This window comes from Acinetobacter sp. 231_lipA, from assembly GCF_058243005.1.
This window is the reverse complement of the sequence record NZ_JBZAYU010000001.1, coordinates 3,286,580-3,344,250: the sequence shown is the minus strand read 5'-3', so window position 1 is coordinate 3,344,250 and position 57,671 is coordinate 3,286,580. Positions and strand designations below refer to the sequence as shown.

Here is a 57,671-nt window from a genome sequence, read left to right as displayed (position 1 = left end):
TTGTATGCTTTAAATTTCTCTAATCTTTTGTTTTTAAATATTTTTGTTGAATCGTTTGGAATTGAAATGATTGATCAATTGACCAAAATGACATCGCGTCATTTTGGTCAATGTACTTTTAGATAAATTTTTTCACCATTGCACGAACATTGGTTTTCGCTTCAATCACAGTCATAAATGTATAAGCACCGATGAATTTACGGCTGATAAACATAAATTCTTTCGGTGGAACACTGAAATAACGAGATGCCATCGACTTAGAAGCTTGCTGCATTACACGGCTATGAAGTTGGCTTGCTTTCCAGTCATAAGCAAAGTGTTCATCCATAACACCAGCAGGTAAGTCAGGGTTATTGCTTGGGCTGCTGAATGCTTCAGTTGCAAGTAAGAAAACTTTAGCCATATCGGGTTTAATGCTTTGAGGGATAGAGTCGAAAAACTCATAGCCTGTCATTGCTTGAACCATTTCTTCACTACTATGATTAAACCCAGCATGAATGAGCTTACGTGCAACGCCAAGTAAATGTTCATCAAACTGTCGGATTGCGCCAAAATCAAGCAGAACGATTTTATCCAAGATGTCATTGCCATTGCCTAAGCGAACGAGGTAATTACCAAAGTTCGGGTCGGTCTGCATTTCACCCCATTCAAAAATCTCGCGTACCGCAATTTCAAGTGATGCTTCGCCAAGTTTGTTGCGACGTTCTTGCGGAAGAGACAGCATGACTGGGCTGTTAATCGGCACACCACGCTCAAATGTCATACACAATACTTGGTCTGTGCAGTAGCCATCTATAATTTGCGGCACGATGTAGCGTGGGTCTTCTTTTAAGCGAGCAGCAAAGCGGCGTGTGGTTGCAGCCTCAATTTTATAATTCACTTCACGGTGCATCATCTCACGAACTTCATCGAACCATTGGTCGAACTCGCGTGTTTGCGGAACCATTCGTGTCAGTTTAAGCATGTTTTTGAATAGACTCATGTCTGAGTCAATGGCTTCAGCAACGCCTGGATATTGAATTTTCAATACCATCTCTAAACCATCAGACTTACGCGTTGCACGGTGGACTTGTGCCAGTGATGCAGTGCCCAGTGGCTCATGATCGATGGTCAAATCATCTAGCTTAGAACCCAATTGGCTGTGTAGTTGCTGTTTAATCGCAGGCCACGCTAAAGCGACCGTTTGATTATTTAACGTATTTAAGGCTTGCGTGATTTCTTCAGGTAGAAAGTGTTCACCATAAAGCGCCATCATTTGGCCAATTTTGACGATAGAACCTTTAAGTTTGCCTATTTCAGAAACAAGATAATCGGCCTGTTCTTTCATTGCTTTTTTGCGTTTCTTTTCTTTTTCTTCTTCGCTAGAAAACATAGTTGTCGCATTAGACGCAGCCCAACGTGTTCCAGCAAGCAACGAAGCTTTGGCAATCGATAAACGACGATCCATAGAGGAGGTTTTCAGTTGTTTAAGCTTATCGTTGTGATCTGACATAATTCAGTAAAATCCTTTCATCAGCAAGGGCAGCATTTTAGATTGTAACGGATAATATCGTGTATTCACGTATTAAAAAAGTTCAACTTGCTGAATCTCGAGTTAAAAAAGGCCATAAGTGTTAAGCAACCATCTAAATAAAGCCTAATCGGGATTGTTACATGCGAAATTTTACTTTAAGCGTATTTTTCTGAATCAATTCATCTTTATGCATTTGTATGTGTTGGAGGATCATTTCTTGTACCGGTTGGTGCATAAATCCATGTGCATAACCTTTAACAATGATGATGCTCGGTAGGCTAAAAAAGAAGTATCGGGCATCCTCAATGGTTGCATATTCATAGATCCCTTGCTGCTGTAACAGTTTCTGGAAATAAGCTTTTTCAGTATCGACATGATTGTTTTCAGTGTCATTCCAATAGCGTTCACGCATCGCCATTAAATTATTGTGTTTATAACTCATAAGTTTGGGGAATATTGGCAGAAGAACTCACTTTATAATAAGGCTGTTTGATCAGGTTTCAATGCCAAGCCTGTGACTTCATGTAAAAAGCTGTGAGGTGGAAATTTTATAAGAGGCTAGTATGTTCATACAAAATAGGATGTTATATTAAAGCGCTGCAGCACGCAGATGCTGTGAATGACTAGATTAAAAAATGAATGAAGAAAATTTGCTTTGGGGAAAGGAATTGAAACAAATATTCAGTGCGTTGCTTGTTGTGGGATTATTCAGTGGTTCAGCCTTTGCAATGGGTCCAACTAAAAAATATGAAGCATGCATGAAGCAAACTGGTAATGTGTTGAGTGAAATTGATGCATGCATGAGTAAAGAATATAAAGTACAAAAAAAGCGCTTAAAGAAAGTATTTAAGCCGTATTTAGCGAAGGCTCCTGTAGAAGAGCAGGGATTGGTTAAACAGTCTCATCAGCAATGGCTGGCGCAGCGTGATCAGATTTGTAACAACAAACCTATCGTGAAAAATGAAAAGACGGAATTACAGCGTATTTCGTGTCTGATGCAAATGACACAAACCCGTGCAGATATGTACGAAGCACTTACAGGCCGTATAAGCAAATAAGAGCAAAGCGTATGAAAATGTGTTTGCTGTGCATCAAAACATTATAAATCATAGAAAAACAGGGTATCATAAGGCGTTTTTATTATGACCTTGGAGACGCCTTTAGTGGATCGCCCGACTATTAGCCCTGAACATATACAGGAAGCCGCTGAAAACTTAAGCACAATTCGTGATTTTATCCGTTTTGGAGTGACAGCATTACGTCAATACGATGCACATTTAGGTCAAGGTACAGAAGACTATTTTGCTGAAAGCTCAGCTTTGGTTTTACAAACTTTATCTTTAGATTGGAATGCGGATGCTGAAATCTTAGAGTCGAAGCTACTACCAAGCGAAAAGACAGAAGTTTTAAGCTTATTAGAACGTCGTATTAATGAAAAAGTACCGACTTCATATTTGCTTAATTTGGCATATTTTGATGGCAAACCATATTATGTCGACGAACGCGTACTGATTCCACGTTCACCGATTGCAGAATTGATTCAAAACCGTTTTGCACCTTATTGCTTAGGTGAAAATGGCCAAATGGGTGAAGCAGTCAATAACTTGCCAGAAAACCCGAATCCAAAAACGCCACAACGTATTTTAGATATGTGTACGGGCTCAGGTTGTATCGCGATTGCTCTGGCTTATGCGTACCCAGATGCCGAAGTAGATGCAACAGATATTTCTAAAGAAGCTTTAGAAGTGGCTCAAATTAACTCGGAACACCACGACAAACAGTATCAAGTGGCTTTACTTGAGTCTGACCTGTTCTCCAAAATTCCTGCTGAAAATCAATATGATCTTATCGTGTCGAACCCACCTTATGTGGACGCTGAAGACATGGCAGATTTACCTGAAGAATTCCACCATGAACCAGAATTGGCTCTGGCAGCAGGTCAAGATGGCTTAGATTTGGTTCGTAAAATGTTAGCTCAAGCGCCAGATTACTTAACTGAAGATGGTCTCATCGTGATTGAAGTGGGTAATTCTGAATGGGCAATGCGCCAAAACTTTAATACTGTTGATTTTTACTGGTTACAGTTCCAAAAAGGCGGTACAGGAATCTTTGCATTGACTGCGGTTCAATGCCGTCAATTCCGTGATTTATTCATTCAATCTGTTCAAGCATAAAAGGAGTCGTTAGACATGGCAGGTAATAGTGTAGGGCAACTCTTCCGTGTAACGACTTGTGGTGAATCTCATGGTGTAGGCTTAATGGCGATTGTGGATGGTGTTCCACCCGGCCTTGAGCTTACAGCAGACGATTTACAAAAAGATTTAGACCGTCGTAAGCCAGGCACATCTAAATTTGCGACACAGCGCAAAGAACCTGATGAAGTTGAAATCATTTCAGGTGTGTTTGAAGGTAAAACGACTGGAACTTCAATTGGTTTACTCATTCGTAATACCGACCAAAAATCGAAAGACTACGGTAACATTGCACAAAGCTTCCGTCCGGGACATGCAGACTATACTTATACACAAAAGTACGGTTTCCGTGATTACCGTGGCGGTGGTCGTTCAAGTGCGCGTGAAACGGCTATGCGTGTGGCTGCGGGTGCAATTGCGAAAAAATACTTGGCTGAAAAGTTTGGTATTTTAATTCGTGGTCATGTGACCCAAATTGGAACTGAAGTTGCGGAAAAATTGGATTGGAATGAAGTACCTAATAATCCATTTTTCTGTGGCGATGTCGATGCCGTACCGCGTTTTGAAGCACTGGTGACTTCATTGCGTGAACAAGGTACCAGTTGCGGCGCAAAGCTTGAAATTTTGGCTGAAAAAGTACCTGTCGGTTGGGGCGAGCCTGTCTTTGACCGTCTAGATGCTGACATTGCCCATGCTATGATGTCGATTAACGCGGTCAAAGGGGTTGAGATTGGTGATGGTTTTGCCGTTGCTGGTCAGTTTGGACATGAGAGCCGTGATGAGTTAACGACTGATGGCTTCCTTGCGAACCATGCAGGTGGCATCTTGGGTGGTATTTCGAGTGGTCAAACTATTCGTGTGGCCATTGCGTTGAAACCAACAGCATCTATTACCACACCAGGTAAAACGATCAATATTAATCGTGAAGATACTGACGTATTAACCAAAGGTCGTCATGACCCTTGTGTGGGTGTGCGTGCGGCTCCGATTGCAGAAGCAATGCTTGCGATTGTTTTAATGGATCACTTTCTGCGTCATCGTGCTCAAAATGCAGACGTCGTTGCACCATTTGCACCGATTGAATACTAGAAAATTCTCTTTATATTTAACAGAATACATATTAAAGTCAGACTTCGGTCTGACTTTTTTTATTTACGTATGAAAGCTAATCTTAAATATAAGAAAAGAGCTGTTGGCATATTATGCACGTTATGGTTATCACGATACTCAGAAAACGGCATCTTACCTATTAAGTGCCAAAGTAGGCCAAACGTTGATGAATCTTCATTCGGTCTTACTGAGTAAGAAAATTTAGAGAGTTCATTTTTAAAAGAAAAAAGGAAGGGGGATATGAATAAAAAAATAAGCACAGTCAGACGAGGCACCATTATATTTTTATCATTACTCACAGTTTTGGTTATTTCATTGTTGATATACGGCTACGACAGTATGCATGACCCTGAAAAAGTTAAAGCGCGCTTATATGCTTGTGGAAAATTTGGTGATCAGCACATGCTCATTGATAAGCAGTATTTACTTTTTGGCAGAGTGACTTATCAAGGTGTGAATTATTGGGGGAAAAATATAAAAGAAGAACACGAGGCCAAAGGTTGTGGTGATCAAATTCAACATATTGCTTTGAAAGTGAGATGGCCCGAAATGACAGCATCTAGAGAAGGCTTTAGATTAGGTTCTGAGTTTAAAAATGATATCACAATTGCATTAAACCAACGTTCCGTTTGGAAAGAGGAGCAGGGAAGTAAAGACTTTTTTAATGAGTTTTTGCTTTTAAAACTATACTTAAGAAAAGGAATGTCTTCTGGTGGAGAAGAGGTAAGTGAAGTATGGATAGATGAAACAAAAACATTTAATTCAGATTTGGGACTCTACGAAATAGAGGTAAAAAGTGATGATGGTGTTGGAAAAAAGGTGTATTGGCAGGAGCGTAAAGGTAAAGGGGTAAGCCTAACCATTAAGTGCCTTTATTTTAAGGATGGGGCAACAAAATGTGAATTTAATACACATCAGCCCAATTATGGGTTTAATACGAGTTATATCACTATAAAATTTCATAGTGAGTTACTGCCACATTGGCAAGAAATTTATCAAGATGCAGAACAACTTATTCATTCTTTTAAGGTTGAGAAAAAATAAAATGAAACATCCGAAGAGTATAGACCGTACCTATGCTCAAAGATGTTTAGATGACCTCAGCATAGCTCAGATGTGCGCGATAGATATGTCCTATTTTAAAGCAGTAACAGCGCAATTTTGATCAGTATAGTGCAACGCTTGCCCTAAGCTGAGGTTGTGCTCTATAAAAATAAACGAAAGATAATACTTTAAGAGCAGTTTCCAACCGGATGATTACATGGTATATAAATTGCTCATAGAATAATAAGCATTATTGCAGGAGAGAAATGTTCTGCATTCGCCGAAGGAGCAACGACCCCGGAAACTCTCAGGCAAAAGGACTGTAATAATGAAAAAACTCTGGAGAGAAGTGTTCAATCACTCACCGAAGGGGATGGTTTAAAATATCATGGGATGTTTTAGGTCGAAGCTCTCAGGTACACATGACAGATGGGGTTGACATCAAACAATAAAAAGGAGGTGTCTATGTGTCATGTCGTTGTCATTGGTGCTGGAATTACAGGCGTAACTACTGCATATGAATTAAGTCAATTGGGTTATCAAGTGACCGTTGTTGATCGTCATTTATTTCCAGCCATGGAAACTTCTTTTGCAAATGGTGGACAACTGTCTGCATGTAATGCGGAAGTTTGGAACCAAAAATCGACAGTGCTGAAAGGCATGAAATGGATGTCTCAAAAATCTGCCCCTTTATTGCTCAATCCTGCGTTTAGTGTGCATAAATATGCATGGCTGATGGAGTTTCTGGGCAATATTAAACATTATGAGGCCAATACCCACGAAACAGTACGTTTGGCTTTATTGGCTCGACAACGCTTGTTCGAAATTGCGGATAAAGAGTCAATCGACTTCAATTTAGAAAAACGTGGTATTTTGCATTTTTATCATAATAAACAAGATTATGACGTTGCTATTCGAGTTAATGATTTACTCAATAAAGGTGGCCTTGAACGTTGTGGCGTAAGCAATGAAGAAATTAAGCAAATTGAGCCGACATTGACCGGCGACTATTATGCTGGATTTTATTGTGAAGGTGATGCGACGGGTGATATTCATAAGTACACCACAGGTTTGGCTGAAGTCACCAAAAAGTTAGGTGTGAAGTATCGTTTTGGTATGGATGTGACAGATATTCAGCACTTAAGCTCAGGTGTTGAAGTGAAGTTACAACCAAGTTCAGAAAATGTTGAACTGCTTCCAAATGAAGTGGAGATATTGGCTGCCGATGCTGTTGTGGTTTGTGCAGGTGTGGGTAGCTATCAATTGGCTGAATTGGTTCAAGAACGCGTCAATGTTTATCCTGTAAAGGGATATTCGATTACTGTGATGTTAAATGACGAAGAGAGTCAGCAAAATGCGCCGTGGGTGAGCTTGCTGGATGAAAGCGCGAAAATTGTAACTTCACGTTTAGGTAAAGATCGTTTCCGTGTCGCTGGCACTGCTGAGTTTAATGGCTATAACCGTGATATCCGTGCAGATCGGATTCAACCTCTTGTTGACTGGACCAATCGTAACTTTAAAGTTTCGACAGAGCATGCGGTCCCTTGGGCAGGTCTTCGCCCCATGATGCCGAATATGATGCCTGTAGTTCGCCGTGGAAAGCTAGAACGTGTGTTCTTTAATACAGGACATGGGCACTTAGGTTGGACGCTATCTGCAGCAACTGCGGCAATGATTAGTCAGGAAGTCGCGACAGCGTATCCTGTTTAATTCGAGTGTATTCTTGGATAGATAAAAACAAGTTTGCTTCGAGCTTGTTTTTATTATTTCTGTTTAATGATGTTATAATTCTGCCTTAATTTCAAAAGATTGCTCACAAATGAATACTTTAAACTTGAGCAAAAATAAGTAGTATTGTTTCAAGCAATTGATGACTAATGTGAAGGTGAATAATGATTAACATGAAAATGGCTTTGGTGGTTTTAGCTTCTGCAATAATGCTGTCGCTTGCTGCGTGTAGTGACAAAAAACAAGAGACTGAACAAACGCCAGTGGAAAGTTCAGCGGCTGAAACACCAGTAACCAATATTGAAGTTAGTCCAGAGATGATTGATGCTGCACCTTTAGAGTCTGAAGCAGCAGGTGCATCAGCACCAGCGCCTGAAGCAAAATAAGTCCAAAGATCAAAAAGCCTCCCGATGTGGAGGCTTTTTTTATGGGTGAGAGTGATATCAGCATTTAATCGTAAATATCTAGATTCAGGATATAAATCAAAAAATTATATTAGATCTCTTGCGAAAGTCATTATTGCAAGTTTATCCGGTTTACGAGTGCAGCAATTAAGTTAATGCGTAAACCGAATCTTTTCCGTCTATTTCGATAGCGTTCACTTAATATTCTAAATGTTTTCAATTGACTATTAATGTGTTCGATCACAACTCGTATTTTTCCAATCATTTTATTGTACCTTTTCTCAACATCAAATAAGGGTAAATTCTTCTTTTTCTTTATTGGCATCAATAATTTAAAGCCATCTTGCTCTAATCCGTAGTACCCTAAATCGGTCATAACATATTCACAATGTTTGAATTTCTTAACCGTTTTTCTTGCCAATTTAATATCATGCTGACTGCCATTCGATATATCTAGCCCTATGATTTGTTTGCTGTTCGGATGATAGATCACTTGTGCTTTTAGCGTATGTTTCTTCTTTTTACCACTGTAGAACTTACTCTGATTTTTTTTTCGGACGTTCTATTGAACATTCTGTCGCATCAATAATGACCCAGTTAAAGTGTTCGTCTGCTGTGGTAATGCTTCGTTTTGGCAGAGTAAAACGTCTTGATTTCATCAATGCATCTTCAACCTTTTTAATGGTTCGATTCACATTACTTTCAGCGATATGGTAATTTGCCGCTAATTCCAGTTGAGTGCTGTAGTTCCGTAAGTAATTGAGAGTTAATAACAACTGATCCTCTATATCTAAAGTATGAGGACGACCTGATTTCTTTTTGAGTGATTCTGCTTTTTCTAAAACCTCTACCATTTCAGTAAAAACTTGTCGAGGTACGCCAACCAAGCGTTTGAATTCAGAATCTGAAAAACGATTTAATTTCTGATATCTCATGAAATTTATATTGAGGTGGTTTTTACTTTCGCAAGAGATCTATTGAAACCATAACGAACAATCGATAGAGTTTATTTAGTAAATATTGTCAATCTGTAATACTTTTCATTAATGCATCCTTCGCAAGCAAATAGACAGTAGAAAACATGATGTTTAATCATAACTCATGTAAAAATAAGGAAATATTTTGTACGCAGTTAAGCTCACAAAAGTCTCGTTGAATTTTAAACAGCATGGCCGAGCATTTTTGATTGTTGCTACGGTGATTTTTGTCTGCTGTTTGCTTGGGATATTCACTCGACCGATTGCATATTTCGCTTATTTTTGGCCAGCTAATGCTGTACTGATCGGCTTATTTTTAAGGTTTAAGCCACTCAGAAATGTTGGTGGCTGGTTGGGTGCATTTATTGGTTATATGTCGGCAGACTTAGTCACAGGGAATCATCTTGAGCTGACGTTGGCTTTAACAATCGCCAATTTTATGACGGTAGGCGTGTCTTTATTTTTTATCCATTATTTACAAATTGACTATCGTGCATATAACAAAGGCTTAAATTTTCTTTATCTTTTCTTGGTTTGTGTTTTTCTTGGGTGCTTTTCCAGCGCGATATTTGCCGTTGCTGTCGTTCCGTATATGCCACACACCTTTATGAGCACGCAAGACCTTTGGGCTGAGTTTTATATTTGGTGGACGGGGGAAGTTCTCAATTGTATTTCACTTTTACCCCTCATGTTGACCTTTCCGGCAGCGAAGAAATTAAAGTATCTTTGGAATAACCGTAGACAGTGCGAAACCCAGTTTGTCGATGTTTTACCCTTACTCTCAGTTTTAATTTCTGTGGCATGTACTCATCTGTTCTTTGGTCCTGGTGCCTTACTTTTCCCTCTAGCAGGGCTCATTTGGGCGGCTTTAAGTTACAACTTATTTTATGTGAGTATCATTAACAGTTTGGTTTGTTTTGTGACGTATCATAGTTTAACGACTTATTATATTTCACGTACAGCAGATAACTTCTTGGCCACTTCTATTTCGGTGCGTATAGGGCTGTGCATGTTGATGATTGCACCTTTGCTTTTATGTATTGTGAGTCGTAATCGTCATGATCTGTATAAAGAAGTGCTTTATCTGGCCAACCATGATCCCTTAACTCATGTGGGAAATCGCCGTTTTTTCTTCACTCAAACTGAAAACTTATTGAAGGAAAATTTGGTTAAATCGATGAGTATTATTGTGCTAGATATTGATCACTTTAAGAAAATGAACGATCAATATGGTCACTATATTGGTGATGTATTGCTACAAAGCTTTGCCACGACCGTGAAAAGTAATTTGCGTGAACAGGATTTATTTGCGCGTATGGGCGGTGAAGAATTTGTGGTGGTGCTAAATAATACCACTGAAATTGAATCACAAATCATTGCAGAACGTATCTGCCGTGCTGTCGCTACTTCAAAAACTCAAGTGGCACATGCTGTTTTGAGTATGACGGTGAGTCTTGGTGTGGTGCATCAAGTTTTGCCAACGCAAAATAGTCTACAGAGCTTGTTAAATCGTGCTGATCGAGCGTTATATCAAGCCAAAACTTTAGGACGTAATCAAGTACAACTTGCCTCATAGGTTAAAATTTAGTAAAAGTATAAAACAATAAAAACTATATACTTGGATAAAAATGAATTTTTCTGAATACCTTCGTTATGATGGGCTGGGTTTAGCTGAGTTGGTTGCGCAAAAACAAATCCATCCCGCTGAATTATTACAAATTGCAATTGAGCGTAGCCAGCAAACCCATTCTGCTTTAAATGCGATTATTATTCCTATGCATGATTATGCAAAGAACAGAGCACAAAATGCACTGTCTGGTCCATTTGCAGGTGTACCATTTTTAGTAAAGGATTTATTTCAAGAATATACAGGTTATCCAACATCTTATGGATGCCAAGCATTTAAACGCACGGGGCATATTGCAGAACATAATGCAGAAATTGTAAACCGTTGGGAAAACACAGGCATTTTAACCTTTGGACGTACCAATACTCCTGAGTTTGGTATCAAAGGCATTACAGAATCAGATGCTTGGGGAGCCTGTCATAACCCTTGGAATTTAAAACATAATAGTGGTGGCTCATCGGGTGGCTCCGCTTCTGCAGTGGCCGCTGGGATTGTTCCTATTGCGGGTGCGGGCGACGGCGGCGGGTCGATTCGAATTCCAGCATCGTATTGCGGTTTATTTGGTTTAAAGCCAAGTCGTGGACGTACGCCGTGGGGCCCAGATATGAGTGAGGCAATGCACGGCGCTGCGATACAGCATGTATTGAGTAAAAGTGTAAGAGATAGTGCAGCGATGTTAGATGCAACGCAGGGTGCAGAGCATAGCTCGTTGTTTAAAATTGAACAGCCCAACCAAAGCTATTTGGCCTGTCTACAGCAGCCTGTAAAAAAACTTAAAATTGCATTTAGTACTCAGTCGCCTATTGGAACCACAGTGTCTAAAGATGCCATTGATGCTGTACACCATACCGCACGTTTGTTGGAGTCTTTAGGGCATACAGTGGTCGAAGCACAACCTGAGATAGATGGTATGTCTTTGGCCAGAGACTTTATCACGACGTGGTTTAGTCAATTTTCTTATATGTTAGAGCAGATCAAGCAACAGGTTCCGACCACAGCAGGAGATTTTGAGCTGGATTCTTTAGCTTTGGCTGCCTTTGGTGCGAAAACGACTGCGTTAGAATATATTCATAATCTGAATAATTGGGGAGTATATGTCACCAAAATGAACCAATTCTTTGATCATTATGATCTTTATCTGACTCCTGCTACAGCTTCAGTCGCACCCAAAAATGGGCAAATTTCTACTCCATCATGGCAAAAACCAATTTTAAAAAGTTTATTAAAAGTAGGCAAGGCACATCTGCTAGCACAAGGAAAACTGGTCGATAAAATTGTGAAAGATAATTTGCGTTGGGTGCCTTTTACTCAGTTAGCCAACATCACAGGCTTACCCGCGATGTCTGTACCTTTGTATTGGAATGCTGATAATCTTCCGCTTGGTTCGCAGTTTATTGCGCCTTTTGCCCGTGAAGATAGGCTCTTACAGTTGGCTAGTCAGCTTGAACAGGCCCAGCCATGGTTTCATAAATATAGTGAAATCAAAGTTTAGAAAGCTGATTAATTAAATTGTTGTAGTTTATGCGTACAGATCAGAAGAGGGCTTTTTAAGCTTGAACCTCTTTGGGTAAGTACCGAACAAAACCCAAACCGAGTAGAACCGCACAGCCTGCCAAAATAAAAATAAGTTCGCCTGACAGGCTGTGCCAATAATGTCCTGCAAGAATACTTCCAGACGCTACACCTAGTCCCCACATGGTGCTATACAGGGCTTGACCACGTCCTTGTTGTCCTAAACTAAAGTTTTGGAAAATGATACGCATGGCGATGAGATGAAATAAACCAAAGCTAAAAGCATGGATAGTTTGTGCGAAGAACTGGATCGCGAAGATTTGGGGAAAAGAACCGACCATAAACCAGCGTAGCGCTGTGAGGATCAGACAAATAGACACCATGAGTCGCCATGAAAAACGTTTGAAAAAAACGTGAGCAATGGCAAACAAAATAATTTCGGCCATGACACCGATAGCCCACAAAAAACCAATTTCTGTGGTTGAGTAACCGGCTTGTTTTAAGAAGTTACTATAAAAACTATAAAACGGTGCATGCGAAAAAAGCAGAATAAACTCGATACCAAAAAATGCCGCTACAACGGGTTTTTTTAAAATAGGTAATAATGGCTCGAGCTGCCCTTGTGAATGGGGTGCAGTGGTCGGTTCTTTAATGCTAAATGACCAAATAAAGGCCAAAAAAGAAATACACAACAATAAAACTGGCAGCATAGAGATGGGTAAAATTTCTAATAAGGCTCCGATACCAAAAACCCCGACAATAAAACCGACAGAGCCCCATTTTCGAACTTTTCCATATAAAGCACTGCGCTGTTCCGCGAGCCAAAATAGCGTAACGCCTTCAAATTGAGCCAGAATAGCATTTTGGAAGAAGCTAAAGATCAGCATGAGCAGGGCGATCGCCTGAAAGGAGTTTGGAATGATAAAAATCATGAACCAAATACAAGCTTCCATCCACGTTGCGACTTTGACCAAGAGCATCCGTTTCCCTGATTTATCTGCAATCCAGCCCCAAATAAAAGGAGCAAAAAAACGGGTAATGATCGCAATTGAGGAAAGGATACCGATTTCACTGTAGTTAAAGCCTTGATCTTCGAGATACAGGCTCCAAAACGGCATGAAGGTGCCTACAATAGAATAATAAAAAAAGTAAAAACCAGCCAGTCGGTGCCGAATGGGGAAAGAAAGCATCGTACTGTGTTCCTTGGTTGGGTGGGCAGATTCTGAAGAAAACTTGAACCTAAAACAAAGCGTCAAATCGATAAAGCTTCGAGAATTTTAAAAATGGATTGTTTCAATCATGCTTATTTAGAGTTCAGGGATTAAAGCTTATTAGCCTTTGACTAAACCACCATCTACAATCAAGTTTTGACCTGTCACAGCACAAGAATATGGCGATAAGAACATTAAAATGGCTGAGGCAAATTCCTCAGGTGTAACTACACGACGCAGTGGTGTTGCACTCGCGATGTAATCAAAAACTTCATTGGGTGTACTTTTGCTGGCATCGGTGGTTTGTAGTAAACCGCCAGAGAGCATATTGATATTAATGCCGTATTGACCAAGTTCATGCGCTGAGGTACGGGTAAATGCCAACAGTGCAGCCTTCGCCGTGGTGTAGTCATGATAAGGCACCACAGGGTTCTGCACCAAATTGGTTCCGATGTTTACAATGCGCCCAAACTGACCTTGTTTCATACCTTCAAGCGCTGCTTGGGTAGTATTCAAAGCGGCTTTAACTGCACCCTCAAATTGTTGTTGCATAGTTTCCCAGCGGAGCTCATGAACTTTTGGGCGGGCCTCGCCATTAAACTCGAACTGAATCAGCGCATTATTAATCACGGCGTTGATATGCTGTCCAAAATGCTGAAAGCTTGTGTCAAACATACTTTTGACTTGAGCATTGTCTGTAACATCAGCTTGGTAGATAAAAACCTGTTCGGGATACTGCTGAGCTAAGGTTTGTGCTGCTGCTTGGCTGTTCAAATAGTTCACGACTACACGAGCACCTTCATTGATTAAGGCGTGTGTAATCGCAAGACCTAAACCGCGTGCGCCACCTGTGACCAGTACAACTTGATTTTTAATGTGCATGATGTTTCCGAGCAGATAAATGTATGTATTTTTTAGATAAAGCAAGTATATCAAAACCTTTCAGCACCTTAGGTTTTACAACTGCTACTTTTCAAGTTTTCGATGCTCATTTAGTTGGGTTAGAGTATTCGGATAAAAATCTCTAAGCACAGTAGAAAAGTTTTAGCATCACTGATTATTGAGCCCGAGTTTGCTCAAGGTGTAGCCTCAAAATACGGCGTAATTCTAATAATGTTTCTGCTTCCTCATGCACAGAATGATTGCCTTTAATGATTTTTTCAGAGACTGCCTGTTCTAGATGTGAACTTGAATAGGGCACAATACCATCGCTCATGTCATGTATGTCATTGGTCTGACGGTGATTGCCAATAATAGAATGATAAGGAACTCTGGATACAGGCATGATGTTATTGGTCAAAGCCATAAAGCGTGACTTTGGACTTAAGTCGTCAGGGCCAGATTGCACCATGCCTTTGGTGCTAGAGCTACCATTGAGCTGTATATCCACTTGGTTAAAGAAAGTGATCGGCAATTTGACCATTTTCTTCACCAATTCCATGTACCAGCGGTCAGACAGTTCACTGCCACGGTGAGGCGCGGCAATAAAAATTGCACGTCCAATGGGTAAATCAGGATGAAATTGAAAACGTTCTTTGATTACGGGGTATTGTTGTAATCGGGTGTATTGCTCATAGTTTAACAGTGGAATCACTTGCTCAGAAATATCGTGTTCACTAATCAGTAAGCGACTTATGACGCCGCCCATACTATGTCCAATCAGCACGGCGTCACTGGCCGAGCGAGAGTTAGGTTGAATTTGTGCAAAGGCTTGTTTAAGTAGTGCATGAATCTGATAGCTGCTTTCAACAATCGGCATATTGGTTGAATAAAACACCTGCCATACCTGAAAGTTTTCTCGTAAAACTTTATCCCCCAAAATGTTATTGGTCAGATTGACCCAGGTTTCAGGGCTACTGGCGAGACCATGAATAAGTACAATCACTTTTTTATTTGGTTGGTAGGGTTCAAGCATATAGACATGTGGCATACGCAATCGCTCAGTTTTATCGAGCAAGGTTAAGTAGCCTGTAGAGCCCAGTTTATTTTCTGCCAGCCAGTAGGCAAAAGGCACAGAATAATTCGCCGTGAGAATGTATTTTTGTTGATGTATGTCTACATACTTTTGCGTATAAGGATTAAATAGCTCAATCTCAAAAACAGCTTTGCCATTAAGCACATCTTCAATAGTGCTTTCCGGGTCTAATGGCTGCGCCGCTGCGGTTACGGACAAATAGCGTGCAGGATGGATATTGGGATTGGTTTGATTTTGATAAAACGATATCGGGTCAAGAATAAAATCATTTTTATGAATAGGGTCCGCTTCAGTCACAACCACGAACTCTGCGCCCAAACCGTCTTGACGGTTGACTTGATAAAAACCCGAGAAGTTTAAATTATAACTGGATTGAACTCGGTCAATGGTTTTACTTTTCAGTTCAGGATAGTGTTCTAAATTTACAATATATTGACGTTGTTGGACGTTGAGTTGCGCGGGAACTTGATGAAAAGGCTGCGTACGGTACGCCGTGGTAATTAAACGCGACAAAGCGACATTGTAAAAAGTGCGGAGATGCATTTGTCTTTGATCAAAAACACGGGTACTTGGGCTTTCTTGCATTTTAAATAAATACACATAGCTATAGCGTAAACTTTGGTCGAAGGCATTAAGGCTCTGTTCTAAGCAGTGATTATTTTCACTATGTAGCTGTGCTTGGGTACAGTTGCGTTGTTTTAAATTATCTAAAGCTTGGGCTAAATACAGTTCACTTAAAGCGGCATAGCGTTCATCTGCAGCAATATCTGTTTGTGTGTTTAAGCGTTGCAAACATGTTTCAAATTCAGCGGTGCATTGCTGTGGCGTCAGGCTGAGTAGTTTGAGTAAGCTGGTGGTTTCCGCACTCAATTGTTCGTGGGTTAAGATATTTTCGGACTTGCTACGAATAGCTTGATGGATGTTATTTTCTTTAACTTTGACCAACTGGCAGGCCGGCAGTAAAACAATCGTTAGCCCTAAAATGATTGGTCGCGTGAAAGTATGATGTCTCGTTAAAAGCATAGTTTTTAGCACGGACGTTATCTATATAGGCTAAAGATGTCTTTCATTTTAAGATAATTTCTAACGAGTTACATCCAAATTCGGTCCGATCTTTGGTGTCCCTAGACATAACTTAAGAACGCTTATATTCAGCTCAAGCGATTTGGCGAGCAAAGGCTTTGCCCAAAACATGTTTATGTATAAATCTTAATTTATCGAGGACTGGTGCTGAGAGCGTAAATGGATAAGCATCTTCTAAACCCATACTGCGATTTAACGCATTTAAGTTAAAAGTTAGTGTCATCCATTGTTTGAGGAGTAAATCAAAATCTTGAGCGCCGATTGGATTTTCATAAAAGCTTAAGTCATGGGTATCTTTTCGATTATTGCGCACAATTAATCCTGCATAGTAAGCGGTTTCCAATGTGTCCATCATGTGTAAATAGTGTGCCCACGTTTCTGCCCAGTCTTCCCAAGGATGTGTGCTGGCATAAGAGCTGACATAAAATTGGTCCCAGTTTTGTGGTGCGCCATCTTCATAGTGGCGTTGTAGTGCTGCGTTATAATCTTGACGCTCATCTCCAAAATACTGACGGAACTCGTCGACCAGCTCAGGATGTAGCGATTTAATGAGGTCAAAATAATAATGACCACTTTCATGACGGAAATGCCCCAAAAGCGTACGGTAGTTTTCACCCATTTTAATACGGGTCGTTTCCCTATAGATGACATCTGCTTCACTGGCATTGAGTGTAATGACGCCATTAGCATGTCCTGTCAACACAGGGTGCTCTGGTTCAGGCATGAGAAAATTAAAACGGAGTCCGTAGCGATCATCATCGTTATCTTTGGGCCTTGGCATAATATTCAGGCGTTGCATTAAATACAGAAAACGCCGTTTAGCATGTTCGAGCCGTGACCAATAGACAATATGATCTGGGTTGTCGAGAGTTGGAATGGTATATGTAAGCACACAAGACTCACAGTAGATGTCGTTGCTCTCTGCGGGAATAACCCAATTACAGACTTGATGATGCTGATAGTTATAACAAGGCTTATAGCGCTTCGTCTGGTATTTTTCATTTAGCGCTAACCAAAGAACAGGGCTATGCTGTTCAAAGCTCCCCATATCTTTTTCTGATGCAATATAACCGAGTGTAGTTTGGCAGCTCACACATTGTGAGTTGGCAAAAAAGATTTGGTTTTGACAGGATGCGCAACTAAAGAATTTCATCGGCGGCTATGTCTTTGGTGAGCTTTTAGAACCAGTATAAAGGATGTTGATTCCCTTCGTCATGTTCTGTCATCTGTTTTGATTGGCTTGCAAAGTTGAGTATTCATTGAGAGCATATTAGAAAGAATACATGTGCTTGGTTAGTAGCTAGCTTTTCAGCAGGTTCTTTTCTTTCATATTTGTATAAAGAGATATAAATTTTAAAATTTATAACCTGAATGAACGAAAAAGCTTGATTTAGGTGCAGATTCGTCAAAAATAGGGGCTGGGAAAAATCAAAGCTTCATTTTAGAATTTCAAAGCCTTTTAAGTTTCTGGGAGTAAATATAATGATAACGAACGTATCGCCAAAAAAATGGCTACTCATGAGTTTGGGGGCGATGTTGCTTTCAGGTTGTGCGACAACCTCTACAGACCCGAGTCGTCAAAATGTGGGGACCACAGGTTTACTCATTTGTGCGCAGAATGAGCTTTGTCCAGTGGTCACTGTGAGCTGGAATGAATCCAACAAAGAGCTGCTTAAGTTAAAAATGCATTTGAGTAGTACTTACAATAAATATGAGATTCATAAAGTTGAGTTTACAAATGAGAAAGACTTTCAAACTTTTGCTGTCACTGGGCCAACCGAGCATGATCATGTTTTAGGTACCAACCGTTCGACCAATTATATTTTAGCGCCTGTAAATTTGATGAGTAGCTTAAAAGGTACAAATTCGATCAAAATGAATATTTATACAGATCAAGGTATTATCTCTCGATATGTGTATAAAGATGGCGTCTCAGCTCCAATCTTGGGTGAGTTCCAAAAAGTTTATCAATAAAAGAAAAATCGCCATCTGGCGATTTTTTTTGCTTATAAGTGAGAGAAAACTAAAAGTTGTGAGGACATAAGATCTCATGTCCATAAGGTGTTTTGCCTATAGGGACGTAAACATTGGGCCTTTGACGGATGAAAAGTCAAGCTGAATAGCCCTAAATGCACTTTGATGTATCAATTTTAAAAATATAAATATTTTTTGCACAAAAAATAAACTTTTTAATGTGCTATTGCTGTCAGTCTAATCAAAAAAATTGGCATGTATTCTGCTTAGTTCTAGGTATTACAAAAACCTTTTTTGGTAATACCGAAAGGAGCAGCAAATGTCTAAACAATTCAAAGATGACTTAAATGCATTCTTCATCGTATTTAAACAGTTCGCGGTTGCCATCCTAAGCGCTAGAGCGGGCATTTATATCAAGCAAGATTCATCCGAAAAAGGATAAGCATGTGCCGAAACATAAATTGGCACGGATCAGTATTACTGTGCCTGCACTAACTGTCGATGCATTGGATCAGAAAATTGTCGATCAGCACTACGAAAGTCGTTCTCAAGCCATTGTCGACATGATCAATAAACATCTGATTGCGGATCAGGAGCAACGTAACGCCGTGATGGTGGGGACGTTTACTTTGCTCTATGACGCCAGTGTTACACCACTTAGAGTCCAATTGCTGGACTTACAGCAACAATTTTTAGAACAAGTGGTGAGTTCACTGCATATTCAGTTAGATGAGCAAAAAATTCTAGAAGTGATGATTTTGCAGGGCTTAACTACAGAGTTAAAAGCGCTAAGCCAACAATTCATTGCTTTGAAAGGTGTGATCAAAGGGCATTTGGAGCTGATGGATGCAGTGATGCCGCCGATTCCACAAAATGAAAAACAGAGAGCGTTGAAATCGTGACCATGTTCACCGCCCTCAATGTCTCACTCCATATATAGCAAGTTTAAACATTTACAGCATCGGGAAAATTGCATCATGATTAAAAAAGCGTTCTTATCAGTCTCTATTGTTTCGACTATTTTATTGGCAGGTTGTGATAACACCGCCAAAATTCCTGAAACAAAGGACAGTGCATCTGAGAGCACAGCCACCAAAACCATCATGATTGGCTACAGTGATTGGCCGGGTTTTGTTGCATGGCAAGTGGCAATTGAAAAAGGTTGGCTCAAAGAAGCAGGGTTGAATGTTGAATTTAAATGGTTTGATTATTCATCATCACTTTCTGCTTTTGCAGCCAATCAGCTAGATGCAGTACTGGTGACCAATGGAGATAATCTAGTCACAGCCTCTGGGGGCACTCAAGGTGTTATGATTATGGCGACAGACTATTCCGCAGGTAATGACGTGATTATCGCAAAAGATGGAATTAACAGCATTGCCGATTTAAAAGGCAAAAGTATTGCTACTGAAAAAGGCTTGGTTGACCATCTATTGCTAAGTACAGCACTAACAGATGCAAAAATTAAGACCAGTGACATTAAATTGGTCAATTCTATGACCAATGAGCTTCCACAAGTTTTTGCCAGTCCAGATATTGCTGCAATTGCGGTCTGGCAACCTGTAGCCAATCAAGCGTTGAAGTCTGTTGCAGGGTCTAAAATTATTTATAGTTCTAAAGATAAGCCAGGTTTAATTTATGACACCCTGACTGTAAATATGAGCCATCTTTCTGCCAATAAAGAAGATTGGAAAAAGATGATCCAAGTGTGGGATAAAACAGTCAAATATATTAATGACCCTGCAACACGTGAAGACGCCGTGAAAATTATGTCTAACCGTGTTGGAGTCGATCCGAAACAATATGAACAATTTATTGGCGGGACGCATTTACTCGATTTGGCAGCCAATAAAATCGTCTTTAAGAAAGGTTCAGGTTTTGACTCGATTTATGGCTCAAGCTACCACGTAAACAAATTCAACGTTGAAAATGGCATTTATAAAACAGAAATGGATGTTGATGGTGCAATTTACCCAGCTTTGGTTGAAGAGTTAAAGTAATACTTCGTAGAAACTAAAAGCCCAAGTTAACTTGGGCTTTTTTGTATGAGTGTGTTTAAAAAGCAAAGAAAGATCTAATGTTAAATACAGAGTAGATTTTAAGGCATGTATTTATAAATGCGTACTTTTAGAAAACACATGAATAATCACGATGCCGATAATCATAAAACTTAAACCAACAACCGCCGCAAAGTCGAGCTGCTGTTTAAAGTAAATCCAACCGACTGTAGAGATCAGAATAATGCCTGCACCTGACCACAGTGCGTAAGCTAGCCCCATAGGGATGGATTTAAACGTTAGACCTAAGAAAAAGAGTGCAATTGCATAACCGATAATGGTTAAAACGATAGGTAAAGGTGCAGTGATACCATTGGTCGCTTTTAATGCAGAAGTCGCGAGTACTTCTGCAATCACGGCAATCAATAAATAGAGAAAAGCCATAGCTTATTAAAGTTCCCTTACGCAACCACAGTTGCATGATGCATGAGGTGATGTTGTTCTTGTTTCAGCCAATGCTGACTGTCCGCCGTGGTAGATGTTACATTTTGAAAAGTGTATTCAGGTTCATACACATCCACGACGAACACCAGCTGATATGCTTCGCCACCGATCAATTTACGCTGTATGAGGGTTTCAGTATCAAAGACTTCAAAACCGTCTAGAATGAGTTGTTGTTGAGTCGCTTGAGTGCAGCTTGAATATTGAATGAGCTGATCCTGAGTTGAAACTGATACTTCATAGCTTTCAATTTGATTTAAGTCAGAAGGACTTTGCTCCACATAAGAAAGAATCCCTAACGTGTCTATATTCTGTTGAATATGGGGTAAACGTGACTGTGCATATGCCATATGCTCACCGCAGATGATGAGACCGCCATCGAGCGAAATTTCTTGCTGCGTGGCAACATGTACGGCTTTGACTAAGCGTAGTCCTAAAAACAAACCCGTACTGGCTTGTTGACGCCAGTCTTCAACATAGGCATTACTGGGTGAAAACTCCAAAATACAATTGCCAATGGTATGTAGGGTTGCAGGCTCAGACCACTGGGTATGGTTCTGATAATTGCTACTTAGCTCCCATGACAGTGATGCATTTTGTGCATCCCAATGCGTATAACCGACCCATGCTTGACGCTCTACGATAGGTGTATCTGTTACTGATTTAAGACGTAGGTCAATGGTGAAACTCTTGGACTGAAACCAATACACAATCGTATTTTCATCTGTCAAACCATTGTAAAAGCTAATACTCTTACGCCGAAATGCGCCCATTAAATAGGTTGGTACATTGCCTGAAGCAGCTGTGATAGGTTTTAGTTGACTTAAAGTTTCAAATAAATTCATGGGGTGTACTCCATGTTTGACTCAGTCAGACCAAAAGAATAAAGCGGAACGGCATTCTTTAAGACCAACTCACCACTGGCTACACGTTGTTTTAAATAATGAAAGGTTTGAGCTGTTTGATTAAACAAATGTTCTCCACCTGCCAGTGGCGCATATTTAGGTGGTTCATTTGTATTAATCGGTTGGATGACATAGTCATAGTCACAAGAAAAAAATAAAGGGAAGGAATAGCGTTCTTGTTGGACTTTTTTGACCCGATGCTTGGTCGCTAAATATTTACCATTGGACAATATTTCCATCATGTCACCAATGTTCATCACCAACGTATTTTCAAGCAGAGGAATATCAATCCATTCACCTTGCTTAGTGAGGACTTGTAAACCGGGCGCTGTGGGTAGTAATAAAGTAAAGCACTCATAGTCGGTATGCGCCCCGATGCCTTCTGCATCTGTCGCTTGAGGGTTAAATGGATAGTGAATGAGGCGTAATTGACTGGGCGCATGTTGAATATGCACATCAAAAAAGTCTTCTTTTTGCTCTAAAGCCAGTGCAAAACAGCGAAATAGTTGATGCCCAATTGCTTTTAAGTGTTGATAGTACTGTGAGACATGGAGTTTAAATGCGGGATTATCTGGCCATTGCGTCGGACCAAGTAAGGGATAATTTAATGCAGAGCCTTGATAGTCATAATTCACATCATAAGATTCTTTTAAATCATAGCTGTTACTCGAAAACTGTTCTTCACCTATAGGTACATAGCCACTATGGTTCACCGATTTTCCAATATAGTTTTGCATTTTGAGTGCGTCATCTTGGGCAAAATAGTGTTCCGCGATGTCACATAACTGTGCAAATAATGCAGGTTGAAATTGATCACCTTTGAGATAGAGAAATCCAACTTCTTTACAGGCCTGATCAAGTGCTTGAGCAACTTGCATACGCGCATCTAGATTTGGGCTATTTAAAAGGCTGATATCCACCAGTGGAAGGACATATTTATCTTGCATGGTAAAATCCTCGCGTTGGCCGTCCAACAGTGCATAAAGCCTAAGGGTCGTCCCTCAGGCTAGATCAATGAGTTACTTGTGTGTACTGACTTGGGTCATACGTGGGATTTTGGGTAAATCCTCCAGTGCTGGGTCAATTTCTTCTTCTTGTGCATGTACTAAGAAATCGACTCGCTCTCGAAGTTGCTTAAAGGCAGGGCTGGACATCAGTTCAGCGCTTCGTGGACGGGGTAAATCCACTTCAATAATTTCTTTAATTTCCCCAGGATTGGCTTTAAGCGCGACGATACGATCAGCCAGTAAAATAGCCTCATCCATATCATGGGTTACAAAGATGATGGTGATATCAATGTTTTGCCATAGGTCCATTAGGTGTTTTTGCATTTTCTGACGGGTATGCGGGTCAAGCGCACCGAAAGGTTCATCCATCAGTAAAATTTTCGGTTCATTGACTAAAGCACGAGCAATCGCAACACGTTGCTTCATCCCGCCAGACAGTTGATGTGGATATTGGTTTTCATACTTCTCTAAGCCAATAATATTGATCCACTCTCGTGCAGCCGCTTCGGCTGAGGCATGACTTGCACCTTTCATCAGTGGACCAAACATCACATTTTCTTTAACCGATTTCCAAGGAAATAAGGTATAGCCTTGAAACACCATACCTCGCTCTGGACTAGGGCCTGAAATGGGTTGTCCATCTACTAGCAACTCACCACTGCTATAAGGGTCTAGACCCGCAACAACACGACTAAAGGTCGATTTTCCACAACCAGATGGCCCAATCACACAAATAAACTCCCGCTTATGAATTTTCAAATCGAGCTGATTTAAAATCGTGCGTGAGTTTTTACCATGCTGAAAAACTTGACTAAGTTGTTTGGCCTCTAAAATGACAGGACGTTGATAAATGTGATCAAAATATTGACGAGAATTGAACTCCGTTGCTTTTATATCTGTAGTTATCATTATTTTGCTCCCGCTTTCCATTTAAACAGATGTTGTCCGAGTTTCATTAAAATCACATCACAGACCAAGCCAATCACCCCAATAATTAAAATCGCAGCATAGACATTGTCAAAGTTCTGGTAGCGTGCTTGCTGGGTAATAAACCAAGTGATCCCTGTGGTGGTGCCAATCAACTCAGAGACAATCAAGTAGGTCCAAGCCCAGCCCAGCAAAACACGTAAATCACGGTAAATATCGGGTAACGCCGCTGGAATGACCACGTGAAACAGACTTTTTACTTTATTCGTCCCTAGGGTATAACCCGCTTCAATCAGCCCGCGGTCCACCATACGCGTAGTATTGGCAATAATCAGAATTTGCTGAAACAGCGTCCCAATCACGATGATGGCAATTTTTGGTGCATCATTAATGCCTAATATTGCAACAGCCAGTGCACCAAAGGCAGGCGCAGGTAAGTAGCGAAAGAACTCAACAAAGGGTTCAGTGAGCTGGGAAATTTTGTTGGAAAAACCACATAAAATCCCCAATGGAATACCAACGAGTGATGCAATAAAGAAAGCACTAAATACAATCTTGATACTGTGCCAAAGACTTTGATGAAACCATGGTGCATCGGCCTGAGCTGGTGGTGTGGTAAATGCCGTCACTAAGGCTGTCGCAACTTGGTGGGGTGCTGGTAAATAAATGGGATTGACCAAATTACCTTGTGGCGGTTCAGTGCTTGTATTGACGGCATTTTGCGCTTCTGTATAGAAAACACTTTTGTCTACACGGCTACCGACTTGTAAAAAAGAGACACTGCCAGAGTTGGTGATTTGTACCTGAGGGTGCCAAATAAAGGGCAAATAACTCACAGCACACCAAATGAGGATTGGTATTAGAAATGATCCAAAGCCCAGCAATATTTTGCTTTGAGGACTGAGTTCTCGTGCGACATAACCCATAGTTGCTTAGCCCCGATATTACTTTTTTTATAAAACGTAATACTGTTAAGCAAAATGAATGCCAAATTTGTAGTGCTATTGAGTGTTCACCTATGTGCTAATTGTTTAAATAAAAACAGCCTTTGACCTAAATATGTTTTAAAATGCGCTATCGATAGATTGACGCTCAAAAGGGGCAGCATCGCATGGCACAAAAGTCACAACAATCTGCATTGAATGAATTGATTGCAGAACAGAAACTACTGTGTGAAGAATTTGACTCGGCTTATGTTGAAGTAAAAGGTGATGATGTCGTTGCTGTTGCTGTGCATACTTTGAATCAAGAACCCATTGTCGGTTTACGTAAAAAGCCAGAAACTGAAGAGAATGTCGCTTGGTTTATTTATGGTGGTGAATTGGGTGAAGGACAAGACTTTTTTACAACCATGACTGTACGTGAGTTACAAGATATCTTGCCTGACGTACTTCCATACTTGGCTTTAAGTGAAGGTTATCGTTTTATGATTGATGGCGATGACTATGAAGATGTATGGAAAGAAGGCGATGAGTCTTAATACATGAAAAAACAGACATGGACGTTGCTTAGTCTTTCGTTATTTTTATCATCGTTTCTATCAGCCCTGAGTTATGCAGAAACAACGAAGCTAACTCAGGCGCAGTATGATCAGAAGATGGCAGAATATACAGCAACTGTGAATTCAACCAAAACCGTTTTAGATGCAAAAGATAATCCAGCGACAGCAACAGAAATGAAAACTGCATTTTGTCAGCGTATGGATGCATATCATCAAATTGCAGCGCTATCCAAGGCCAATATTGAATTAAGTACCGTTTCAGTGATGTTGATGGTGGCCAACCGTTATCTTGATCAGCAAGAAAAAAGCCTGACCGATGCCGGGATGAATGAAAGTGCCTTCTGTCCAACTGCGAAAGCTTTAAAAGTTGAAGATACGAAACGAGTAAAAGTAAAGTAACCCAATAAGACAGTACGGATTTAGAGTAGGCCTTAAGATCTAATTTATTGTTTCAGGATGCTGTAGAAATAGACAATGTCCTCGATTGTGTTAAGATAAATAAAAATCAACCATCGTTTGAGTAGGAGTTGGTGTATGGCAGCTTATACCGACATTAAAGTAGGCAAATATGAGGATGATATGATTCCTAAACTTGCCATTCATGCTTTTCATGATGCTTTTCAAAAAGCAACCACTCGTTCGTCTGTGGTTTATGCAAAAGCTGAACAGTTGGTTGAACGCGATATTCATGGCAATGAAACTGTTTTACAAGACTTAAGCAGTGCTTATGTCGATGTAGGCGTTTTACCGACACTGACACGTAAAAAGAAACACGCAACCGTATAGATTGATATGCCACCTCGACAACCTAGAATAAGAATGTTTGCAGGGCCGAATGGTTCTGGTAAAAGCACTGTTAAAGATTATCTTTTGCCCCAACATATTGGGGCATATTTAAATGCAGATGAACTGGAACAAAACTTAAGACAGAGTCAACGCCTTGATTTATTGCATTATCATCCTTCCTTAAAAGCTTTAGAGTTGGTCACTTTTTTAAAAAGTAAGAAGCGTCCTAAAGCGGGACAGTTCGTGGCCTTACTTACGCATGAGCCGATGGTACTAGATGAATGGAAGATCGAGTTTAAAACCAATGAAGTCGATTCTTATCTCTGTGCACGCATTATTGATTATATTCGGCTTGAGTTTCTGCGCTTAAAAGTCAGTTTTACTTTTGAGACGGTAATGTCACATATCTCTAAAGTTGAGTTTCTCCGAGAAGCGAAACGTCAGGGTTATAAAACCTATCTATATTATGTCTCAACAGTCGATCCACAAATTAATATTGCTCGGGTCAAGTATCGGGTCAGTGTGGGCGGCCATCCTGTTCCTGAGCAGAAAATTATTGAACGTTATTACCGTAGTATGGATCTGCTCATGCAAGCCATAGAGTGCTGCGATCGCGCCTACTTGTTTGATAACTCTTCTGACGGTATTCAAGCGTCTTTTCTTGCAGAAATAGAAGCAGCTGAAACCTTAAAAATGAATGCCGCCGTGTCTAAGCTCCCAAGATGGTTTGCAGAACGCGTACTATCAGAATTCCAATAAACTGCTCAGAAAAAAGCCGATTATTTCATCATTTTTCATGTGTCTACCTGCATAAAAACATATTCAAAAGTCGTGGATGTGTTTTATAAACCTATAATAATACTCATGATGTAGAGATGTCCCCATAACACTATTCAGTATCTTTAAATAAAAACTATAATGAAATAAAACGAGATAAGTTAAGTATATCTAATCTAAAAAAGGGCTGAATACAAAATCCATCGGGGATATATTCAAGCTTTTTGCATGATTGTGAAGAATAACTATGTAAAAGAAATACTTTAATGTGTTATCTAAAAGACTAAGAGCTTCGAAAACGAACAGGTAGTGCCCATTCAAATATCTAAACCTAGATGCAAGGGCTCGTAAACAGTGGTCATAGACGTGCATAGCATCGGTAGATACAAAGGACGCTTGATTATTTTTTAATTTATTATATTATAAAAACATATATTGTTTTAGAGCGATTGCCAATGCATGATTTTGCGTGGTCTTTTATAGGTGGAATATTACTCGGCATCTCCGCCGTTGGATATTTATATACCAATGGACGAATTGCAGGAATCAGTGGTCTGGTCTCTCAAGTTGTAAGCTTAAAAGGGATTATAAATACATCTGCACTATGGTTTTTATTGGGCTTGTTCGTTGTTCCGTTTATATACGCAGCTTTTTTTCAGCCTAATATTCATATGGAAGCGACACCTTTCATGTTAATTATTGCGGGTGTGTTGGTAGGCTTTGGAACGCGATTAGGTTCTGGATGTACCAGCGGGCATGGTATTTGTGGTATCAGTCGTTTATCCAAACGTTCAATCATCGCTACAATGAGTTTTATGTTCGCAGGCTTTATTACTGTGTATGTTGTCCGTCATATGCTTGGAGCAATCTAAAATGAAAAATGTTTGGGCATTCATTTGGGGTGGATTATTTTCAATTGGGCTCATGCTTTCAGGAATGTCGAATCCTGCGAAGGTGATTGGCTTTTTAGATATTTTTGGGCACTGGGATGCCAGTTTAGCTTTTGTGATGATGGGTGCAATTGCGGTTGCATTTATTCCTTTTCAAAAAGCTGTACGTCAGCCAGATTCAAAAACGGTTTATGGTGAAGTTATACAGCTTCCTAAAAATACGAAAATCGACAGAAAACTGATCTTCGGAAGTCTGCTATTTGGTATAGGCTGGGGAATTGCGGGAATTTGTCCTGCGCCGAGCTTTACTTTGATTGGACTGGGCTATTATCAAGCGATCTATTTTATAATTGCGATGTTCGTTGGTGTACTGCTACATCGTAAAGTAATGGAGAAAATGCCATGATGCAAATTGCTCAAGTAAAAGCATTTTTTGATACACAGACCAATACGTTTAGTTATGTAGTGAGCGATCCAGACACTCAGCGCTGCGCCGTGATTGATAGTGTGTTGGACTATAATGCAGCATCGGCAACGACCAAAACAGAGCAGGCCGATTTAATCATTACTTATATTCAAGAAAATAGCCTAAGCGTAGACTGGATTTTAGAAACACATGTTCATGCAGATCATCTAAGTGCTGCACAGTATTTAAAGCAAAAACTAGGTGGAAAAATTGCAATTAGTCATAAGATTGAGACCGTACAACAAACTTTTGGTGAGATTTATCACTTAGATATTAAGAGTTTAAATGCCAAGCAGTCATTTGATTACCTTTTTGCAGATCACGAGACTTTTTTGGTAGGCAACATAAAAGCATTTAATATTCCGACACCAGGGCATACACCTGCGTGTCTCAGTTATGTCATTGGTGATGCTGTTTTCGTGGGAGACACGTTGTTTATGCCTGACTATGGGACGGCACGTTGTGATTTTCCAAAGGGGAGTGCGGCGGTTTTATTTGACTCAGTGAAGACTTTGTATACATTGCCAGATCAAATGCGGATGTTCTTATGCCATGACTACTTACCCGAAAGTCGTGATCAATACCAATATGAAACATCGGTTTATTCGCAAAAGCATAAAAACATTCATATCAATACTACAACGGAAAAAGCCGATTTTGTCGAAATGCGAAACCGCCGTGATGCAACTTTAAGTATGCCAAAATTGATATTGCCAGCGATTCAAATCAATATGTTTGCAGGCAAGTTCCCTCAACCAGAAGACAATGATATTTCTTACTTAAAAATTCCGCTGAATTATTTTTAAAATAGAAAAGTAGCAAGACTTAAGGCATTCGGCATCTTTTCACTTGCTTAAAATCTGATTCAAAAATCTAATCTGATATTAAACAGACATGTACATCATACCTTTAAATTTAGCCTAAGCAAATATCTCACTCAAAATAGCCTAAGCAAAATTGAGCTTAATATAAAAAGTCATTTGATTTATTTCCATTAAAAATTCAATATCTATAGCAATCAAATAAAGTAAGTTTCATATGATCCTAAATCATCAATTTCATCAAAATGAGCAGTCAACTGCAAAAACACTGGTCTTTGTTCATGGTTTATTTGGCAGTTTAAGTAATTTAGGTATGTTGGCTCGGGAGTTTTATTCAAGCCACCATGTATTACAGGTAGATGTACGTAATCATGGGTTATCGTCACATTCCAATGTTATGAATTATAAGGTCATGGCAGCCGATCTAATTGAAACTTTAAATGAACTCAATATTGAGCACTTTTCTTTGATCGGGCATTCGATGGGTGGAAAACTGGTGATGAAAGTGACCGAACTCGCAGGAGATCGACTAGATCAACTGGTGGTATTGGATATTGCGCCTATTGCTTATAAAGAAAATCATCATGAGCAAATTTTTAAAGCGCTCATTGCAGTACAAAAAGCAGATATTGAAACACGTCAACAAGCCATAGAAATCATGCGTGAATATCTCAAAGAAGAAATGGTGATTCAGTTTCTCTTGAAATCTTTTAGCAAAGGGAAGTGGTTGTTTAATGTAGATGCACTGTATCAGAACTATGCCCAAATTCTGTCATGGGAAAATATAGAAACATGGCATAAGTCTGCATTGTTTATACGTGGTGGAAACTCACCTTATGTAGCAAAGCCAGAATATATAGAAGCTATCCAATCGCAGTTTTCTCAAGCCCAGATTCAGACGGTGGCAGATGCTGGACACTGGTTACATGCAGAGAAAACTGCGCAAGTTTTGCAAATCATCACTCAATATTTGAGTCAGCCTTCAACCTGATTAACTCAAATTCGCAGCTGAAAGTTGTCCTTCAGAGGTCAGCTTTTCAGCCATTTCCGCAGTTTTCTTTAAATTAGGCATTCGAAATTCGGTATGGCCATAGTCTTGGATCGACTTCCAACGCCCGCCCCAAGTTAAACCTACAGATTCTGCAACTTCACCATAGAGCTGATAGCCACGCATCGCCCATGGATCTCGTTCAGAAATAACGACTTTTCCATCCCGCTTAAATGCGACATCCGCCGCCAATCCAAATTGGTGGTAACTTTGGTAACCACGCGCCAAAGTCGTATTTTTATTGCTGGCTAAAGAATTTTGACGCTGCGGGCTACGATAGCCTTCCAGTAAAACCAGTTCATATCCATGCTGCTCACGCATTATTTTAAATACCATCAGTAAACGTTGTTTATAGCGTGGGTTCATTTTATGAACACCATACGATACATTCATTTGCTCAATTACTGAGAATGAGCAGTTACGAGCTTGCACAAAGCATGATTGGACTCGGGTTATTGTTACAACCCGTTATTCAATATGGTACTAGTCGCTTAACTAAGGTGTTGATTTTACCTATTAATAACTCTAGCTACTGCTATGAAATTGCAGCTTTTTGGGTCAATCTAATTAGTTTTTTTATTCAAAATCAAAATGCTGAGCTTCTGATAGGGATTTTACATAGCGAAAAACCTGTACTGCTTTTTGGCTTTCAAGGGGCAGATATTATGACCTTAAGTGAAATTTTCACGCAAAAGTTAGATTCAGATCACTGGGTTTCATTGGTTCAAGCCAATTGGATTGATGCATATTTAGAGCAAAATGCCGGTTTGGCAACTCTGGAGCAAGCTTTGTGTGAGCGGCAATTGAGCTTAATACAAGCTGTGAAACTTTTTAAAAAAACTTTTATAGATTAGGGTCTGTTGACATTTCAAGTATAGAATTTACCCGATAAAGGTAGCCAAATAAATATACAAGCTAATGCAACTGCCCCCTCATAGCTACACTTTAGCTTATCATATCGTGTTGCTATTCCTCTGAACTGCTTTAACCTACAAAATGCATTCTCAACTAAGTGTCTGATTTTATATAAATACCAATCCATATGATCATTATTTGACTGAGTATTTGATTTTCTTGGAATATTCGCTTTAGTTTTTTTCACAGATATTTGTTCTCTTAATGATTCAGAGTCATATCCTTTGTCTGCACAACATACTTCCGTTTCACTCAAATCAAGTTTTTCAATCATTTTGGGAGCAATCTTGACATCATGTATCGTTCCATCGGAGATAATAATTTCGATTGGATTGCCATCCGCATCAACAGCTAAGTGTATTTTAGAACTATTTCCACCAATGCTTTTAGAAATATCCTGATCTTTTATTCCAGCAGAATGTTGGTGTGCCCGAACATGACTAGCATCAATAAAAACCCATTCCATATCAGCATTTGAAGAAATTAATTTAAATATTTTCATTAACTTATCATTTTTACACCAACGATTATATTTTTTAAAGATTGAGTTATACGAACCAAATTCTTTAGGCAAATCACGCCATGGGCAGCCTGTTCTTATTCTATAAAGTATTGCTTCGACAAAATTTCTCAAATTAGATTTGAAATAGATATCAAAATTTCGGAAAATAGAAAGTAACTTAGACCAGTGTTGATCATTCAGCATTGTACGAGGCATAGCGAGAAGTAAATTTAGTTTGGCGATTAAATTTTACTTTCTCGCTATTTTTTTGAACAGTAAATGTCAACAGACCCTAGTAAAATATGAAAATAAATCATAGATTTAAGTCGAATAAATGGCTGCTGACTTTAATGTTGGTTTTGAGCGTGAATGTCTGGGCTGAACCGATTATTGTTGAAGGTGTTGTTCCAAATGATGCCAGTAAGCAAATCATTTTAAACAAGATGTATAGTGTTTATGGCGCTGACCAAGTGATTGATAAAATAAAGGTTAAAGCAGTTAGCGCTCCAAATGGTTGGAGTGAATCTGTTGCGAATATGGTGGTTCCAGAGTTAAAAAAAGTTTACCAAGGTAAACTTTCTGTACGTGGTACGCAAATGGAACTTAATGGAAAAATATCGAGTTCAAATGAAGTTCAGCCAACAACAAACTTATTCCAAAGTTTAGTAACGCCACCATATCGCTTGAATGCGCAGCTTTCTGTCAATCAGGCTGAACAGCAAATCATAGATGAAGCGCTTAAAAACAGAATTATAGAATTTGAATCTGGCAGTGCAGTTTTGGCTGTGAGTGGGACTCAGATCTTAGATGAAATGGCGGTGGCGCTAAATAAGGTTGGAGGGAAAAAGGTCAAAATTATCGGACATACAGATAGTTCAGGTGACGTCGCAAAGAATCTTGCTTTAAGTAAAGAACGTGCTGTAGCTGTGAAAAATTATTTGATCAATAAAAGTATTGCAGCAGAACGCTTAAGTGTTGAAGGATTGGGCTCAAACAAACCTGTTGCTGATAATGCGACTGCAGATGGCCGTAAGAAAAACCGTCGAATTGAATTTGATGTGATATAAATTATTTCTCTGTACACGACAAATTTCACAGAACCCTTATCCTATCAGGGTTCTGCCTTCTTAAAATTGCCAAAATTTCCTTAAACTCTTCTTTTTTCCCAAAACCAATTAAACGCTGAATCGCCATTTGAACATAGTCTAAACCATAGCGAAATAAACTCATTGAGAGTCGTCCATGCTTCTTTATTTTTATCACTTTTTTTTGATCATGTTGCCATTCACCCGTTAAGTAACACCAACAGAAGCTTATAGCTAACACCGCAATCAATTTTTTCACTCGTCTAGGGTCTGTCAAGCGCGTATTTTCAAGATTAAACCCGCGTCCTTTGAGACAACTGAATAAGGTTTCAATTTCCCAGCGTAATGCATAATCCTGAATAGCATTGGCATTAAACTGAGGAGAAACGACGAGTAAAAGCTCTCCATTTTCTAACTGTAGTGCACTTATATATAGTTTCACCCGACCAACCAAAATCCGTCGTTTACGACATTCAATTTGACCAACTTTAAGATGGCGAAATAAATCACTAATTTTATGATTCTTTCCTAAATGATTGGTGACAATGAAGTTTTTTTAACACGAATGCAGAAGTTGATGTCTTGTTCAATTAACCATGTAAACCACTGCTCACCGATAAACTCTCTGTCTGCGAACACATTCACAATACGGTCTTTACCAAAAATGGCTATAAAGCGTTGAATCAAAGCAATGCGCTCTTTCGTATCTGAATTTCCACGTTTATTAAGCAATGTCCAAAGGATAGGTATCGCTATTCCACGATAAACGATTGCGAGCATCAGGATATTAATATTTCGTTTTCCCCATTTCCAATTGGTTCTATCTAAAGTCAGTTGCACTTGGTCGAATGAAAACATATTGAAAATCAACTGAGAAATTTGACGATAATCAAAATACTGACCTGCAAAGAAGCGCTGCATACGTCGATAAAATGATTGTGGTAAGCACTTGATGGGCAAGGCTTTAGATGCAGAAGAAAGATTACATGTTTGCTTTAAAATAATCACAAGCATGATGAGCGCAAAGCACTTTAAATGTGACTTGTTCCATTTTAGATATTTGTTTAAGATAAGATATAACTCATTGAGATGTGTCATAGTATTCGTCGTTAGAAAACAATTATTATGACATTATTTCAATGAGTTATCTATTTTTGTCGTGTACAGAGAAATAATTTATTATTGTTATTCACCAATTAAAATGTCTATGCGATAAACCATTTAAAATGTCCTGTTTTTAACCACAAGAGTCAAGCACAGGATTTAACTTTCTTTGTTCAATAATGGCTTTCTGAGCTTTACGACTCGGCATACTTTTCTTGGATCTAGAGCGTTTGTTTTGCTTATCCAGTTCTTCATGCTGTTGCTGAATATGGGCTAGAACTGAACCTAATCTTTTATTCTCCACCACTTCATTTTGTTGTAATCCAAGCAGTTTATTGAAGATGCTGTAGTTAAGCTTTCGTCCCTTATGCATCATGGCCACAGTCCCATCTGGGTATTCCAAGAATGCAATGTGCAGAGGTGGATCAGGAAATTTGAACAACACTTATAAGTGATATTTTGCTCCCCAAATGATGTTATAAACATCAATATATGGAGTATTTTATGGCACGTAGACCAAGAAGAAATCATTCAAATGATTTTAAAGCTAAGGTAGCACTTGCTGCGATTAAAGCAGAAAAAACACTTGCTGAATTGAGTGCTGAATTTGATGTTCATCAAAACCAAATTATCGACTGGAAAAATCAACTGATTTCAGCTTCCTCGCAAGCTTTCGATCAATCAAAAGCTCCAACAGAACCACCCATCGATCTAAAAAAACTACATGCAAAAATCGGTGAGCAGGCATTAGAAATTGATTTTTTAGAAGGTGTGTTGAAGAAACTGGGCCGCTTCAACCACAAAAGTTAATCGATGACTCACTTCAGATTTCAGTATCTAAGCAAGCTAAGCTGCTGAAAGTCTCCCGTGGTTGTTATTACTATCGCCCAAAACCTGTGAGTGAATCAGATCTGAAGCTGATGCGCTGTATGGATGAGTTACATATGCAATACCCTTTTGCAGGTAGCCGTATGATGCGTGATTTGTTGAATCGTCAAGGACATCATATAGGACGACGTCATACACGTACTTTAATGAAGAAAATGGGCATTAATGCGTTATATCGTAAACCAAATCTAAGTCAGGCCAATCAAGCTCACCGTAAATATCCATATCTGCTCAAAGGATTGGCTATTCAGCGCAGTAATCAAGTGTGGTCTACGGATATAACGTATATCCCTATGGCAAAAGGCTTTGTTTATTTATGTGCTGTGATTGATTGGCATAGCCGCAAGGTACTTGCGCATAGAGTATCGATTAGTATGGAGGTTACATTTTGCATAGAAACATTAAATGAAGCTATTGAAAAATATGGTCGACCTGAAATATTTAATACAGACCAAGGCAGTCAGTTTACCAGTGATGCATTTATTGATGTATTGAAATCAAATGGCATTCAAATCAGTATGGATGGTAAAGGTCGATGGGTTGATAATGTGATGGTTGAACGATTATGGCGGAGCGTTAAATATGAAGAGGTGTATCTCAAAGCCTACAGCAATGTTTTGGATGCGAAGAAGCAATTAAACGCATATTTTGAATTTTATAATTTGAAACGACCTCATTCGAGTCTGGACAAAATGACTCCAGATGAGTTTTACTATGACCAGCTACCACAACAAAATAAGGTAGCTTAACTAGAGCAGAGTATCACTTATAAATAAGCTTTTAGTTGTTCAAACATGTGGGACCACCTCTGTGCTGTCCTATGAGCGTTTGATTTAATTCTGTCGGCTCAAGTAGGTAAATACATTTGTCATAGCTAATCGTTAGGCTCTTCGTCACTTTACGTGGTTCTTGCCAGGTAAAAATATCATCTAGTTCAAGATTAGATTCCGTTAAGGGCCTATGTAAATTCTTCGGATTTCTCGCACACTTGGCAAACTTCTGATTGAACTGCTCAATAAAGCAGGGCAGCCATGTATTGGCTTCTGCAATGCTATTGATACCTTCAAGGCGCATCTCTTTAATCAGACGATCCTGAAGCGTTCTATTGGCGCGTTCTACGCGACCCTTGGCCTGTGGGGAGTTGGCGAAGATAATATCAATATTTAACTCATTCAGAATTCGACCAAACTGAGTCACCTTCGTTTGTTGTGTACTACTTTGATTCACCCTAAATACTGAATGTTTGTCGCTATAAAAGGCCAAAGGCTTGCCGTATTGTTCAATATAGGCTCGGGTTGAAAGCATATAGTCAAAGGTCGTTTCAGCCTGACAGAAGCGCAGATGTAACAGCTTGCCCGTCGCATCATCGATATAAACCAGCAAGCAGCATTTAGCAGCCCGACCTTCAAACCAGTCATGATATGAGCCATCAATTTGAATCAACTCACCGAGACAATCACGGTTATAGCGCGGTTGATATGGACGTTTCAGGCGTTTGGAGCGTGGAATCCATAGCTCATTAGCCGTCATCCAACGCCGAATCGTTTCTACTGGGATAGTCAGGTTAAACATACTGCTGAGCTTCTCATGCGCTAAGGTGGGACCAAAGCCCAGCAGATGTTCAGAAATAATGGAAAGACATTGTGATTTGACCAATTCATCATGGCGATGATGACCAGCTTGACCACGACTAGCATGGGCCATAGCTGAAACACCATCTTGATTGAGCTTCTGCAATAGTCGGGTAATTTGACGAGTTGATAGGTTCAGAATTTCAGCAGCACGGACTTGGGTAATACGATGATCTCGAACGTCTTGCAGGACTGCAAGACGTTGAATTTCTTTATTAGACATAGTGATTAGCATCTATATTTATATCCAGTCCATGATGATAAAAACCATCATAAACTAGACATTTTTATTGGTGAGAATATAGACACTTTAAATGGGTTTTAACATTATATTACGTATAATGTATATTATGTTAAATCCGATACACCTAACAATAACTTCATATCCTTCTTTCTTAAACTAAAATTCAATAACTTAACTAATTTCTATTTCAATCATAAAATATGATATGTTGACATTAATAATACTTCATAAACTTTACTATGTTTGCTTTAAAAACAATTCATTTGGAAAAGAAATTCTCAAACGAAAATCAAATTATTCTTTTATTTGATTTGGATTCATCTTGTCCATGTTTGTACCCTATGCTGTACACCATGAAATTTCTTAGATTTCAAAGTATTTCTACGCAGCATGCAGATTTAATCGCAATAAAATTTTGGTATGAATTTTGGTTTGAAAAGTTTGCCACGTCCTTTTGTGAATCTTTTTATTCGTCGTCATACAACTTTGAAATCATTCAAAGTGAAATTGATAATTTCATTATCTATTTAGAAAACAACAAAAAAATTGACAGTAATCTCATAAGATTAAGAAATAAAGAACATACTAACTACACTACAATTGGCCATAGAATTAGATCCTTTCTAAAGTTTTACAACTTTTTGATTGATGAATACTTAAGCATCCAATCACGACCACAACTCACGTTAAAAGAAATTCAAAAAATTAAAGAAAACTTGAATAAATATATGACAATAAAGAAAAAAATTATAAATAACTTTTCAAAAGCCAATAAAACAATTAAAAGTGAGATAAATCATAATTTTAAGAGCATGAATCAGGAAATGATTAAAGGATTGTATTCAATTATTTCACCGAGCAACGCTAATAAATACAATGAATTAAATCCTTTTATATCTAAAAGTGTGCAACTCAGAAATTTTCTGATCATACATCTCATGCTTAACTATGGTCTTAGAATTGGTGAACTTATGCTACTAACAACTAATTCTATTAAAAAATCAATTCAGAATCATAATTTTAGCTTAATTATTACAAATACAGATGATGAGTTTGATGATCGATCAAAAAAGCCAAAAATCAAAAATGAATATTCGTACCGAGTAATAAAACTACAGGAACGAGACTATAGAATCCTTCAAATTTATATGAATGAAATCCGAAATGAAATCCCTTCACAAATCTTATTTACATCTTTAAAGCCTCCCTACTCTGCTTTAAGTTATGCCAGTGTTAAAAAGATATTTGATCAGATAGATTTATCATTAAAAGCATTGTTGCCTGAGTGTTTTGATACTTCAGCTTATGATTCAATAGAACGTCTAACTCCACACGTATGTAGACATTCTTGGGCTTATATGATGTTAAGTTTTTTGAACCGTACCGGGTTTGTCGGAGACTTTTTTATTTAAGTTAGGCCACCTGACCTAACGGATTAATCTTATCATAGTACATTGCTTCAAACTCAAAAGGCGACACATAACCCAGTGCACTGTGTACACGCTTTTTATTGAACCAATCTACCCAGTTTAGTGTGGCAAGTTGTACATCTGCTAAACCTTGCCAATCTGCTTTTAAATATTCAATCACCTCTGTTTTGTATAAGCCATTCACCGTTTCAGCCAGAGCATTATCGTATGAATCACCAGTCGTACCGACTGATGCTCGTAAATTTGCTGCTTCTAAACGATTGGTATAGCGAATGGAAAGATATTGCACACCTCTGTCGGAATGATGAATCACATTCTTTGGCATGCCTCGATCGTGCAATGCTTGCTCAAGTGCATCGAGCACCATATCTGTATTCATCCGTGTAGATACTTTCCATCCAACAATTGCTCGTGAGAACACATCAATAATAAATGCGGTGTAGACCCAGCCAGAATTGGTTTGAATATACGTAAAGTCACTGACCCATAATTGGTCAGGTCGATCAGCACTAAAATTCCGTTTCACTAAATCACCTGCCCGTTTTTGATCATCTCGGCTGCGGGTAGTTTGTTTGTTCTTACCACGCCAAACACCTTGTATATCTAGCTTTTGCATCAATCGAGCAACTGTACAACGTGCAATAACATAACCCTCACGTTTCAATTGTTGCCAAACTTTACGTACACCATATCGACCTGAACTTTCTTTCCAAATACGTTTAATCTCCTCAGCATGATGTAAATCATGCAGAGCACGTTTCGCTCGATGTTCTGGGTTATCAACGAGATCTAAAGCCCGATAATAGGTCGAAGCTGCAATCGGTAAAATTCTACAAATCGCTTCAACACCATATCGATCTTTATTGTTATGGATAAAATCCACCATTATTTGTGTGGGCGGTCGAGCTCCGCCTGGGCGAAAAAAGCGGCTGCTTTACGTAGAATTTCGTTAGCACGTTGCAGTTCTTTAATTTCACGTTCCATTTGCTTCATTTTTTCTTGATCAGATATCTGTTGTACTTTAATAGGATTTTGCTGATCTAAATGCTTTTGATGCCAGGCACGAAGTGTTTCAGGAGTACAACCAATCTTAGGCGCAATTGCTGTGATTGCAGCCCAAGTAGAAGGATAATCTTTTTCAGATTCAATCAATAATTGAACCGCTCTTTCTCTGATTTCAGGGGTATATTTTAATTTTGTCATCGGGATAGTCTCTCAGAATATTGACTCTCCGACAAACCCGGTACGGTTCACTATTTTAAGTACCAAGATATTGATTTACAAACACCTTATAGAAAGAACATGACTGATAGCAGGTCTAAGGAAGCTATGGCGAGGCTCATGAATGCTCGTAGAAAAATTGAGACTGTTATAGGTCAATTAACTGAACGATTTCACATTCAAAAAGTAAGAGCTAAAGATTTATGGCATTTAACGCATAGAATTACGCGTAAGATTCTTTCACATACCATTGCAGTAATTTTAAATATACGATTAGGAAATCCACCTTTACAGCTGGAAAGCCTTATTCAAAGTTGAGATTGGCGTAACTTTAACAATTGATAGGGGTTCAAAAATAGGCACTTGAGATCAATGCAGATCTGGCAAGTTTGTTCAAAAGTTACCATCGGGCAATTCAATGTAGACTTCTTGATTTCACAATACTAAGGAATCCTTAGTAATAACTCAAGTTGAAACTAAGAAAATCTTAGTTTTAAGGTGGGTGCCTATGTTTAATGCCAACACATAATTTAAATGTTTTTGCCTTACGATTACGTATAGCGCGCAAAGCAAAAAAACTTTCACAAGAGCGCTTAGGGATCTTGGCTGGAATTGATGAATCTTCTGCTAGTGCGCGTATGAATCAGTATGAACGTGGAAAACATGTTCCTGATTTTTTAATGGCTTCCAAAATTGCAGAAATTTTAGACTTACCAACAGCTTATTTTTATGTAGAAAACGATTTATTGGCAGAAATAATACAAGTTAGTCATACTTTAAGTAATGAGCAGAAGTTAGAAGTTCTACGATTTATTAAAGACTTACAAAAGTTTTGAATCTTATATCTTTCCTCTTGAATAAGATGAGTATAGTTCATGATGCAACTTTGACTTCGGTCTGGCGGAGGCAAAATGCTAGCTCATCTTGCCTCCTTCCTACGATTTAATCTCTGTTGTACTTTATTTTTAGATCTAAGTAGGTGTTTAGTCCCAGATTTTAATGGTGCAATATTCTCAGATAAATGGAAGGAAGCACTATGGGACAAGTTCTACACAGCAGCGCCACAACGACACAGGCAGTGCGTCGAGCAATACAAAATAGTCAAGAGAGCTTAAGAACGCTAGCCAAGCGTTACGGCATCAATCAAAAAACCGTCGCAAAATGGAAGAAACGTACTTCAGTAGATGATCTTACAACCGGCCCAAAGAATCCTCGCTCAAGCGTGTTATCGCCTGAAGATGAGGCGGCAATTGTTGCTTTTCGAAAACGCACTTTGTTGCCGCTAGACGATTGCCTTTATGCATTGCAGCCGAGTATTCCTTATCTGACACGCTCGTCGTTACACCGCTGCTTACAGCGGCATGGTATTTCACGACTGCCTGAGGTACAAGGTGATCGCCCTGTCAGGAAGCGCTTCAAGAGCTACCCCATTGGTTACTTTCATATCGACATCGCTGAGATGCAAACAGCACAGGGTAAGCTTTATCTCTTCGTTGCCATTGATCGCACTTCCAAGTTTGCGTTCACTGAATTGCATACTAAAGCCAGTAAGATGGCAGCCGCGGAATTCATGCGCAATCTGGTTAAGGCTGTGCCCTATAGAATCCATACGGTGCTAACAGATAACGGCATCCAGTTCACGAACCGCACCTGTGATCGCTACGCCTCTGAGCACATCTTTGATCGGGTTTGTACTGAATGTGGCATTGAACATCTTCTTACCAAGGTTAAGCATCCATGGACCAATGGACAGGTCGAGAGGATGAACCGAACGATTAAAGAAGCTACTGTCAAACGGTTCCATTACGACGATCACACTCAGCTATGCATTCACCTTGCTGATTTTATTGCTGCATACAACTTCGGTCGCAGACTCAAAACACTCAGGGGCCTGACTCCCTACGAATTCATCTGCAAACAGTGGACAGATGAACCTGAACTTTTTAAAATTGATCCGATCCATCAAATGCCGGGACTAAACAAGTAGGGTCTGTTGACATTTACTGTTCATAATTAACCCTATAAAGGTAGCCATAAAAATATACAGGCTAAAGCAACAGAACTTTGATAATTTCTTTTGAACTTGTCATATCGAGTAGCTATTCCTCTAAATTGCTTTAATCTACAAAACATATTTTCAACTAAATGCCTGATTTTATATAAATACCAGTCCATATGGTCATTGTTCGATTGGCTATTCGTTTTCTTGGGTATATTCGCTTTAGTCTCTGTTTTCCTGATCTGTTCACGCAGTGGTTCTGAATCATAGCCTTTATCTGCGCATACCACTTTTGTCTCTTTTAAATCTAATGTTGATATTAAATCAGGTGCAACTTTAACATCATGTGTGGTTCCATCGGTAATCATGAAATCAATAGGATTGCCATGTGCATCAACAATCAAATGTATTTTTGAGGAGTTTCCTCCTACACTTTTAGAAATAGATTGATTCGCTATGCCGGCAGAATGTTGATGAGCACGTACATGAGAGCCATCAATAAAAATCCACTCCATATCGGGGCATGAGGCTAGTAATTTGAATAATCTAAGTAACTTACCGCTGCTTGACCAACGATTAAAACGTTTGAAAATAGAGTTTGAATGGGCTTTGTTGCACAAACCTATCTGGGTAGTCCTCCCATAAATAACCGAAGTTAAAAGTAGAGGTTAAGCAGCCATTAAAGGTGGCTTTCCTTTGTTAGCCTGATGTGGTCTTTCATGATTGTAATGCCACAGCCAATTTGTTGCATAATCTTGTACTTCATCCAAAGTATCAAATAAATGTTTGCTCAGCCAGCTATAACGTACGGTTCTATTATAACGTTCAATATATGCATTCTGCTGTGGCTTACCTGGTTGAATATATTCAATACGTATACTGTGTTCAGTTGCCCAGCGTACAAATTCATGACTGATAAATTCAGGTCCATTGTCACATCGGATCACTAACGGTTTTTCTCGATATTCTAGTAACTGATTGAGGGTTCGAATAGGCTTTGTTGCACAAAGATTTGAAATGCAAAGCGCCCCTAATTGAGCCAAATTTAAGGCGTAACTTGGGTAAGTGGTCGACCTAATTCCGTAAATCTGTTTAGGACTGCTACACGTGCATGGATCTCATTCACTTGGCTATCAAAACTCCTTGCACTGAGTTTATCTCCTAATAATTTGATGCAATGCATCTTAGTTTCAACCAAACTTCGCCGATGATAGCCTGACCATTTTTTCCATAGTGTCCTGCCTAAACTTTTAATTGTTCGAAGTAATTCATTTCGCTCTAGCGAGCTACTCTTTGTATCTTTCCATTGTTTCGCATTTTTTCTAGGTGGAATCACCGCATGCCCTTGCCGATCTGCAATGACCTGACGGCATTGCTTGGTGTCATAAGCTCCATCGGTATAAACAGAGTTAATCTGCTCATCTTGTGGAATCTGATTAAGTAAATCACCAAGCACCTGTGAATCACTGACATTATTGGTTGTAAGCTGAACTGCTCGTATTTGTAGGGTTTTAGCATCTATACCAATATGAAGTTTACGCCATTGGCGACGATATTCAGGTCCATGTTTCTTGCGTTTCCATTCGCCCTCACCTAGAAACTTCATGCCTGTAGAGTCCATGAGTAGATACAGCCCATCGCTACTTTTTTGGTAGCTGATTACAATATCAATATGCTTTTGTCTTCTACAAAGCGTGGTGTAATCTGGAGCTATCCAATTTAATCCGCAAAGTTTAATCAGACTTTGCACAAAGCCAGTGACCATACGTAAAGACAGACGGAATAAGGATTTAATCATTAAGCAGCATTGGATGGCTGCGTCGGAGTAGGTTTGATTTCGCCCTTGTTTGCCTTTTGATGGCGCATACCATTGCGTAGCAGGATCAAACCAAATGGCAATATTTCCGCGACTCATGAGTGCTCGGTTATATGCGGGCCAATTGGTTGTGCGGTAGATTTTGTGTGTAGGCTTCTTCATTTGAAAATTATATCGCTGAAAAAGCCTTTACAGATAGGTTTGTGCAACAAAGCCCTCAACATCTATAAATCCTAGAAATCTGGATAAATATTTTCTTAATATTTTTCCTACTATAGGAAATCATTTATTCGTATTTGAAGTATAAAAATTTATTAGTAATATATTCTACAAATATGTTGAGTATACTACATGTCTATTTCTTTACTCATAACATCTCTGCCTACACAGAACACAAGTACTCGGATGAGAGTCTGGCGATCTTTGAAAGCAAGTGGTGCCGCGACCCTTAGAGATGGGGTCTACATACTCCCTATTAATCATAGTGAGAAGTTTACCTCTATTGCTAATGATGTTGTTTCTGAACAAGGAACTGCTTATGTGTTTTACGCAGAGCCACCTTTAAATCTTGAACTCGCACCTATTTTCAGTCGAAAAGAAGAGTACGAAACCCTCTATAAACAACTCACGGAAATAAGAGATCGTCAAACTAAAGATGATAAGAAAGAACTACTCAAACAGATTCGTAAATTAAGAAAAAGCATCGATGCACTTGTAGACATTGACTATTATCCAGATGAGACTCAAGTACAGGTTCTTAATGAACTTTCCTTATTGGAACTCACTATTGCACGTCTCGGTGAAGTCGATGAACCTAAAGCTATACAAGCTCATATTCAACATCTGGATAAAGGTAATTATCAAAACAGAATTTGGGCAACACGTAAAAGACCTTGGATTGATCGTCTAGCCTCTGCATGGCTAATCAAAACTTTTATAGATACCTCACCAACATTCATTTGGTTAGAAACCCCAACTGATTGCCCCGAAGATGCATTTGGATTCGATTTTGATGATGCAACTTTCAGTCATGTCAATCATTGGGTGACCTTCGAAGTTCTTTTACATAGTTTTGATCTAGAAACACCCGCATTAAAGAAAATCGCTGAAATTGTTCATTACCTTGATGTAGGAGGAATTGAGCCTCCAGAAGCGATTGGTATTGAAAAAGTTATTCAAGGAATTCGAAGTCAGATAAGTGACGATGACCAATTATTTGCATTATCGAATCACATTTTCGATGGCTTATATGCCAACCTATCAAGAGAATAATCATGGAACAAGAACTTGTTATACAACCAGAACAAGAGATACAGTCAGTTTCATTTTGGCAAGCATTCCTATTCTGGCTTAAATTGGGGTTCATTAGTTTTGGGGGGCCCGCAGGTCAAATTGCGGTCATGCACCAAGAACTGGTTGAACAAAAGCGGTGGATTTCAGAGAAGCGATTTTTGCATGCACTGAACTATTGTATGCTCTTACCGGGTCCTGAAGCACAACAATTAGCAACTTATATCGGTTGGTTAATGCATAGAACCGTCGGTGGTTTAGTTGCAGGGATTCTTTTTGTACTACCCTCACTATTTATTTTAATTGGTCTTTCATGGGTTTATGTAAAATTTGGTGATGTAGCCATTATTGCAGGGCTCTTTTACGGTATTAAACCTGCTGTTGTTGCCATTGTTTTTCATGCAACACATCGAATCGGCAGTCGATCACTTAAAAATAAATTTTTATGGCTGATTGCAGCCCTTTCATTTATTGCTATATTTTTCTTCAACTTACCCTTTCCTTTAATTGTGCTCTCTGCCGCAATCATTGGTTATCTAACCAGTAAAAAATATCCAAGCCTATTTTCTAGTGGAAACGCACACCAGCAGAATAAAAAAGATTATGGTCGTGCTTTAATTGATGATGATACTCCTACACCTGAACATGCGATCTTTAGCTGGAAACGATTGGGCAGTATTCTGCTAATTGGTGGTCTACTGTGGTTTATTCCAATCCTGAGCCTAAGCTTAACGCTGGGGTGGGATCATACTTACACCCAAATGGCTTGGTTCTTTACGAAAGCAGCCCTGCTCACCTTTGGTGGTGCCTATGCAGTATTGCCTTATGTTTATCAGGGTGCTGTAAGCTATTACGGTTGGTTAAGTCCGACTCAAATGATAGATGGCTTAGCTCTAGGTGAAAGCACGCCCGGCCCTTTAATTATGGTGGTCGCATTTGTTGGCTTTTTAGGAGCATTCAATCAAGCACTCTTAGGCTCAGATCATTTATTCTTGGCGGGCACCATTGGAGCAAGCATAGTCACTTGGTTTACTTTCCTGTTTTCCTTTGTTTTTATTTTAGCTGGTGCACCAATTATCGAATCAACACATAATGAGCTCAAATTTACAGCTCCGTTAACGGCTATTACAGCCGCAGTTGTTGGTGTGATTCTTAACCTTGCCCTATTTTTTGCTTATCATGTACTTTGGCCAACAGGTTTTAACGGCTCTTTCGATATTGTTGGTGCGTTAATTGCACTTGTAGCTTTGGTTGGCTTATTTCATTTCCAGCTCAAAGTGATGTACGTCCTTGCAGCTTCAGCATTAATTGGTTTAATTTGCTTTAACTTTCTTTCTATGTAATTTAAACAGTCGAAGTATAAGCTTCGACTGTTTTTTATATCTTTATATTTCTATTTGACTACCGATCTCTACCACACGATTCGATGGAATCTGGTAAAAATCACTGATAGGACTAGTATTCTTATGCATACTCGAAAATATTTGTTCTCTCCATTTATCTAAGAGCTTATTCTGTTTAGAAATAATTCGTTCACGTGAAACGAAGAAGCTGATTTCCATTAGATTAAATTCAATATGATAAGCATCAAAAACAGATTCAAGCTCTATAGGTAAATTGGGTTGTTCTTTAAAACCATAATTCAATTTAATCCGAAAGAAGTTTAGCTCTAACTGTTCAACAAGAAACCTATCATCCTTAGAAACATACGGTATATCTTGGACATCAACTGTAACCAATACATTTCGTTCATGCAGAATTTTATTGTGCTTTAAATTATGCAAAAGTGCATGGGGAACAACATTTGGTGTACCCGTGAGGAAGACGGCAGTTCCAGTAACTTTATTAACCGAATCATCTACATGTTGAATGAACATATCTAAAGGTAGTGTATCGCTCTGAAGTTTTGCCTGAAGCTCCCCCCTACCTCTCTTCCAGATCATCATTAATGTGAAAACAATAAGGGCAACCACTACAGGCATCCACCCACCAATAAAGAATTTTAATAGGTTTGAACTTAGGAGTACCAAATCAATTACAACGAATGGAACAATAAATAGAATAAGTTTCCAAGTCTTCCATTTCCAATAACTATAAGCTAAAAACCCAACCAGAAGAGTGTCACAGAACATAGTCACAGTAACAGCTAGACCATAGGCTCCTGCTAAATTGCTACTACTTTTAAACAATAGAACAACTGCAATAATAGAAATAAATAAAAGCCAATTTAAAAAAGGAATATAAATTTGGCCCATTTCTGATTCAGAAGTATGCTGTATCGTTAAACGAGGTAAATACCCTAACTGGATTGCTTGTTTTGCCATTGAAAATACACCACTGATTAATGCTTGTGATGCGATAACCGCGGCAGCAGTAGCAAGTACAATCATTGGATAGAGTAACAATGACGGAACTAATAAATAAAATGGATTAGAAATAGCAGTAGGATCTCGAAGTAATAGAGCACCTTGTCCTGCATAATTCAGAATTAAACAAGGCAGTACGATAAGGAACCAACCGAACCGAATTGGTGCAACACCAAAATGTCCCATGTCAGCATAAAGGGCCTCACCGCCTGTCACGGTCAATACCACAGCCCCCATCACAAAAAAAGAAATTAGCGGGTTAGTGAGGATAAAAGAAATTCCCCAATGCGGGCTCAAAAAGGCCAAAATTGAAGGGCTTTGAATAATACTCATCCCCCCTAATCCACCGATGGCTAAAAACCACAATAAAGTGATAGGACCGAAAAACTTCCCCATTATAGCCGTGCCATGCCTTTGTACTAAAAACAAAGCTGTTAAAATTCCGATACTGATAGGGACAATGTATTTTGCAAGTGTAGGTGTAGCAATAGACAAACCCTCAACCGCAGATAACACTGACATTGCAGGGGTGATGATTCCATCCCCAAAAAATAAAGATGCTCCAATAAATCCTAAAGTAGTAATAATTATTTTTGTTCTATTCGAGAGCCCCTTTTGACGAAGATTCAAAGCTAACAATGCCATGATTCCCCCCTCACCATTATTATCGGCTCGCATGATCACCATGACATATTTAAGCGAGACAATCAGGGTAATAGTCCAAAATATTAAAGAGAGAATTCCCAAAATATTAATTTCATTGATAGGCATACCATGTGTTGCATGGAAGCTTTCTTTTAACGCATAAAGTGGGCTCGTACCAATATCTCCAAAAACCACACCTAATGCAGCTAACGTTAATATGGGGACACCAGCCTTTTCGGCTACCTGATTTTGCATATAGTAAAATCACATGATAAAAATTGTATCGATACTAGCACTACAATAACAACATTTACTCTTTAGACTAAAAAACCATAATTTCCTCACTTATTATTGTTTTTACAATTAATTGTAAAATAAAGGAAAATTCAACTAATTATTACTTCTCTCTTTATATATTCTAGAACATCAGCCATTTGAATTAGCGTAGAAATAACTTCCCTCAAACAAAATATCTAAAAATGATGAACAGAATACTGACTTTCTTATTCGCAGCCCAGTCATTGCATGTTCATCCAAACAGAACCTCGATTGAATTAGCTTTATGACTCTCGTTAATGAAGCTGCGAGATGTAATGCTAACAGTGCTTTCAGGTAATAAGGTATTGAAATAAATTTTGAACAATTCATATAAATAAGTTTCTCGTAATAAAAATTAAGCAGGTTGTTTGACCTGCTTAATTTGAGTAGGTTATATAGCAACTTGAAACTGAGTTATTCGATTTATCTCTACGGAAACATGAACGATTTCTTCGTGTATAGAGAGCCCTTTTCTGACACTATCGGCTGTCAGCTTATTGCTATCAGAATCTAATGAAAGAATACAAGAAAATTTACCTTTTCCTACCTTCCAAACATGAAAATCAGTAATAACAGCCTGCGCATCTAATTCTTCAATGACTTCAATAATTTCACCAACTACAGGATGTTCCATTTCAGCATCAAGTAAGGTTTTACCTGTTTCACGAATTAATCCCCAAGACCAGTGTGCGACCAAGATGGCACCTACAATACCCAATACAGCATCCAGAAAGTCCCAACCAAAAAACTTACCGGCAAACAATGCAATAATTGCCAATATAGAAGTCACTGCATCAGCCACAACATGTAAAAAAGCAGCCTTTTGATTTAAGTCATGATTATCATGATTGTGAGCATGGTCATGATGATGGTGGTCATGCTTATGACCGTGATGATGGTGATGACTACTGTCATGCAGCAACCATGCACATACGAAATTTACAATCAATCCAATTACAGCAATTGAAATTGCTTCATTGTAGTGAATATTAACTGGATTCATTAAACGCTCAACAGACTGAATCCCCATAAATACAGCAACGACCATCAATAGAATAGCGCTTGAGTAACCGGCTAAAATTTCAATTTTCCAAGTGCCAAAGCAAAAACGCTGATCTTGTGAATATTTCCGAGCCATTCTATACGCAAAATATGCTAAGCCTAACGCCAGCATATGTGAACTCATATGCCACCCATCTGCTAACAAAGCCATTGAATTAAAAAACCATCCCCCAAAAATTTCAAAGACCATCATCACGCCAGTTAAAATGGTTGCTATCAAAATTTTCTTTTGTGCTAAAGGATTCCCCTCATCAAATTGATGGGTATGGTTACTTTTTACATTACTTAAATATTGCATTTGAATGTGCCACAATAGATACTCCCCCACAGTATATATTTTTTATGAGTAAAAGCTATGTCTCACTTAAATCAAAACAAAAAAATCATGAACCGTATAAAACGGATACAAGGTCAAACCAATGCCATAGAGCAGAACTTATTATCTGAAAATATTTCTTGTATCGAAGTTCTACAACAAATTGCCGCCATAAAAGGAGCAATAACAGGTTTAATGAATGAACTAATTGAGCTTCATCTTAGAGAGCATGTACTTAGTGATTTAGAAAAAATAAATGAAGAAGATTTGAATGACTTCTTAGCCCTAATTAACCGTTATACATAAAAAAGAGCACAGTTTGTTATATCACTTAAAAACTGTGCTCAACTCACTCTTTGTTAATGACAGTGATGATCACCTGTTTTGCTATTGGTATGGCAACCCTGTGAATTTGTACCGCCTGAATGGGCATTTACATTTGTCACTGTAAGTATCAATAAAGAAAAAAATAAAATTTTGCTCATAACACCCTCTTTAAATTAATATTCAAGATATAAAGAAGTTAAACTGTACATTATTTAAACAAAATGTTCAAAATTTACTTAAAAAATACCAAGATAAAGCAAATAAATAAAAATATATCTTAATAATTTTGCACAAATAACAATTGATAAAAATTTAATGAACTTCTCTTTTAATACACCACTGACTAAGGTAATAGGATCGCCAATGATCGGAACCCAACTTAGAAATAATATTGCTGATCCGTATTGCATATATAAATTTTGGGCTCGTAGTAATTTGCTTTCTGAAATAGGAAACCACTTTTTATTCTTTAAAAGTTCCAGTTTCATACCAAACCACCAATTTAGACAAGAACCAAGGACATTTCCCACTGTAGCTACTAGGATTAGTAAAACAATAGAATATTCACCGAGTACCAATAATCCTGCTAGAACAGATTCAGACTGTAAAGGAAGTAGCGTAGCCGCTCCAAAGGCACTCAAAAACAAGAATAGATAAGCAATCATCTATTTAGGCCATTTCTGATGATATTCATCAATCACATATTCATGTTCATGCCTTTTACCATGCTTGTGATTCACTAAGTGCTCATGATCCGCAGGTAAATCATCATGTGAATGAACTAAAATCAAGTCATCCTGTTTTGGCCAAATGAAAAAAGCAAAAGACATTGCGATTAAAGCTATGATTGCCATAGGGACAAAAGTAAATAATGTTCCCACATTAGTACTTAACCATCCTACCAATGGATAAGTAATCAGCCAACAAGCATGAGAAAATGCAAATTGGGCAGCGAACAATGAAGTCCTATTTTCACTCGATGCAGATTTACGAATTAAACGACCTGTAGGCGTTTGTGATACAGAATATCCTATCCCTAAAATAAACCACAAAACTAAAAGCCCTCTATAAGAAGATATTAAATATCCGCAGAACAGGCCAGCTACCAAAATTGCCGTACCAGTTAACATGACAGAGCGATCATTTAACTTTTCTAAGACTATAGGCAATATGAAGGCTGCCAACATTGAACCCAAACCAAATAAACCAAATGCCCATGTCGTCGCTTTTTCCGTCAAGCCAAAGGTCGTTTGAACAAGAACGACTGTATTTACGATAACGACTGCACTGGCTGATGCAATTGCCAGATTTAGTGCCAAAAGTGCTTTTAGACGCGGGGTATTAAAATAAATTTTTGTCCCTTGCTTTATACGGCTGTAGATACCTTTAAACTCAGGTACTTTAGCAATAGGTAGTTTTGCACTGACAACAAATAGAGCTGAGCCAATAAAACCAATTACTGTTCCTAAAAACAAATTGTGATAGCTAATATAGGTCAGAAGAAATCCAGCCAACATTGGGCTAATGATATTTTCTAAATCATAGGCTAAACGTGAAAGTGACAACGCATTTGTATATTCTTTTTCTTCAGGCAATACGTCAGGAATCATGGCTTGAAATGTTGGTGTAAAGGCAGCAGATGCAGATTGTAAAATAAAAATTAAGACATAAATTTGCCAAATCTGAGTGACAAAAGGCAGACATAATGCTGTTAAAGCACGAATGATATCTAAAACTACTAAAACTTTTTTACGTGGTAGTCGTTCCGCAAATGCTGAAGCAATAGGTGCAACACCAATATATGCAATCATTTTGATTGCCAGCGCTATCCCAAGTACCTGAGCTGCTTCACCCTTGGCAATATCATATGCCTGCAAAGCTAACGCAATCGTAATGAGTCCCGTACCAATCAAAGCAATGACTTGAGCTAAGAACAAATGCCTATATGTTGTGTTTTTTAATACTTCTAGCATTTTAGGGACTCCTTTATTTAGAACCTAATTGTTATGCAGAACAGGTTCCAAATGAGGTCTAAACCTCATCTGGAATTTTAAAAATTAAAAGACTTTTTTCATTTCACTAAATTGACCTTCTACATTTAGAGTCACAGTGATTGTATTTTCAGTACGATTGCGCCAGAACCAGCCATGCTTACCATCGAATGCAGCAGTTAATGTTCCCTGTTGAGCAGTTTCATTTTTCCCTTTACCATAGCCATGATAGAAACCTTTTGGCGCATTTACAGCATCACCATGTGTGTCGTAGTTTAAGCCACCACCTGAAGACTTCCAATCAAAGGCTACACTCGCATCTTTAGGCATACTTAGCTTCACTTCCGTTGCCTGATTTGGTTTTAACTCAAGTGAAATTGTTTCTTTGGCAATTGGAGGCATCGGCATTTTTGAAGATGAACCCAATGGTAATGCACTACTTAAATTTTCAGTTTCCTGTTTAACTTGATTTGGAATTGAAGCCACTTGAGCTTCTCCTATCCCATTTTCTGATTCTTCCGCTAAGGATTGTTTGATCTCACCCATTTTGCTTAATCCAAGTACTTTACCAATCCCTGTAGGGTCAATCGCATACTCAGCAGGCATCACACAGGTCACTAAAACAACGATAGCGCTTACAGCTGCAATAGCCGTTGATTTAAGTAGTTTTTTTGAAGATGGTAGTTCAACATCTTTTGGAATTTCAGCGTTATACATAATTTAGATCCTTATTGAATAATGAAGCCGGTAAGTTGATAGCCAACAAGTAAAAAACCAAAGAACATTAAAAAGACATTACTTTGATATGCTGTTTTGAAGAAATAAGGCGTTTTTCTCCACATCGTCATCAGCAATAAAATGATAGCTAATGCCATGAATTGCCCTAATTCGACACCAATGTTGAATGAGATCAAATTCGCAAGCAGACCATCATCTGGCACTTCATATTCTTGAATTTTCACAGCTAAACCAAAACCATGAATCAAACCAAAAATCAGTGTGGCAATTTTTGTATTGGGCTGAAAACCGAACCAACGTTGATAAGCACCTAAATTATCTAAAGCTTTATAAACAATAGAAAAACCAATGATTGCATCAATAATGTAGGCATTCATTGAAATGTTGTAATACACACCTATGAGCATGGTAATTGAATGACCAATGGCAAATAAGCTGACATATAAACCAATATCTTTCATACGGTATAAGAAGAAAATAATACCAACGAGAAATAATAAATGGTCATATCCAGTGACCATGTGTTTGGCCCCCAAATAAATGAATGGAATCACATGGACACCATAAATTTCTTGAATATAGCCCTTATCACCTTCTGCTACGCCATGTGCAAAAAGTGCAGGACTAACAAGTAATATACTTAGAGCAATAAAGAGCTTTAAGTAGTTTTTTAACTTCACAAAATGTGAATCAATAATTTGCATATAAATCAAACTCCAAAATAAATAATGAATTGAGAACTCATTGAAGTTTTTGGTGGTTTGAAAATACGGCTTGCCATTAAAAAAATATAATTTTTAGTTCGTTCAAAAATCCGAATACTTAACAGAAGTAAAATGACTGCAATTGCTTTGATAGCTTCATAGCCAACAAAATGTTCATAAAGATTATCTTGATGACTATGTGAATACTGCTGATTTACTTCATGATGGTGAGAGTGAATTGCATCCACATAGTCATGCTCTTGAAGACTTATTTCAGTCACATGCTCATTAAAATGCAGGCATAGTGCAAGACTGATGATGCAGGCTAGCCACACCCTCAAAAATTTAAACTTTTTATCTCGCATCATGCTAGTCATCAAAAGTTCTTCTAGGCTTCTTGCTGTTCAGCAAAATCTTCTGATTTCTTTCGACGTTTTTGGTTAAACCAAATATAAAGTGTCGGCAAGATAATCAAAGTCAGCAACGTAGAGGAAATGATTCCACCAATCACCACGGTTGCAATAGGTCGTTGTACTTCAGAACCAATCCCGACATTAAATGCCATTGGAATGAAACCTAAAGAGGCAACCAATGCTGTGATGAGTACAGGTCTAAGTCGTTCTAGTGCACCATGCTTTACTGCTTCAACAAGCTCTTCTCCTTGGCTTGTTAAGCGCTGAATCGCAGATACAAGGACTAAGCCATTCAATACAGCTACACCTGATAGTGCAATAAAGCCAACCGCAGCAGATATTGAAAATGGTATGTCTCTCAAAGCTAATGCGATTACACCGCCTGTTAAAGCAAAAGGAACGCCTGTAAATACCAATACACTATTTCTAAAATTACCGAGTGCCATATAGATCATGGCAAAAATTAGAATCAAAGCAATTGGAACTACAATTAAGAGCCTATTTGTAGCAGACTCCATTTGCTCAAATGTACCGCCCCAAGTGAGCCAATAGCCTTCAGGTAATTGAAATTCGGAATCTAACTTTGACTGAGCTTCCGCGATGTAACTTCCAATATCTGTACCGCGTACATTCGCTGTGATTACAATTCGACGTTTACCATTCTCACGAGAAATCTGGTTTGGACCTTGAATATTCTTCAACTCAATTAATTCTGACATCAGTACACTTGAGCCATCAGGTAAGTTGAAAGGAATTTGATAGATTTTTTCTAAGTCAGTAACTGAGTTTTGATCCATACGAACCACAATATCGAACTTACGGTCACCCTCAAAAACCTTACCTGCTGTTTGTCCTGTAATAAGGCTTGAAACCTGCTCCTGTACATCTTCAGCGTCTAAACCGTAGTTGGCGATCATGTCTTTTTTGAGTTCAACGGATACCATGGGTAAACCAGACATCTGTTCAACTTTCAAATCAGCCGTGCCATTTACCCCTTCCAACACATCCGAAACACGATTACCTAATTCCAATAGCTGCTCTAAATCATCCCCATAGATTTTGACCGCAACATCAGTACGAACACCTGAAATAAGCTCATTGAAACGCATTTGAATTGGCTGAGTAAACTCGTAGTTATTTCCATACACACCTTTAGAAACACGCTCAATTTCAGCAACGACAGCAGATTTTTCCTTATCAGGATTCGGCCATTCGTTACGCGGTTTTAACATGATGAAGTTATCTGCCACATTAGGTGGAACAGGGTCGGTTGCAATTTCCGCAGTACCTACTTTGGCAAAGATGGTTTGAACTTCAGGAATCTTTTTAATTTCTTTCTCAAGTGCATATTGCATTTCTATTGCTTGAGTCAGAGATGTACCCGGAATACGAAGAGCATGTAGTGCAACATCACCTTCATCCAAGGATGGGATAAATTCAGAGCCTAAACGTGTTGAAAGGCTTGCACTAAATACAAAAAACACCGCAACAAATACAACTAATAAGTAGCGATGATTAAGCGACCAATCTAAAACTGGGTTATAAAGCTTTTTAATAAAATGAATAATTTTAGATTCTTCATCTTTGATTTTACCTGCGGTAACTAGAGCAACCATTGCTGGTACAAATGTTACCGACAGGATCATTGCTGCAACCAATGCCATCACCACTGTTGCAGCCATAGGGGTAAACATTTTGCCTTCAACACCTGTTAAGGTCATTACTGGCAAATACACCAAAATAATAATAAGTTGACCATACAGAATGGCTTTTCTTGATTCTTTAGTCGCTTCAAAAACAGTCGTAAAACGCTCTTGTCTCGTCAGTATTCGTCCCAGCTCTTTTTGCTTCATAGCTAATTTAGCAAGTGAAGCTTCCACAATAACAACCGCACCATCAACAATAATCCCGAAGTCTAAAGCCCCCAAGCTCATCAAGTTTGCACTGATTTTCTGATTCACCATACCTGTAATGGTCATGAGCATAGATAAAGGAATAACCATCGCTGTAATAAGCGCAGCACGGAAATGCCCAAGAAAAACAAACAAAACAACAATGACAAGAATGGCCCCTTCTAGTAAATTCTTTTTCACTGTTTCAATGGTGGCATCAACCAATGTAGTACGGTTATACACAGCTTTCGCTTCAACGCCTTCAGGTAGAGACTTTTGAACTTGCTGTAATTTTTGATCTACTGCATGTGCAACATTTCGAGAGTTTTCACCAATCAACATAAAGGCTGTACCAAGAACAATTTCCTGACCATCCTTGGTTGCTGCTCCTGTACGCAGCTCGTGACCTATTGAAATTTTAGCAACATCTTTAAGTCGTAAAATATAACCACTACTTGTGGTGATCGGAATATTCTGAATTTGCTCAATAGAGCTAATTTGAGAATCAGAACGAATTAAATACTGTTCGCCATTCTTCTCAATATAACCTGAACCTTTATTCATGCTGTTCTTTGAAATGGCATCCAAAACATCTTGTTGATCTAGTCCAATGCTGCGCAAGTAAGCATAGTCAGGCTGTACAACAAACTGCTTTAAATATCCACCAATTGTATTGATTTCATTTACACCTTCAACATTCCGCAACTGGGGCTTAATGACCCAATCTTGTAATGTCCGGAGATCAGTCGGTGAAAGTGGGTTCTGATTATTTTTCGCATTTTCCACCGTGTACATAAAGATTTCGCCAAGACCAGTAGAAACGGGTCCCATTGAAGTCGATATTCCACTCGGAAGGTTTGGAGTAACACCTTGAAGTTTCTCATTGACAATTTGACGAGCAAAATAAATGTCCGTGCCTTCCTTGAAAATAGCTGTGACCTGAGACAAACCATATCTTGATACAGAACGTGTGTAGTCTAGATTTGGAATCCCTGCCAAAGCCGTTTCAATTGGGTAAGTGACCTGTGACTCCATCTCCAGTGGAGATAGACCCTGTGCTTCACTGTTAATTTGAACTTGTACGTTAGTAATGTCGGGTACAGCATCGATGGGCAGTTTAAAATAGTTATAAACGCCAAATGCTCCGACAAATAAGAAGATGATGAGTACCAGCCAACGATTCTTAATCGAGAGTTTTACAATTTGATCAAACATAATCGCTACCCCTTAGTGATCATGAGTAGCGCCAGATTTACCTAGCTCTGCTTTCAGTAAATATGAGTTACCTGCTGCATAAACTTGTCCTGCTTTCAGGCCAGATTTAACCTCAACGTAACCATTAAATTTATCGCCTAACTCTAGAGGACGTGCTTCAAAGTCATTACCCACTCGAATAAATACGACATCCCAATCACGGAAGGTCTGTAAGGCATCTTCACGGACAACCATCTGCTTCATCGTTTGCTTTTCAAATATTTGAGCCGTAATTAACTGCCCTGAGCGCCATTTGAATTGGTTCGAGATTTCAATAAAGACTTGTGCAGTTCGTGTTTTCGGATCAATCACATCACTGATGTATTTGATACGCCCTAAAGCTTCCTCTGTGCCTGTTTGAGTTTGAGGCTTAACAGTTACTTTATTGTCTGGATTGATCTCATTTAGTTTGTCAGCAGGAACATTGACTACGGCTAACAACTGTGAGGTATTGGCTATTTTGAATAGCGGTGATGCAGGAGTAACATTGGAACCAACAGCACCAAGTACCTGTAGAATCGTACCCGACATTGCCGCTCTGACTTCAATCGTACCATTACCAGAATCACCATATGAACGGATTAAGCTGTTCAGCTCATTGGCACGAATTTGCGCATCTTCAAACTCGCGTTGAGCGTTAATATAATCAATTTCAGGTGAAACTCTTTTTTGGAATAATGTACGTTCTTGTTCCATCTTTTTGCGAGAAAATTGCAATGTATCCATCGCTATAGAACGCTCAGCATTTAAACGGATGAGGTCTTGGCTTTGTACTGTCGCTAAAAGATCACCTTGACTCACTTTGTCACCAATCGTGCTATACGTTTTAATTAAAGTCCCACTCGCTTTTGGTGTGATAAAACTTTCAAAATTATCAGGGAACTTAAGCTCACCTTTGAGTTCCAGTGCATTTTCAAACATCATTGGTTCAACTTTAAGAAGTTCCAAACCACTGCTTTTGATACTGCTATCAAGCATGGTGACACGGCCTTCTTTGGTATCCCACTTCCAACTATGTTTTTTACCTTGATAATCAACATTAATGACCATCAAGAATGAATGTGGTTCATAAACAATTTCATTACCAATTAGGTAATCACTTTCAGGCTTAAAAGTAATAGTTTGTTCTGCATCTAAACGCTTAATAAAGATATTGGCATTAATTTCATTTGGTTTTAATGGTTTATCTTTGAAATAGCCATACACTCGTAAGTGTGGCTCAACTCCTTCTTCAAAGATTTTTACTTCGGCTGAAAAATCGCCATCACGATATAAACGCCCCCCATGTGGACCTTTCTCATCACCAGCGACTGCAACTTTCTCTTCAGTCGCTTCCCCATGTGCTGATGAAGTTTGTGATTTATTGCTTGTTTTATACCAAGCCAATGCACACAGTACGATCAGTAAAGCTATTGCACCTGTAGCCACAATTTTATTTGTTGGTTTGTTCATCATCATTCACCCTTATTCTTGATTTAAATTGGTTACATAATTTCGTTCAACTTCTGCAATTTGATTTTGCAAAGCCAACCACAAATCAAAAC

55 protein-coding genes, 7 pseudogenes, 1 riboswitch and 1 other annotated feature (1 of these 64 cut by a window edge) are annotated in these 57,671 nt (G+C 38.8%); of the genes and pseudogenes, 30 read left to right on the top strand and 32 right to left on the bottom strand.

Features of this window, described 5'->3' with window-relative positions; all coding sequences use genetic code 11:
* Window positions 1-118: 118 nt before the first annotated feature.
* Both AC4CUX_RS16425 and AC4CUX_RS16420 read right to left on the bottom strand, forming a co-directional pair.
* Complete coding sequence (locus AC4CUX_RS16425; protein WP_004693012.1) at window positions 119-1,492, bottom strand: ABC1 kinase family protein; 1,374 nt, start codon at window positions 1,490-1,492, stop codon at window positions 119-121.
* Between the two features lie 157 nt (window positions 1,493-1,649).
* The gene (locus tag AC4CUX_RS16420; protein ID WP_005399398.1) at window positions 1,650-1,955 is read right to left on the bottom strand and encodes a hypothetical protein; all 306 of its coding nucleotides are present in this window, start codon (window positions 1,953-1,955) and stop codon (window positions 1,650-1,652) included.
* 226 nt (window positions 1,956-2,181) lie between these two features.
* Between AC4CUX_RS16420 and AC4CUX_RS16415 the strand changes: the two genes are divergently transcribed.
* The 6 genes from AC4CUX_RS16415 to AC4CUX_RS16390 all read left to right on the top strand — a co-directional run bounded on the left by AC4CUX_RS16415 (window position 2,182) and on the right by AC4CUX_RS16390 (window position 7,973).
* On the top strand, window positions 2,182-2,571 hold the full coding sequence (locus AC4CUX_RS16415; protein WP_490792572.1) for a lysozyme inhibitor LprI family protein: 390 nt from the start codon (window positions 2,182-2,184) through the stop codon (window positions 2,569-2,571).
* A 105-nt stretch (window positions 2,572-2,676) separates the two neighbouring features.
* A complete protein-coding gene (gene prmB, locus AC4CUX_RS16410) occupies window positions 2,677-3,687 on the top strand; it encodes a 50S ribosomal protein L3 N(5)-glutamine methyltransferase (RefSeq protein ID WP_005399400.1) in 1,011 nt (336 codons plus the stop codon).
* A gap of 15 nt (window positions 3,688-3,702) precedes the next feature.
* Window positions 3,703-4,794: a chorismate synthase gene (gene aroC / locus AC4CUX_RS16405; RefSeq protein WP_005399401.1), complete on the top strand. Its 1,092-nt coding sequence runs from the start codon at window positions 3,703-3,705 to the stop codon at window positions 4,792-4,794.
* Between the two features lie 261 nt (window positions 4,795-5,055).
* A complete protein-coding gene (locus AC4CUX_RS16400) occupies window positions 5,056-5,859 on the top strand; it encodes a hypothetical protein (protein WP_005399402.1) in 804 nt (267 codons plus the stop codon).
* Window positions 5,860-6,105: 246 nt separating this feature from the next.
* Window positions 6,106-6,192: riboswitch (glycine riboswitch) on the top strand.
* Window positions 6,193-6,324: 132 nt separating this feature from the next.
* Window positions 6,325-7,569, top strand: coding sequence for a D-amino acid dehydrogenase (locus tag AC4CUX_RS16395; RefSeq protein WP_005399403.1), 1,245 nt, complete (start codon window positions 6,325-6,327; stop codon window positions 7,567-7,569).
* 182 nt (window positions 7,570-7,751) lie between these two features.
* Window positions 7,752-7,973 (top strand): hypothetical protein, encoded by a 222-nt coding sequence (locus tag AC4CUX_RS16390; protein WP_005399404.1) that lies wholly within the window; start codon window positions 7,752-7,754, stop codon window positions 7,971-7,973.
* 130 nt (window positions 7,974-8,103) lie between these two features.
* Here AC4CUX_RS16390 and AC4CUX_RS16385 read toward each other — a convergent pair.
* Window positions 8,104-8,926 (bottom strand): IS5 family transposase gene (locus AC4CUX_RS16385; RefSeq protein WP_087554504.1). Its coding sequence is split into 2 segments (ribosomal slippage): window positions 8,104-8,544 and window positions 8,546-8,926, totalling 822 coding nucleotides; the frame shifts between segments, so codons are not numbered across the junction.
* 187 nt (window positions 8,927-9,113) lie between these two features.
* Between AC4CUX_RS16385 and AC4CUX_RS16380 the strand changes: the two genes are divergently transcribed.
* Both AC4CUX_RS16380 and AC4CUX_RS16375 read left to right on the top strand, forming a co-directional pair.
* Window positions 9,114-10,544, top strand: coding sequence for a GGDEF domain-containing protein (locus AC4CUX_RS16380; protein WP_005399405.1), 1,431 nt, complete (start codon window positions 9,114-9,116; stop codon window positions 10,542-10,544).
* A gap of 52 nt (window positions 10,545-10,596) precedes the next feature.
* Window positions 10,597-12,087, top strand: coding sequence for an amidase (locus AC4CUX_RS16375; RefSeq protein WP_005399406.1), 1,491 nt, complete (start codon window positions 10,597-10,599; stop codon window positions 12,085-12,087).
* A gap of 55 nt (window positions 12,088-12,142) precedes the next feature.
* Here AC4CUX_RS16375 and AC4CUX_RS16370 read toward each other — a convergent pair whose 3' ends face one another.
* The 4 genes from AC4CUX_RS16370 to AC4CUX_RS16355 all read right to left on the bottom strand — a co-directional run bounded on the left by AC4CUX_RS16370 (window position 12,143) and on the right by AC4CUX_RS16355 (window position 17,529).
* On the bottom strand, window positions 12,143-13,297 hold the full coding sequence (locus AC4CUX_RS16370) for an MFS transporter (RefSeq protein ID WP_005399407.1): 1,155 nt from the start codon (window positions 13,295-13,297) through the stop codon (window positions 12,143-12,145).
* 141 nt (window positions 13,298-13,438) lie between these two features.
* Entirely contained in the window at window positions 13,439-14,200 is a 762-nt protein-coding gene (locus tag AC4CUX_RS16365) for a 3-oxoacyl-ACP reductase (protein WP_039889589.1), read from the bottom strand.
* A 175-nt stretch (window positions 14,201-14,375) separates the two neighbouring features.
* A complete protein-coding gene (locus AC4CUX_RS16360) occupies window positions 14,376-16,316 on the bottom strand; it encodes an esterase/lipase family protein (RefSeq protein WP_005399409.1) in 1,941 nt (646 codons plus the stop codon).
* 133 nt (window positions 16,317-16,449) lie between these two features.
* The gene (locus AC4CUX_RS16355; protein WP_005399410.1) at window positions 16,450-17,529 is read right to left on the bottom strand and encodes a zinc-binding metallopeptidase family protein; all 1,080 of its coding nucleotides are present in this window, start codon (window positions 17,527-17,529) and stop codon (window positions 16,450-16,452) included.
* A gap of 329 nt (window positions 17,530-17,858) precedes the next feature.
* Here AC4CUX_RS16355 and AC4CUX_RS16350 point away from each other — a divergent pair, with 329 nt between their 5' ends.
* The 4 genes from AC4CUX_RS16350 to AC4CUX_RS16335 all read left to right on the top strand — a co-directional run bounded on the left by AC4CUX_RS16350 (window position 17,859) and on the right by AC4CUX_RS16335 (window position 20,350).
* A complete protein-coding gene (locus AC4CUX_RS16350; RefSeq protein WP_004693036.1) occupies window positions 17,859-18,350 on the top strand; it encodes a hypothetical protein in 492 nt (163 codons plus the stop codon).
* A 319-nt stretch (window positions 18,351-18,669) separates the two neighbouring features.
* Complete coding sequence (locus AC4CUX_RS16345) at window positions 18,670-18,792, top strand: hypothetical protein (protein ID WP_004693037.1); 123 nt, start codon at window positions 18,670-18,672, stop codon at window positions 18,790-18,792.
* Between the two features lie 4 nt (window positions 18,793-18,796).
* On the top strand, window positions 18,797-19,252 hold the full coding sequence (locus AC4CUX_RS16340) for a CopG family ribbon-helix-helix protein (RefSeq protein WP_004693038.1): 456 nt from the start codon (window positions 18,797-18,799) through the stop codon (window positions 19,250-19,252).
* Between the two features lie 75 nt (window positions 19,253-19,327).
* Window positions 19,328-20,350 (top strand): ABC transporter substrate-binding protein, encoded by a 1,023-nt coding sequence (locus AC4CUX_RS16335; RefSeq protein ID WP_490792571.1) that lies wholly within the window; start codon window positions 19,328-19,330, stop codon window positions 20,348-20,350.
* Window positions 20,351-20,461: 111 nt separating this feature from the next.
* On the opposite strand, the gene AC4CUX_RS16330 is transcribed toward AC4CUX_RS16335, so the two are convergent.
* The 5 genes from AC4CUX_RS16330 to AC4CUX_RS16310 all read right to left on the bottom strand — a co-directional run bounded on the left by AC4CUX_RS16330 (window position 20,462) and on the right by AC4CUX_RS16310 (window position 24,613).
* The gene (locus AC4CUX_RS16330) at window positions 20,462-20,791 is read right to left on the bottom strand and encodes a DMT family transporter (RefSeq protein ID WP_490792570.1); all 330 of its coding nucleotides are present in this window, start codon (window positions 20,789-20,791) and stop codon (window positions 20,462-20,464) included.
* 17 nt (window positions 20,792-20,808) lie between these two features.
* The gene (locus tag AC4CUX_RS16325) at window positions 20,809-21,693 is read right to left on the bottom strand and encodes a hypothetical protein (protein WP_490792569.1); all 885 of its coding nucleotides are present in this window, start codon (window positions 21,691-21,693) and stop codon (window positions 20,809-20,811) included.
* Window positions 21,690-22,700 (bottom strand): isopenicillin N synthase family dioxygenase, encoded by a 1,011-nt coding sequence (locus AC4CUX_RS16320; RefSeq protein WP_490792568.1) that lies wholly within the window; start codon window positions 22,698-22,700, stop codon window positions 21,690-21,692. Before AC4CUX_RS16320 ends, AC4CUX_RS16325 begins: the two co-directional genes overlap by 4 nt.
* 72 nt (window positions 22,701-22,772) lie before the next feature.
* The gene (locus AC4CUX_RS16315) at window positions 22,773-23,669 is read right to left on the bottom strand and encodes an ABC transporter ATP-binding protein (RefSeq protein ID WP_490792567.1); all 897 of its coding nucleotides are present in this window, start codon (window positions 23,667-23,669) and stop codon (window positions 22,773-22,775) included.
* A complete protein-coding gene (locus AC4CUX_RS16310) occupies window positions 23,669-24,613 on the bottom strand; it encodes an ABC transporter permease (RefSeq protein WP_490792566.1) in 945 nt (314 codons plus the stop codon). The genes AC4CUX_RS16315 and AC4CUX_RS16310 overlap by 1 nt, the downstream gene beginning before the upstream one ends.
* A 185-nt stretch (window positions 24,614-24,798) precedes the next feature.
* Here AC4CUX_RS16310 and AC4CUX_RS16305 point away from each other — a divergent pair, with 185 nt between their 5' ends.
* From AC4CUX_RS16305 to AC4CUX_RS16270, 8 genes are all read left to right on the top strand, one after another.
* On the top strand, window positions 24,799-25,167 hold the full coding sequence (locus AC4CUX_RS16305) for an immunity protein Imm33 domain-containing protein (protein ID WP_004693046.1): 369 nt from the start codon (window positions 24,799-24,801) through the stop codon (window positions 25,165-25,167).
* 3 nt (window positions 25,168-25,170) lie between these two features.
* Complete coding sequence (locus tag AC4CUX_RS16300; RefSeq protein WP_490792565.1) at window positions 25,171-25,587, top strand: hypothetical protein; 417 nt, start codon at window positions 25,171-25,173, stop codon at window positions 25,585-25,587.
* A gap of 135 nt (window positions 25,588-25,722) precedes the next feature.
* A complete protein-coding gene (locus AC4CUX_RS16295; protein WP_005399418.1) occupies window positions 25,723-25,974 on the top strand; it encodes a hypothetical protein in 252 nt (83 codons plus the stop codon).
* 33 nt (window positions 25,975-26,007) lie between these two features.
* Complete coding sequence (locus AC4CUX_RS16290; RefSeq protein WP_490753504.1) at window positions 26,008-26,733, top strand: ATPase; 726 nt, start codon at window positions 26,008-26,010, stop codon at window positions 26,731-26,733.
* 473 nt (window positions 26,734-27,206) lie between these two features.
* A complete protein-coding gene (locus AC4CUX_RS16285; protein WP_428853719.1) occupies window positions 27,207-27,623 on the top strand; it encodes a YeeE/YedE family protein in 417 nt (138 codons plus the stop codon).
* 1 nt (window position 27,624) lies between these two features.
* A complete protein-coding gene (locus AC4CUX_RS16280) occupies window positions 27,625-28,047 on the top strand; it encodes a DUF6691 family protein (protein ID WP_490752828.1) in 423 nt (140 codons plus the stop codon).
* The gene (locus tag AC4CUX_RS16275; RefSeq protein ID WP_490792564.1) at window positions 28,044-28,913 is read left to right on the top strand and encodes an MBL fold metallo-hydrolase; all 870 of its coding nucleotides are present in this window, start codon (window positions 28,044-28,046) and stop codon (window positions 28,911-28,913) included. Before AC4CUX_RS16280 ends, AC4CUX_RS16275 begins: the two co-directional genes overlap by 4 nt.
* Before the next feature lie 232 nt (window positions 28,914-29,145).
* Window positions 29,146-29,919 carry an alpha/beta fold hydrolase gene (locus AC4CUX_RS16270; protein ID WP_490792563.1) on the top strand — a complete coding sequence of 258 codons (774 nt, stop codon included), beginning with the start codon at window positions 29,146-29,148 and terminating at the stop codon, window positions 29,917-29,919.
* On the opposite strand, the pseudogene AC4CUX_RS16265 reads toward AC4CUX_RS16270, so the two are convergent.
* Window positions 29,920-30,345 (bottom strand): annotated as a pseudogene (locus AC4CUX_RS16265) (M15 family metallopeptidase); the annotation flags it as partial. It abuts the gene before it with no gap.
* Here AC4CUX_RS16265 and AC4CUX_RS16260 point away from each other — a divergent pair.
* Window positions 30,339-30,830 (top strand): annotated as a pseudogene (locus tag AC4CUX_RS16260) (type VI secretion system-associated protein TagF); the annotation flags it as partial. The pseudogenes AC4CUX_RS16265 and AC4CUX_RS16260 overlap by 7 nt on opposite strands.
* Before the next feature lie 14 nt (window positions 30,831-30,844).
* Here the strand turns inward: AC4CUX_RS16260 and AC4CUX_RS16255 are convergent.
* Window positions 30,845-31,609 carry an IS5 family transposase gene (locus tag AC4CUX_RS16255; RefSeq protein ID WP_078426309.1) on the bottom strand — a complete coding sequence of 255 codons (765 nt, stop codon included), beginning with the start codon at window positions 31,607-31,609 and terminating at the stop codon, window positions 30,845-30,847.
* Window positions 31,610-31,743: 134 nt separating this feature from the next.
* On the opposite strand from AC4CUX_RS16255, the gene AC4CUX_RS16250 reads away from it, so the two are divergent.
* Window positions 31,744-32,460 carry an OmpA family protein gene (locus tag AC4CUX_RS16250; RefSeq protein WP_418655282.1) on the top strand — a complete coding sequence of 239 codons (717 nt, stop codon included), beginning with the start codon at window positions 31,744-31,746 and terminating at the stop codon, window positions 32,458-32,460.
* 25 nt (window positions 32,461-32,485) lie between these two features.
* Here the strand turns inward: AC4CUX_RS16250 and AC4CUX_RS16245 are convergent.
* Window positions 32,486-33,576, bottom strand: a protein-coding gene (locus tag AC4CUX_RS16245) for an IS4-like element ISAba1 family transposase (RefSeq protein WP_088631513.1) whose coding sequence is annotated in 2 segments (ribosomal slippage) — window positions 32,486-33,036 and window positions 33,036-33,576 — 1,092 coding nt in all. Because the reading frame shifts where the segments join, the coding sequence is not laid out codon by codon here.
* 139 nt (window positions 33,577-33,715) lie between these two features.
* Window positions 33,716-33,997: pseudogene (locus tag AC4CUX_RS16240) on the bottom strand (ISNCY family transposase); the annotation flags it as partial.
* Between the two features lie 89 nt (window positions 33,998-34,086).
* Here AC4CUX_RS16240 and AC4CUX_RS16235 point away from each other — a divergent pair.
* Window positions 34,087-35,219, top strand: a protein-coding gene (locus tag AC4CUX_RS16235; RefSeq protein ID WP_228127453.1) for an IS3 family transposase whose coding sequence is annotated in 2 segments (ribosomal slippage) — window positions 34,087-34,339 and window positions 34,339-35,219 — 1,134 coding nt in all. Because the reading frame shifts where the segments join, the coding sequence is not laid out codon by codon here.
* A 61-nt stretch (window positions 35,220-35,280) separates the two neighbouring features.
* Here the strand turns inward: AC4CUX_RS16235 and AC4CUX_RS16230 are convergent.
* Window positions 35,281-36,336 (bottom strand): annotated as a pseudogene (locus tag AC4CUX_RS16230) (ISNCY family transposase); the annotation flags it as partial.
* A 248-nt stretch (window positions 36,337-36,584) separates the two neighbouring features.
* Here AC4CUX_RS16230 and AC4CUX_RS16225 point away from each other — a divergent pair.
* The gene (locus tag AC4CUX_RS16225; protein WP_490792562.1) at window positions 36,585-37,757 is read left to right on the top strand and encodes a site-specific integrase; all 1,173 of its coding nucleotides are present in this window, start codon (window positions 36,585-36,587) and stop codon (window positions 37,755-37,757) included.
* Between the two features lies 1 nt (window position 37,758).
* Here the strand turns inward: AC4CUX_RS16225 and AC4CUX_RS16220 are convergent.
* A protein-coding gene (locus tag AC4CUX_RS16220) for an IS3 family transposase (protein WP_490792561.1) occupies window positions 37,759-38,978 on the bottom strand; the annotation gives its coding sequence in 2 pieces (ribosomal slippage) (window positions 37,759-38,702 and window positions 38,702-38,978; 1,221 coding nt in all).
* Window positions 38,587-38,703, bottom strand: a sequence feature (AL1L pseudoknot). It overlaps the preceding gene by 117 nt.
* A 51-nt stretch (window positions 38,979-39,029) precedes the next feature.
* Between AC4CUX_RS16220 and AC4CUX_RS16215 the strand changes: the two are divergent.
* The 3 genes and pseudogenes from AC4CUX_RS16215 to AC4CUX_RS16205 all read left to right on the top strand — a co-directional run.
* Window positions 39,030-39,314, top strand: a pseudogene (locus AC4CUX_RS16215) (transposase); the annotation flags it as partial.
* Window positions 39,315-39,511: 197 nt separating this feature from the next.
* Complete coding sequence (locus AC4CUX_RS16210) at window positions 39,512-39,832, top strand: helix-turn-helix domain-containing protein (RefSeq protein ID WP_004695717.1); 321 nt, start codon at window positions 39,512-39,514, stop codon at window positions 39,830-39,832.
* 200 nt (window positions 39,833-40,032) lie between these two features.
* Entirely contained in the window at window positions 40,033-40,983 is a 951-nt protein-coding gene (locus tag AC4CUX_RS16205; protein ID WP_126036498.1) for an IS481 family transposase, read from the top strand.
* A 13-nt stretch (window positions 40,984-40,996) separates the two neighbouring features.
* Here AC4CUX_RS16205 and AC4CUX_RS16200 read toward each other — a convergent pair.
* The 3 genes and pseudogenes from AC4CUX_RS16200 to AC4CUX_RS16190 all read right to left on the bottom strand — a co-directional run.
* Window positions 40,997-41,600 (bottom strand): annotated as a pseudogene (locus AC4CUX_RS16200) (IS5-like element ISAba31 family transposase); the annotation flags it as partial.
* 63 nt (window positions 41,601-41,663) lie between these two features.
* A pseudogene (locus AC4CUX_RS16195) lies at window positions 41,664-41,990 on the bottom strand (integrase core domain-containing protein); the annotation flags it as partial.
* 50 nt (window positions 41,991-42,040) lie between these two features.
* The gene (locus AC4CUX_RS16190; RefSeq protein WP_490792560.1) at window positions 42,041-42,973 is read right to left on the bottom strand and encodes an IS5 family transposase; all 933 of its coding nucleotides are present in this window, start codon (window positions 42,971-42,973) and stop codon (window positions 42,041-42,043) included.
* A 189-nt stretch (window positions 42,974-43,162) separates the two neighbouring features.
* Between AC4CUX_RS16190 and AC4CUX_RS16185 the strand changes: the two genes are divergently transcribed.
* Window positions 43,163-44,083: a chromate resistance protein ChrB domain-containing protein gene (locus AC4CUX_RS16185; RefSeq protein WP_490792559.1), complete on the top strand. Its 921-nt coding sequence runs from the start codon at window positions 43,163-43,165 to the stop codon at window positions 44,081-44,083.
* A 2-nt stretch (window positions 44,084-44,085) separates the two neighbouring features.
* A complete protein-coding gene (gene chrA / locus AC4CUX_RS16180; RefSeq protein WP_490792558.1) occupies window positions 44,086-45,444 on the top strand; it encodes a chromate efflux transporter in 1,359 nt (452 codons plus the stop codon).
* Between the two features lie 42 nt (window positions 45,445-45,486).
* Here chrA and AC4CUX_RS16175 read toward each other — a convergent pair whose 3' ends face one another.
* Together AC4CUX_RS16175 and dmeF are read right to left on the bottom strand one after the other, a co-directional pair.
* Window positions 45,487-47,367, bottom strand: coding sequence for a potassium transporter Kup (locus tag AC4CUX_RS16175; RefSeq protein ID WP_126036492.1), 1,881 nt, complete (start codon window positions 47,365-47,367; stop codon window positions 45,487-45,489).
* A 454-nt stretch (window positions 47,368-47,821) separates the two neighbouring features.
* Entirely contained in the window at window positions 47,822-48,790 is a 969-nt protein-coding gene (dmeF, locus tag AC4CUX_RS16170) for a CDF family Co(II)/Ni(II) efflux transporter DmeF (RefSeq protein ID WP_490792557.1), read from the bottom strand.
* 57 nt (window positions 48,791-48,847) lie between these two features.
* On the opposite strand from dmeF, the gene AC4CUX_RS16165 reads away from it, so the two are divergent.
* Complete coding sequence (locus AC4CUX_RS16165; RefSeq protein ID WP_279692849.1) at window positions 48,848-49,114, top strand: metal/formaldehyde-sensitive transcriptional repressor; 267 nt, start codon at window positions 48,848-48,850, stop codon at window positions 49,112-49,114.
* A 53-nt stretch (window positions 49,115-49,167) separates the two neighbouring features.
* Here AC4CUX_RS16165 and AC4CUX_RS16160 read toward each other — a convergent pair whose 3' ends face one another.
* From AC4CUX_RS16160 to AC4CUX_RS16120, 9 genes are all read right to left on the bottom strand, one after another.
* On the bottom strand, window positions 49,168-49,293 hold the full coding sequence (locus AC4CUX_RS16160) for a YHYH domain-containing protein (RefSeq protein ID WP_101598941.1): 126 nt from the start codon (window positions 49,291-49,293) through the stop codon (window positions 49,168-49,170).
* A gap of 78 nt (window positions 49,294-49,371) precedes the next feature.
* Window positions 49,372-49,800 carry a YqaA family protein gene (locus AC4CUX_RS16155; RefSeq protein ID WP_005399451.1) on the bottom strand — a complete coding sequence of 143 codons (429 nt, stop codon included), beginning with the start codon at window positions 49,798-49,800 and terminating at the stop codon, window positions 49,372-49,374.
* Window positions 49,801-51,108: an MFS transporter gene (locus AC4CUX_RS16150; protein ID WP_279692955.1), complete on the bottom strand. Its 1,308-nt coding sequence runs from the start codon at window positions 51,106-51,108 to the stop codon at window positions 49,801-49,803. It lies immediately after the preceding gene.
* 84 nt (window positions 51,109-51,192) lie between these two features.
* Window positions 51,193-51,843, bottom strand: a complete 651-nt coding sequence (locus tag AC4CUX_RS16145) for a hypothetical protein (protein WP_005399453.1) — start codon at window positions 51,841-51,843, stop codon at window positions 51,193-51,195.
* 11 nt (window positions 51,844-51,854) lie between these two features.
* A complete protein-coding gene (locus AC4CUX_RS16140) occupies window positions 51,855-52,568 on the bottom strand; it encodes a HupE/UreJ family protein (protein WP_039889605.1) in 714 nt (237 codons plus the stop codon).
* A 5-nt stretch (window positions 52,569-52,573) separates the two neighbouring features.
* Window positions 52,574-52,945: a hypothetical protein gene (locus AC4CUX_RS16135; protein WP_279692112.1), complete on the bottom strand. Its 372-nt coding sequence runs from the start codon at window positions 52,943-52,945 to the stop codon at window positions 52,574-52,576.
* An 11-nt stretch (window positions 52,946-52,956) separates the two neighbouring features.
* Window positions 52,957-56,088 carry an efflux RND transporter permease subunit gene (locus tag AC4CUX_RS16130; RefSeq protein WP_279692114.1) on the bottom strand — a complete coding sequence of 1,044 codons (3,132 nt, stop codon included), beginning with the start codon at window positions 56,086-56,088 and terminating at the stop codon, window positions 52,957-52,959.
* Between the two features lie 12 nt (window positions 56,089-56,100).
* The gene (locus tag AC4CUX_RS16125) at window positions 56,101-57,579 is read right to left on the bottom strand and encodes an efflux RND transporter periplasmic adaptor subunit (RefSeq protein ID WP_279692116.1); all 1,479 of its coding nucleotides are present in this window, start codon (window positions 57,577-57,579) and stop codon (window positions 56,101-56,103) included.
* Between the two features lie 12 nt (window positions 57,580-57,591).
* A protein-coding gene (locus AC4CUX_RS16120; RefSeq protein WP_279692118.1) for a TolC family protein crosses the window boundary here: on the bottom strand, window positions 57,592-57,671 show its final stretch. It continues 1,120 nt past the right edge of the window; 80 of the gene's 1,200 nt are visible here — the last part of the coding sequence; its start codon lies beyond the right edge, outside the window; it ends in the stop codon at window positions 57,592-57,594.

Excerpts from the sequence above, each read along its gene's own strand:
- AC4CUX_RS16425 (WP_004693012.1), bottom strand. The coding sequence starts at position 1,492 with ATGTCAGATCACAACGATAAGCTTAAACAACTGAAAACCTCCTCTATG.
- AC4CUX_RS16420 (WP_005399398.1), bottom strand. The coding sequence starts at position 1,955 with ATGAGTTATAAACACAATAATTTAATGGCGATGCGTGAACGCTATTGG.
- aroC (WP_005399401.1), top strand. The coding sequence starts at position 3,703 with ATGGCAGGTAATAGTGTAGGGCAACTCTTCCGTGTAACGACTTGTGGT.
- AC4CUX_RS16400 (WP_005399402.1), top strand. The coding sequence starts at position 5,056 with ATGAATAAAAAAATAAGCACAGTCAGACGAGGCACCATTATATTTTTA.
- AC4CUX_RS16395 (WP_005399403.1), top strand. The coding sequence starts at position 6,325 with ATGTGTCATGTCGTTGTCATTGGTGCTGGAATTACAGGCGTAACTACT.
- AC4CUX_RS16390 (WP_005399404.1), top strand. The coding sequence starts at position 7,752 with ATGATTAACATGAAAATGGCTTTGGTGGTTTTAGCTTCTGCAATAATG.
- AC4CUX_RS16375 (WP_005399406.1), top strand. The coding sequence starts at position 10,597 with ATGAATTTTTCTGAATACCTTCGTTATGATGGGCTGGGTTTAGCTGAG.
- AC4CUX_RS16370 (WP_005399407.1), bottom strand. The coding sequence starts at position 13,297 with ATGCTTTCTTTCCCCATTCGGCACCGACTGGCTGGTTTTTACTTTTTT.
- AC4CUX_RS16365 (WP_039889589.1), bottom strand. The coding sequence starts at position 14,200 with ATGCACATTAAAAATCAAGTTGTACTGGTCACAGGTGGCGCACGCGGT.
- AC4CUX_RS16360 (WP_005399409.1), bottom strand. The coding sequence starts at position 16,316 with ATGCTTTTAACGAGACATCATACTTTCACGCGACCAATCATTTTAGGG.
- AC4CUX_RS16355 (WP_005399410.1), bottom strand. The coding sequence starts at position 17,529 with ATGAAATTCTTTAGTTGCGCATCCTGTCAAAACCAAATCTTTTTTGCC.
- AC4CUX_RS16350 (WP_004693036.1), top strand. The coding sequence starts at position 17,859 with ATGATAACGAACGTATCGCCAAAAAAATGGCTACTCATGAGTTTGGGG.
- AC4CUX_RS16345 (WP_004693037.1), top strand. The coding sequence starts at position 18,670 with ATGTCTAAACAATTCAAAGATGACTTAAATGCATTCTTCATCGTATTT.
- AC4CUX_RS16335 (WP_490792571.1), top strand. The coding sequence starts at position 19,328 with ATGATTAAAAAAGCGTTCTTATCAGTCTCTATTGTTTCGACTATTTTA.
- AC4CUX_RS16330 (WP_490792570.1), bottom strand. The coding sequence starts at position 20,791 with ATGGCTTTTCTCTATTTATTGATTGCCGTGATTGCAGAAGTACTCGCG.
- AC4CUX_RS16325 (WP_490792569.1), bottom strand. The coding sequence starts at position 21,693 with ATGAATTTATTTGAAACTTTAAGTCAACTAAAACCTATCACAGCTGCT.
- AC4CUX_RS16320 (WP_490792568.1), bottom strand. The coding sequence starts at position 22,700 with ATGCAAGATAAATATGTCCTTCCACTGGTGGATATCAGCCTTTTAAAT.
- AC4CUX_RS16315 (WP_490792567.1), bottom strand. The coding sequence starts at position 23,669 with ATGATAACTACAGATATAAAAGCAACGGAGTTCAATTCTCGTCAATAT.
- AC4CUX_RS16310 (WP_490792566.1), bottom strand. The coding sequence starts at position 24,613 with ATGGGTTATGTCGCACGAGAACTCAGTCCTCAAAGCAAAATATTGCTG.
- AC4CUX_RS16305 (WP_004693046.1), top strand. The coding sequence starts at position 24,799 with ATGGCACAAAAGTCACAACAATCTGCATTGAATGAATTGATTGCAGAA.
- AC4CUX_RS16300 (WP_490792565.1), top strand. The coding sequence starts at position 25,171 with ATGAAAAAACAGACATGGACGTTGCTTAGTCTTTCGTTATTTTTATCA.
- AC4CUX_RS16295 (WP_005399418.1), top strand. The coding sequence starts at position 25,723 with ATGGCAGCTTATACCGACATTAAAGTAGGCAAATATGAGGATGATATG.
- AC4CUX_RS16290 (WP_490753504.1), top strand. The coding sequence starts at position 26,008 with ATGTTTGCAGGGCCGAATGGTTCTGGTAAAAGCACTGTTAAAGATTAT.
- AC4CUX_RS16285 (WP_428853719.1), top strand. The coding sequence starts at position 27,207 with ATGCATGATTTTGCGTGGTCTTTTATAGGTGGAATATTACTCGGCATC.
- AC4CUX_RS16280 (WP_490752828.1), top strand. The coding sequence starts at position 27,625 with ATGAAAAATGTTTGGGCATTCATTTGGGGTGGATTATTTTCAATTGGG.
- AC4CUX_RS16275 (WP_490792564.1), top strand. The coding sequence starts at position 28,044 with ATGATGCAAATTGCTCAAGTAAAAGCATTTTTTGATACACAGACCAAT.
- AC4CUX_RS16270 (WP_490792563.1), top strand. The coding sequence starts at position 29,146 with ATGATCCTAAATCATCAATTTCATCAAAATGAGCAGTCAACTGCAAAA.
- AC4CUX_RS16255 (WP_078426309.1), bottom strand. The coding sequence starts at position 31,609 with ATGCCTCGTACAATGCTGAATGATCAACACTGGTCTAAGTTACTTTCT.
- AC4CUX_RS16250 (WP_418655282.1), top strand. The coding sequence starts at position 31,744 with ATGTTGGTTTTGAGCGTGAATGTCTGGGCTGAACCGATTATTGTTGAA.
- AC4CUX_RS16225 (WP_490792562.1), top strand. The coding sequence starts at position 36,585 with ATGTTTGCTTTAAAAACAATTCATTTGGAAAAGAAATTCTCAAACGAA.
- AC4CUX_RS16210 (WP_004695717.1), top strand. The coding sequence starts at position 39,512 with ATGCCAACACATAATTTAAATGTTTTTGCCTTACGATTACGTATAGCG.
- AC4CUX_RS16205 (WP_126036498.1), top strand. The coding sequence starts at position 40,033 with ATGGGACAAGTTCTACACAGCAGCGCCACAACGACACAGGCAGTGCGT.
- AC4CUX_RS16190 (WP_490792560.1), bottom strand. The coding sequence starts at position 42,973 with ATGAAGAAGCCTACACACAAAATCTACCGCACAACCAATTGGCCCGCA.
- AC4CUX_RS16185 (WP_490792559.1), top strand. The coding sequence starts at position 43,163 with ATGTCTATTTCTTTACTCATAACATCTCTGCCTACACAGAACACAAGT.
- chrA (WP_490792558.1), top strand. The coding sequence starts at position 44,086 with ATGGAACAAGAACTTGTTATACAACCAGAACAAGAGATACAGTCAGTT.
- AC4CUX_RS16175 (WP_126036492.1), bottom strand. The coding sequence starts at position 47,367 with ATGCAAAATCAGGTAGCCGAAAAGGCTGGTGTCCCCATATTAACGTTA.
- dmeF (WP_490792557.1), bottom strand. The coding sequence starts at position 48,790 with ATGCAATATTTAAGTAATGTAAAAAGTAACCATACCCATCAATTTGAT.
- AC4CUX_RS16165 (WP_279692849.1), top strand. The coding sequence starts at position 48,848 with ATGTCTCACTTAAATCAAAACAAAAAAATCATGAACCGTATAAAACGG.
- AC4CUX_RS16160 (WP_101598941.1), bottom strand. The coding sequence starts at position 49,293 with ATGAGCAAAATTTTATTTTTTTCTTTATTGATACTTACAGTGACAAAT.
- AC4CUX_RS16155 (WP_005399451.1), bottom strand. The coding sequence starts at position 49,800 with ATGATTGCTTATCTATTCTTGTTTTTGAGTGCCTTTGGAGCGGCTACG.
- AC4CUX_RS16150 (WP_279692955.1), bottom strand. The coding sequence starts at position 51,108 with ATGCTAGAAGTATTAAAAAACACAACATATAGGCATTTGTTCTTAGCT.
- AC4CUX_RS16145 (WP_005399453.1), bottom strand. The coding sequence starts at position 51,843 with ATGTATAACGCTGAAATTCCAAAAGATGTTGAACTACCATCTTCAAAA.
- AC4CUX_RS16140 (WP_039889605.1), bottom strand. The coding sequence starts at position 52,568 with ATGCAAATTATTGATTCACATTTTGTGAAGTTAAAAAACTACTTAAAG.
- AC4CUX_RS16135 (WP_279692112.1), bottom strand. The coding sequence starts at position 52,945 with ATGACTAGCATGATGCGAGATAAAAAGTTTAAATTTTTGAGGGTGTGG.
- AC4CUX_RS16130 (WP_279692114.1), bottom strand. The coding sequence starts at position 56,088 with ATGTTTGATCAAATTGTAAAACTCTCGATTAAGAATCGTTGGCTGGTA.
- AC4CUX_RS16125 (WP_279692116.1), bottom strand. The coding sequence starts at position 57,579 with ATGAACAAACCAACAAATAAAATTGTGGCTACAGGTGCAATAGCTTTA.